General features: G+C 40.5%; 48 protein-coding genes (1 of these 48 running past the window's edge). 26 read left to right on the top strand and 22 right to left on the bottom strand.

Going from position 1 to position 57,671, the window contains the following annotated elements; translation table 11 throughout:
- The first annotated feature begins 135 nt into the window (after positions 1 to 135).
- Positions 136 to 663 carry a DUF3347 domain-containing protein gene (locus tag R2S08_RS11565; RefSeq protein ID WP_316835328.1) on the top strand — a complete coding sequence of 176 codons (528 nt, stop codon included), beginning with the start codon at positions 136 to 138 and terminating at the stop codon, positions 661 to 663.
- A gap of 115 nt (positions 664 to 778) precedes the next feature.
- Positions 779 to 2,068, top strand: coding sequence for a citrate synthase (locus R2S08_RS11570; protein ID WP_133778413.1), 1,290 nt, complete (start codon positions 779 to 781; stop codon positions 2,066 to 2,068).
- A 69-nt stretch (positions 2,069 to 2,137) separates the two neighbouring features.
- On the opposite strand, the gene R2S08_RS11575 is transcribed toward R2S08_RS11570, so the two are convergent.
- From R2S08_RS11575 to R2S08_RS11595, 5 genes are all read right to left on the bottom strand, one after another.
- Positions 2,138 to 3,265, bottom strand: coding sequence for a DUF3667 domain-containing protein (locus tag R2S08_RS11575; protein WP_316835329.1), 1,128 nt, complete (start codon positions 3,263 to 3,265; stop codon positions 2,138 to 2,140).
- Between the two features lie 29 nt (positions 3,266 to 3,294).
- Complete coding sequence (locus R2S08_RS11580; RefSeq protein WP_316835330.1) at positions 3,295 to 4,671, bottom strand: nucleoside permease; 1,377 nt, start codon at positions 4,669 to 4,671, stop codon at positions 3,295 to 3,297.
- Between the two features lie 115 nt (positions 4,672 to 4,786).
- Positions 4,787 to 5,398: a bifunctional nuclease family protein gene (locus R2S08_RS11585; protein WP_133778410.1), complete on the bottom strand. Its 612-nt coding sequence runs from the start codon at positions 5,396 to 5,398 to the stop codon at positions 4,787 to 4,789.
- A gap of 40 nt (positions 5,399 to 5,438) precedes the next feature.
- Positions 5,439 to 6,410: an electron transfer flavoprotein subunit alpha/FixB family protein gene (locus R2S08_RS11590; RefSeq protein ID WP_316835331.1), complete on the bottom strand. Its 972-nt coding sequence runs from the start codon at positions 6,408 to 6,410 to the stop codon at positions 5,439 to 5,441.
- A gap of 37 nt (positions 6,411 to 6,447) precedes the next feature.
- Positions 6,448 to 7,185 carry an electron transfer flavoprotein subunit beta/FixA family protein gene (locus tag R2S08_RS11595; RefSeq protein WP_316835332.1) on the bottom strand — a complete coding sequence of 246 codons (738 nt, stop codon included), beginning with the start codon at positions 7,183 to 7,185 and terminating at the stop codon, positions 6,448 to 6,450.
- A 139-nt stretch (positions 7,186 to 7,324) separates the two neighbouring features.
- Between R2S08_RS11595 and R2S08_RS11600 the strand changes: the two genes are divergently transcribed.
- Positions 7,325 to 7,660, top strand: a complete 336-nt coding sequence (locus R2S08_RS11600) for a tetratricopeptide repeat protein (RefSeq protein WP_133778407.1) — start codon at positions 7,325 to 7,327, stop codon at positions 7,658 to 7,660.
- An 11-nt stretch (positions 7,661 to 7,671) separates the two neighbouring features.
- On the top strand, positions 7,672 to 8,871 hold the full coding sequence (gene chrA, locus R2S08_RS11605) for a chromate efflux transporter (RefSeq protein WP_316835333.1): 1,200 nt from the start codon (positions 7,672 to 7,674) through the stop codon (positions 8,869 to 8,871).
- 1 nt (position 8,872) lies between these two features.
- Here the strand turns inward: chrA and dnaB are convergent, their stop codons facing one another.
- Positions 8,873 to 10,447, bottom strand: a complete 1,575-nt coding sequence (gene dnaB, locus R2S08_RS11610; protein ID WP_133778406.1) for a replicative DNA helicase — start codon at positions 10,445 to 10,447, stop codon at positions 8,873 to 8,875.
- 207 nt (positions 10,448 to 10,654) lie between these two features.
- Between dnaB and rlmB the strand changes: the two genes are divergently transcribed.
- Positions 10,655 to 11,425 (top strand): 23S rRNA (guanosine(2251)-2'-O)-methyltransferase RlmB, encoded by a 771-nt coding sequence (rlmB, locus tag R2S08_RS11615; RefSeq protein WP_316835334.1) that lies wholly within the window; start codon positions 10,655 to 10,657, stop codon positions 11,423 to 11,425.
- Positions 11,426 to 11,429: 4 nt separating this feature from the next.
- On the opposite strand, the gene R2S08_RS11620 is transcribed toward rlmB, so the two are convergent.
- The 3 genes from R2S08_RS11620 to R2S08_RS11630 form a co-directional block, all read right to left on the bottom strand.
- A complete protein-coding gene (locus R2S08_RS11620) occupies positions 11,430 to 12,701 on the bottom strand; it encodes an Hsp70 family protein (protein ID WP_316835335.1) in 1,272 nt (423 codons plus the stop codon).
- 94 nt (positions 12,702 to 12,795) lie between these two features.
- Entirely contained in the window at positions 12,796 to 13,887 is a 1,092-nt protein-coding gene (locus R2S08_RS11625; RefSeq protein WP_316835336.1) for a mannose-1-phosphate guanylyltransferase, read from the bottom strand.
- 18 nt (positions 13,888 to 13,905) lie between these two features.
- The gene (locus R2S08_RS11630; protein ID WP_133778402.1) at positions 13,906 to 14,871 is read right to left on the bottom strand and encodes an SIS domain-containing protein; all 966 of its coding nucleotides are present in this window, start codon (positions 14,869 to 14,871) and stop codon (positions 13,906 to 13,908) included.
- Between the two features lie 88 nt (positions 14,872 to 14,959).
- Here R2S08_RS11630 and recQ point away from each other — a divergent pair, with 88 nt between their 5' ends.
- The gene (recQ, locus tag R2S08_RS11635; protein WP_316835669.1) at positions 14,960 to 17,149 is read left to right on the top strand and encodes a DNA helicase RecQ; all 2,190 of its coding nucleotides are present in this window, start codon (positions 14,960 to 14,962) and stop codon (positions 17,147 to 17,149) included.
- A gap of 16 nt (positions 17,150 to 17,165) precedes the next feature.
- A complete protein-coding gene (gene kdsA, locus R2S08_RS11640; RefSeq protein ID WP_316835337.1) occupies positions 17,166 to 17,981 on the top strand; it encodes a 3-deoxy-8-phosphooctulonate synthase in 816 nt (271 codons plus the stop codon).
- Between the two features lie 14 nt (positions 17,982 to 17,995).
- On the opposite strand, the gene R2S08_RS11645 is transcribed toward kdsA, so the two are convergent.
- Together R2S08_RS11645 and R2S08_RS11650 are read right to left on the bottom strand one after the other, a co-directional pair.
- A complete protein-coding gene (locus tag R2S08_RS11645; RefSeq protein ID WP_316835338.1) occupies positions 17,996 to 19,906 on the bottom strand; it encodes an OmpA family protein in 1,911 nt (636 codons plus the stop codon).
- Positions 19,907 to 19,983: 77 nt separating this feature from the next.
- Positions 19,984 to 20,607 carry a 7-carboxy-7-deazaguanine synthase QueE gene (locus R2S08_RS11650; protein WP_108553801.1) on the bottom strand — a complete coding sequence of 208 codons (624 nt, stop codon included), beginning with the start codon at positions 20,605 to 20,607 and terminating at the stop codon, positions 19,984 to 19,986.
- 100 nt (positions 20,608 to 20,707) lie between these two features.
- On the opposite strand from R2S08_RS11650, the gene R2S08_RS11655 reads away from it, so the two are divergent.
- Positions 20,708 to 21,046 (top strand): Rieske (2Fe-2S) protein, encoded by a 339-nt coding sequence (locus tag R2S08_RS11655; RefSeq protein WP_316835339.1) that lies wholly within the window; start codon positions 20,708 to 20,710, stop codon positions 21,044 to 21,046.
- Positions 21,047 to 21,055: 9 nt separating this feature from the next.
- On the opposite strand, the gene R2S08_RS11660 is transcribed toward R2S08_RS11655, so the two are convergent.
- The 6 genes from R2S08_RS11660 to R2S08_RS11685 all read right to left on the bottom strand — a co-directional run bounded on the left by R2S08_RS11660 (position 21,056) and on the right by R2S08_RS11685 (position 27,588).
- Positions 21,056 to 21,937, bottom strand: a complete 882-nt coding sequence (locus tag R2S08_RS11660) for a bifunctional 5,10-methylenetetrahydrofolate dehydrogenase/5,10-methenyltetrahydrofolate cyclohydrolase (RefSeq protein ID WP_316835340.1) — start codon at positions 21,935 to 21,937, stop codon at positions 21,056 to 21,058.
- A 22-nt stretch (positions 21,938 to 21,959) separates the two neighbouring features.
- Complete coding sequence (gene lepA / locus R2S08_RS11665) at positions 21,960 to 23,747, bottom strand: translation elongation factor 4 (RefSeq protein WP_316835341.1); 1,788 nt, start codon at positions 23,745 to 23,747, stop codon at positions 21,960 to 21,962.
- A gap of 69 nt (positions 23,748 to 23,816) precedes the next feature.
- Complete coding sequence (locus R2S08_RS11670; protein ID WP_316835342.1) at positions 23,817 to 24,557, bottom strand: copper homeostasis protein CutC; 741 nt, start codon at positions 24,555 to 24,557, stop codon at positions 23,817 to 23,819.
- Positions 24,558 to 24,577: 20 nt separating this feature from the next.
- Complete coding sequence (locus R2S08_RS11675; protein ID WP_316835343.1) at positions 24,578 to 25,594, bottom strand: N(4)-(beta-N-acetylglucosaminyl)-L-asparaginase; 1,017 nt, start codon at positions 25,592 to 25,594, stop codon at positions 24,578 to 24,580.
- Between the two features lie 7 nt (positions 25,595 to 25,601).
- Positions 25,602 to 26,417 (bottom strand): nitrilase family protein, encoded by an 816-nt coding sequence (locus R2S08_RS11680; RefSeq protein ID WP_316835344.1) that lies wholly within the window; start codon positions 26,415 to 26,417, stop codon positions 25,602 to 25,604.
- 25 nt (positions 26,418 to 26,442) lie between these two features.
- Positions 26,443 to 27,588, bottom strand: a complete 1,146-nt coding sequence (locus tag R2S08_RS11685; protein WP_316835345.1) for a methionine aminotransferase — start codon at positions 27,586 to 27,588, stop codon at positions 26,443 to 26,445.
- A 102-nt stretch (positions 27,589 to 27,690) separates the two neighbouring features.
- On the opposite strand from R2S08_RS11685, the gene R2S08_RS11690 reads away from it, so the two are divergent.
- Together R2S08_RS11690 and R2S08_RS11695 are read left to right on the top strand one after the other, a co-directional pair.
- A complete protein-coding gene (locus tag R2S08_RS11690) occupies positions 27,691 to 28,461 on the top strand; it encodes a queuosine precursor transporter (protein ID WP_316835346.1) in 771 nt (256 codons plus the stop codon).
- A 44-nt stretch (positions 28,462 to 28,505) separates the two neighbouring features.
- A complete protein-coding gene (locus R2S08_RS11695) occupies positions 28,506 to 29,306 on the top strand; it encodes a DUF3050 domain-containing protein (RefSeq protein ID WP_316835347.1) in 801 nt (266 codons plus the stop codon).
- A 44-nt stretch (positions 29,307 to 29,350) separates the two neighbouring features.
- On the opposite strand, the gene R2S08_RS11700 is transcribed toward R2S08_RS11695, so the two are convergent.
- The 4 genes from R2S08_RS11700 to R2S08_RS11715 form a co-directional block, all read right to left on the bottom strand.
- Complete coding sequence (locus tag R2S08_RS11700; protein WP_133778391.1) at positions 29,351 to 30,196, bottom strand: S1 RNA-binding domain-containing protein; 846 nt, start codon at positions 30,194 to 30,196, stop codon at positions 29,351 to 29,353.
- A 65-nt stretch (positions 30,197 to 30,261) separates the two neighbouring features.
- Entirely contained in the window at positions 30,262 to 30,714 is a 453-nt protein-coding gene (locus R2S08_RS11705) for an RES family NAD+ phosphorylase (protein WP_316835348.1), read from the bottom strand.
- A gap of 1 nt (position 30,715) precedes the next feature.
- Positions 30,716 to 31,183 (bottom strand): antitoxin Xre/MbcA/ParS toxin-binding domain-containing protein, encoded by a 468-nt coding sequence (locus tag R2S08_RS11710; protein WP_316835349.1) that lies wholly within the window; start codon positions 31,181 to 31,183, stop codon positions 30,716 to 30,718.
- Between the two features lie 78 nt (positions 31,184 to 31,261).
- Positions 31,262 to 31,621: a YtxH domain-containing protein gene (locus tag R2S08_RS11715; protein ID WP_316835350.1), complete on the bottom strand. Its 360-nt coding sequence runs from the start codon at positions 31,619 to 31,621 to the stop codon at positions 31,262 to 31,264.
- An 86-nt stretch (positions 31,622 to 31,707) separates the two neighbouring features.
- Between R2S08_RS11715 and R2S08_RS11720 the strand changes: the two genes are divergently transcribed.
- From R2S08_RS11720 to R2S08_RS11780, 13 genes are all read left to right on the top strand, one after another.
- Positions 31,708 to 32,862, top strand: coding sequence for an MFS transporter (locus R2S08_RS11720; protein WP_316835351.1), 1,155 nt, complete (start codon positions 31,708 to 31,710; stop codon positions 32,860 to 32,862).
- A 157-nt stretch (positions 32,863 to 33,019) separates the two neighbouring features.
- On the top strand, positions 33,020 to 35,440 hold the full coding sequence (locus R2S08_RS11725) for an AsmA-like C-terminal region-containing protein (RefSeq protein ID WP_316835352.1): 2,421 nt from the start codon (positions 33,020 to 33,022) through the stop codon (positions 35,438 to 35,440).
- 92 nt (positions 35,441 to 35,532) lie between these two features.
- Positions 35,533 to 36,315 (top strand): heparin lyase I family protein, encoded by a 783-nt coding sequence (locus tag R2S08_RS11730; RefSeq protein WP_316835353.1) that lies wholly within the window; start codon positions 35,533 to 35,535, stop codon positions 36,313 to 36,315.
- Between the two features lie 136 nt (positions 36,316 to 36,451).
- Entirely contained in the window at positions 36,452 to 37,114 is a 663-nt protein-coding gene (locus R2S08_RS11735) for a FadR/GntR family transcriptional regulator (RefSeq protein WP_316835354.1), read from the top strand.
- A gap of 47 nt (positions 37,115 to 37,161) precedes the next feature.
- A complete protein-coding gene (locus R2S08_RS11740; protein ID WP_316835355.1) occupies positions 37,162 to 38,397 on the top strand; it encodes an MFS transporter in 1,236 nt (411 codons plus the stop codon).
- 257 nt (positions 38,398 to 38,654) lie between these two features.
- Positions 38,655 to 40,433, top strand: a complete 1,779-nt coding sequence (locus tag R2S08_RS11745) for a DUF885 domain-containing protein (protein WP_316835356.1) — start codon at positions 38,655 to 38,657, stop codon at positions 40,431 to 40,433.
- A gap of 153 nt (positions 40,434 to 40,586) precedes the next feature.
- Positions 40,587 to 40,943, top strand: a complete 357-nt coding sequence (locus tag R2S08_RS11750) for a PleD family two-component system response regulator (RefSeq protein ID WP_166643952.1) — start codon at positions 40,587 to 40,589, stop codon at positions 40,941 to 40,943.
- Between the two features lie 580 nt (positions 40,944 to 41,523).
- Entirely contained in the window at positions 41,524 to 42,831 is a 1,308-nt protein-coding gene (locus tag R2S08_RS11755) for a TlpA disulfide reductase family protein (protein ID WP_316835357.1), read from the top strand.
- Between the two features lie 24 nt (positions 42,832 to 42,855).
- Positions 42,856 to 44,145: a TlpA disulfide reductase family protein gene (locus R2S08_RS11760; protein ID WP_316835358.1), complete on the top strand. Its 1,290-nt coding sequence runs from the start codon at positions 42,856 to 42,858 to the stop codon at positions 44,143 to 44,145.
- 24 nt (positions 44,146 to 44,169) lie between these two features.
- Positions 44,170 to 44,769, top strand: a complete 600-nt coding sequence (locus R2S08_RS11765) for a YceI family protein (RefSeq protein ID WP_199080196.1) — start codon at positions 44,170 to 44,172, stop codon at positions 44,767 to 44,769.
- 53 nt (positions 44,770 to 44,822) lie between these two features.
- Positions 44,823 to 45,779: a cytochrome-c peroxidase gene (locus tag R2S08_RS11770; protein ID WP_316835359.1), complete on the top strand. Its 957-nt coding sequence runs from the start codon at positions 44,823 to 44,825 to the stop codon at positions 45,777 to 45,779.
- Positions 45,780 to 45,878: 99 nt separating this feature from the next.
- Complete coding sequence (locus R2S08_RS11775) at positions 45,879 to 48,650, top strand: TonB-dependent receptor (protein WP_316835360.1); 2,772 nt, start codon at positions 45,879 to 45,881, stop codon at positions 48,648 to 48,650.
- Positions 48,651 to 48,661: 11 nt separating this feature from the next.
- Complete coding sequence (locus R2S08_RS11780) at positions 48,662 to 49,534, top strand: DUF4397 domain-containing protein (RefSeq protein WP_316835361.1); 873 nt, start codon at positions 48,662 to 48,664, stop codon at positions 49,532 to 49,534.
- A gap of 8 nt (positions 49,535 to 49,542) precedes the next feature.
- Here R2S08_RS11780 and R2S08_RS11785 read toward each other — a convergent pair whose 3' ends face one another.
- Complete coding sequence (locus R2S08_RS11785; protein WP_133778375.1) at positions 49,543 to 50,124, bottom strand: methylated-DNA--[protein]-cysteine S-methyltransferase; 582 nt, start codon at positions 50,122 to 50,124, stop codon at positions 49,543 to 49,545.
- Positions 50,125 to 50,270: 146 nt separating this feature from the next.
- Here R2S08_RS11785 and R2S08_RS11790 point away from each other — a divergent pair, with 146 nt between their 5' ends.
- From R2S08_RS11790 to R2S08_RS11800, 3 genes are all read left to right on the top strand, one after another.
- Positions 50,271 to 51,023 (top strand): hypothetical protein, encoded by a 753-nt coding sequence (locus R2S08_RS11790; protein ID WP_316835362.1) that lies wholly within the window; start codon positions 50,271 to 50,273, stop codon positions 51,021 to 51,023.
- Between the two features lie 282 nt (positions 51,024 to 51,305).
- On the top strand, positions 51,306 to 53,684 hold the full coding sequence (locus R2S08_RS11795; protein WP_316835363.1) for an ABC transporter permease: 2,379 nt from the start codon (positions 51,306 to 51,308) through the stop codon (positions 53,682 to 53,684).
- A gap of 425 nt (positions 53,685 to 54,109) precedes the next feature.
- Positions 54,110 to 57,671, top strand: the 5' portion of a protein-coding gene (locus R2S08_RS11800) for a two-component regulator propeller domain-containing protein (RefSeq protein WP_316835364.1). It continues 455 nt past the right edge of the window; only the first 3,562 of its 4,017 coding nucleotides appear in the window; its start codon is at positions 54,110 to 54,112; its stop codon lies off the right edge, out of view.

Genomic DNA, 57,671 nt, shown 5'->3' on the forward strand with positions numbered 1-57,671 from the left:
CCTGCTTTTGGGAGATCTGGCCCGGTTTTCTATTTTGTAATAATTAGCTCATAAATGCCTTTAACCCTCTAAAAAATGATGTTCTTTTTTAAATATTCAAATTTAAAATGCTATTTTGAGCAAAAAACAAAACATATGAATAAATATATAGGAGCAGTACTTTTATTTGCTTTGTTTTCCTGCCAGAATACAGAGCATCATGCTGCAGCTGCAGCAGATAGTACTGGGGTGCCTGCAAAAAGTGGTAGTGCGGTCAGTTTAAAGGAACCCGCGGTCCAGGCAATATATACAGATTATATTGTGCTTAAAAATGCGTTGGTAGACACTAAATATGAAGAGGCTAAAGCTGCTGCAAAAGTGCTTTCTGCTAAATTAGCCGTGTTTCAGGGTTGTGAGAATACTGCATTAATTGCAGATAAAATTAAGGATGCCAAAAACATTGAAGAACAGAGAAAAGAGTTTACTTTTTTGAGCTCTGATGTCATTGCGATGTTTAAACATGCTGATTTGCTGTCGGGTACTATTTACGTACAGCATTGTCCAATGGCTAACCATGGTGATGGAGGAGATTGGTTGTCTTCAGACAAGAAGATCCAGAATCCTTATTACGGATCGGAGATGATGGATTGTGGAGCAGTTATTGAAGAAATAAAAGGAAAATAATTTAGTTTTCCTGATTAATGATCAGTCATTTAATAATTATTTAACAGCTTTGTTATAGTTGTTAAACCACGAATAGAGATAGATTAATTACTTTTGTTATTATAAATTATAAGATATGTCAGAGATTGCAGAAATTAAGATTGATGGTAAAGTGTACGAATTCCCTGTTATTACAGGAACCGAAGGTGAAAAGTCAATAGATATTTCAAAGTTAAGGGATCAAACAGGTTATATTACCCTTGATTTTGGGTACAAAAATACAGGCTCTACAAAAAGTGCGATTACTTTTTTGGATGGCGAAAAAGGTATTTTAAAATATAGAGGTTATGCTATCGAAGAACTTGCCGAAAAATCTACTTTCCTTGAAGTTGCTTATTTACTGATTTATGGTGATCTTCCAACTCAGGAGCAGCTTGCTGACTTTCAATCTCAGATCAGCCGTCATACGCTGATTCACGAAGATATGAAGAAGTTCCTGGATGGTTATCCTTCGAAATCGCATCCAATGGCTCAACTGGCTTCTTTGGTATGCTCACTGTCCACATTCTATCCTGAATCTCTTAATGCCAATTCTTCACCAGAAACCATGGATCTGACCATGATTAAACTTCTGGCTAAATTCCCTACTATCGTTTCTTTCATTTATAAAAAGTCATTAGGTCATCCGCTGATTTATCCTAAAAATAAATTCGACTATGTGACCAATTTCATTAACATGATCTTTGGTCAGCGTACTGAAGAGATCGAGATTGATCCGGTTGTAGTTAAAGCAATGAATACTTTATTAATTCTTCACGCGGATCATGAGCAAAACTGCTCTGCTTCTACAGTAAGAATGGTGGGTTCTTCAGATTGTAATCTATATGCATCTGTTTCTGCAGGTATTGCTGCTTTATGGGGGCCACTTCATGGAGGTGCCAACCAGGCTGTAATTGAAATGCTGGAGAAAATTAAAGAGGATGGAGGAGATACTGAAAAATGGATCAATAAAGCTAAAGATAAAAATGATCCTTTCCGTATGATGGGCTTTGGCCACCGTGTGTATAAGAACTTTGACCCAAGAGCAAAGATCATTAAAAAGGCATGTGATGAGATCCTGGAAAAATTGGGAATCAATGATCCTGTTCTGGAAATTGCCAAGAAACTAGAAGAAGCTGCACTGAGCGATCCGTATTTTGTAGAGCGTAAGTTATATCCTAACGTAGATTTTTATTCTGGAATTATTTACAGAGCTTTAGGTTTCCCTACAGATATGTTTACGGTATTGTTCGCTTTAGGACGCTTACCTGGATGGATTGCACAGTGGAAAGAAATGCATGAAAACAAAGAACCAATTGGTCGTCCGCGTCAAATCTATGTTGGTCATACCAACAGGGATTTTGTAAGCATTGAAAAAAGAGGCTAATCAACTATAGGCTATAAAAAAAACGTCCGGACTAATAGTCCGGACGTTTTTTTTATATGTATTTGAAGGTTAGCCGATAAAGTAATAGATGGATCGTTCTATGATCCATTCGGAAATCCCAAACGCAATAAAATAGAGGATGAACAACGTGATCATCTTTTTAATAATTACCTTTTTAGGGCGCTGATAAAATACGGTAAGTGCTTTGAATAAATACCAGGCTATGCCAATTACAACTACAAATTGTATCATGCTACTTAGCGCTCCAGAACCTATTAGCCTTCTTAAGGGAACGGTAAAAATCTGGACAATAAAAAATGCGGTAGTTCCATGAATCGTAAAAATCAGGTGGTCCAGGTAATAAATGTGATTTTTCCTGAAATTCCACATAATGAACAGTGCGAGCAAAGGCATCAGAAGGAAATACTGTTTAGGACGGTAATGCTCCAATTCTTCTTTAACAGACCAGTTGCCCGACGCAGATTTTTGATTGATGGCAATTTCCCGTTTTTTCAGTATGCGATCAAACCAGGAGTCGCGGTTATTTTCTGGTAATTTTTCCTGTCTGGACAGATAAGCCTCATAGGTACTGTCTTGTTTTATGATATGGTAACGCTGATATTTATCTAAAAGGTCTTCATACTCTTCTCTATCGGTCTTGGAAGTGTCTATCGTTGCCTTGAGTTGTTTGATCTGTTCTTCCTGTTGATGGAAACTGAGTGATTTAAATTCCTGGGCATTTACTTTTTTCTGAAAAAAATTTGCTGTTTTGCCTACAAATGAATCCTCGTCAAAACCCTCTTCCTTTAAATCTTTTGTAACGTCTGATGCGGCCGCTTTAACATTTTTTACCGTCTCATGTTGCTGCTGTTTTTCTTGATCGTGTTCCAGTTTTTTGGGTACTACAATAAAATAAACAATAGAAACAAAAATATACATGCTCACCGGATTGATATACCTGGCCCTTTTACCAGCAAGATAATCGAGCGTAACCTGGCCTGGCTCAACGAGCAGGGGTTTTAGGGTTTGAAAGAACTTATTATCGAAATGAAAATAGTGGGCAATACTATGGCTGATGAACTGCCAGAAGTTTTCCTTAATTTCCAAGTTAGCTTGTCCGCAACTGCTACAATAATGTTTTTCTACATGTTGCCCGCAATTGAGGCAATTGTGTTCTTTTCTGTACTTACCTGACATAGACTGTTAAAGATATGGTGTTTTCCGTTTTAATGATTAACATCCTGAATTAAGATCCGGTCGTGTTTATGCTTGAATAAAACAGCAAATAAAATGGTGATCACTAAGGCATAAATGGTGAAAGACAACCAGATGGAATGCCAGTCTTTCATGTGTACCGCTTTGTTAAAAGTTCCATTTTCCAGAATGCTGACGCCTTGCTCTTTAATGAATTTTCCCAATTGCAAATTATTGACATCCGTATCAAGAAATGCAGATGTTGAGTTGATGTCTGTAAAGGATTTTGTGAAATATTTATCAATCATCCATCCTGAAATCAAGCTTCCAAATACCGCACCCACACCATTGGTCATCATCATAAATAAACCCTGCGCGGAAGAACGTGTCTTTGCTGTTGTAGAGGTTTCCACAAAAAGAGATCCGGAGATATTGAAAAAATCAAAAGCCATACCGTATACAATACAGGAGAGTATGATCATCCAAAGGTTACCTGTAGGGTTTCCATACGCGAATAATCCAAACCGGAATACCCAGGCCAGCATGGCAATGATCATTACTTTTTTAATTCCAAAGCGATTGAGGAAGAAAGGAATAGCCAGGATAAAAAGGGTTTCGGAGATTTGTGAAATCGACATAATGATGGTCGAATACCTCATCACCAGTGAATCTGCATACTTTGGAAAATGTTTAAATTCATCTATATATACATCTCCGTAAGCATTGGTGAGCTGGAGGGCGGCACCTAAAAACATGGAAAAGATAAAGAATAAAGCCATCTTATAATTGGTGAACAATTTGAAGGCTTCCAATCCAAAAGTTTGTGCAAAGGAATTTTTCTCCGAGATCAGCTTCTGAGGCTTACACGCAGGAAGGGTTAAAGCATATACGGCCAGACCTATTGCAGCTATTCCTGCAATATAAAACTGGTAAGCGGTTGCTTTATTTCCAGTCAGGTTAGTGGTCCACATGGCAATGATAAAGCCTACAGTACCCCATACACGAATGGGGGGAAAGTCTTTGACAACATTCAGGTTTCCAGACTTTAAAGTAGAGTAAGATATAGAATTACTTAAAGAGATGGTTGGCATGTAGCAGCACATTGCGACCAGCATAACCCAAAAGAAGGTGTCCGGGCTCTGTACCTGGGGAAGATAAAATAGTACTCCGGCGTATAGAATGTGAAGAATACTGTACAAAACTTCTGCATTTACCCATTTATCGGCAATAATTCCGGTTAATGTTGGCATTACCAGGGATGCAAAACCCATCGTTGCGAAAATAGCTCCGAATTGTGTGCCGTCCCACTGTTTTGTCCCGAACCAATAGTTTGCAATTGTAAGTAACCACGCACCCCACACGAAGAATTGCAGAAAACTCATCACAGTTAAGCGAAACTTAACATTCATAATAATAGTTTAGTTTGATGTATTGTTAGTAATGGTTGAATATAAAACTATTTTGAAACAAAATCTAAATTGTCCTTAAATACTTATACCAACCTTTTGTATTTTTTTCGAGAAGTCAGGCAGAATTTCTTTTGTTGAGTTCGTCACGGATCTTAGCTGCTTTTTCGTAAGCTTCTTCTGCAATAGCTTCCTGAAGTTTTTGTGTCAGCTCTTCAACTGTCAGGGATTTGTAATTTGTTCCGGGAATAGAGGTACTGATGTCTTCTGAACCTTTTTCTTTAGTCATATCCATGTTTTCAAGAAAAAGAAGGTCATTACCTTCAATGACAATACCTGCTGATGAAATGATGAATTCATAAGTATAAATAGCCGCATTGAAACGTACGGCAAGGGCAATAGCATCAGAAGTTCTGGCATCAATTTCCTGTACGTTTTCTCCGTCTGTGCAAATGAGTTTGGCAAAGAATACGCCGTCTACCAGGTTATAGATCAGAATTTCTGTAATTTGAATTCCATAAGTCTGGGCAAAAGATTTGAAGAGATCATGAGTAAGCGGTCTGCTTGGTGTCATTTTCTCTATTTCAATGGCAATAGCCTGTGCTTCAAAAGCACCAATAATAATAGGAAGACGTCTTCTTCCATTTACTTCTCCCAAAACCAATGCATAAGCACCGGACTGGGTCTGGCTATACGATAGGCCAACGATATCTAGTTTTACTTTTTTCATATTAAAGAATATAGGGCAGGCCGGAGCCTGCCTTATATTTTTATCCTTTATGTGCTTTTAAAGCTTCAATTAATTTAGGTACCACTTCAAAGGCATCACCAACGATTCCGTAATCTGCAACTTTAAAGAAGGGAGCCTCTGGATCTTTGTTGATCACAACGATTACTTTGGAGGAGCTTACACCAGCCAAATGCTGGATAGCACCAGAAATACCAATCGCAATATATAAGTTAGGGCTGATCGCAATTCCTGTTTGCCCAACGTGTTCGGAGTGTGGTCTCCAGCCTGCATCAGATACGGGCTTGGAGCAAGCGGTAGCGGCACCCAGCAGGTTGGCAAGTTCTTCAATCATTCCCCAGTTTTCAGGACCTTTCAGGCCTCTTCCTGCAGATACCACGAGTTCTGCATCTGGCAGAGAAATTTTATCAGTAGCCCGAACAATTTCTTTTACAATGGCTGCGAGGTCTGTAGATTTAACTTCTGGTGTGAAGTTTTCAATTGTAGCATCAACAGGTGATTCCTTAGTTCCAAATGCGTTAGGGTTCAGGGCAATCACTTTATTTGCAGAAGTTAATTCTGTAACTGCAAAAGCTTTTCCTGAGAAGGCGTTTTTCTTTACTGTAAATTTACCATCTGCTGTTTGAGGCAGTTCTACTGCACCATCTACCAATCCTGCTTTAAGCTTTACAGCTACCCTTGGTGCGAGACCTTTTCCGGAGAAGGAGTTGGACAAGACAACGATATCTGCATTTTCTTTAGCTGCAGCTTCTACGATTACAGAAGCGTAGGCCTGGTTTACGAAGTTCTTCAACTGATCAGAAGATACGTTTAAGACTTTGGATGCGCCGTATTTTCCTAATTCTTTCAGTTCATTTTCACCAACATTACCGATAGATATTGCGGTTAAATGAGTTCCTTGTCCATCTGCAATAGCTTTTGCATAAGAAACGGCTTCGAAACCCGATTTCTTAAATTTGCCATCGGCTTGTTCTACATATACTAAAACTGACATAAATATCTTTTAATTAAATTTTTGTAAAAAAGGATCCTTAGATCACCTTTGCTTCCGTGTGTAATAAGTCAATTAATTTTGCGGCCTCTTCTGCAGGAACTTGTTTAACGGCTCCTCTTGGGGCAGGGGTCTCAAATTTAACCACCTTTGCGACTTCTGCAATTTCAACTGCTTCTACGACTTGAAGGGATTTGGTTCTTGCAGACATGATCCCTCTCATATTAGGGATTCTGGGTTCTGCGACACCTTCTGCACAGCTTGCAATAAATTTGCCTGTAACTGAAACTACTTCTTTACCGCCTTCAATTTCACGCTCCAGTGTCGCAGTGGTTCCATCGTAATCCAGTTTTTTAATGATAGATATTGAAGGGATATCCAAAAATTCACCAACCATAGCAGCTACCTGCGCACCGTTGTAGTCGATAGACTCACGTCCACAGAGGATCATATCGAAATCTCCGGTTTTAGCATATTCAGCGATCTGATAGGCTGTAAAATAAGCATCACGTGGTAGAGCATTAATCCTAACCGCATCGTCGGCACCAATGGCCAGTGCTTTTCTGATGGTTGGATCTGTACTGCTGTCTCCTACATTAATTGCGGTAACTGTACCTTTTCCACCTTCGCAAAGTTCAATCGCTCTTGATAACGCAATTTCATCATAAGGATTTACAATAAATTGAACTCCCGATGTATTGAATTGTGTATTATCGTTAGTAAAAGTTATTTTTGTCGTTGTGTCGGGCACGTTACTGATACAAACTAATATTTTCATACAAATTTAATTTTTTAACTTTAATGAGTCAACCTCAGGCTTTTCAGTTTTATCTAATTTTACGATTAAATAGCTTTGCCTGGTGGTATCTTATAAAATTGTCTTTTTGCAAATCTAATTAAAAAAGCAGGGATTTAAAATGCAAAGTACCCGTTTAATCAAGTTATTGGAATTTTTTGAAAGTGATCCTAATGATCCCTTCGTTATTTATGCCCTGGCCACTGAGTATAACAACTTAAATGACACAGAAAAAGCATTTCATTATTATCATATACTAGTCAATAAGCATGCCGATTATGTAGGTACTTATTATCATCTGGGCAAACTCTATGAAAAAGAGCAGCAAGCAGATAAAGCGATTGAGACTTATCAGCAGGGTATGATTGCGGCGAGGAATAAAAGAGATAATCATGCTTATTCAGAACTACAGGGCGCCCTGAATTCTGCTATGGGAATGGACTATGAAGATGATTAAATTGTAATACATTGGCAAAGCGGCAGCTGTTATTCATCAGGAATGTGATTCTATTTACATTCACGGCCTTCGGAGGGGCCCAGGCGCATATTTCTCTTTTGCTAAAGTATTTTGTAAAGAGCCACAGGTTTATCTCTGAAGAGGATTTACTGGAACTCAATGCCCTTGCGCAGGTGCTTCCGGGCCCGGCATCTACGCAAACACTGGTGGGGATTGCTTATAAGGTAGGGGGCCTTAGGTTATCTATAACTACCTTTTTAATCTGGATATTTCCTTCTGCTGCTGTAATGACCTTTGCGGCCATTAGTTTTGGCAAGCTGGATCAAAAAGAAAGGTTTATAGAAATTCTAAAATATATCCAACCTATTGCGCTTGGAATTGTAGCCTTTGGGGCTTATAATTTATCGAGAAAGGTACTGGTTTCTCAGTTGTCTATCATGCTGGCCATTTCTTCTGTGGTAGCCACTCTGGTTCTAAGAAATGCCTATGTATTTCCTTTGGCTATTCTGATTGGTGGAATGGTTTCATCTGCTATTGGTACACCAAAAGAAGAAACGGAGCTCCGTGTGAAATTGTTTTCTAATATCAATCCAAAGAAATTGAGTTATTTTATTGGGGTTTTGCTCTTTATGGCAATTCTCGGAGCCATTATCAATACGACTTCACCATTTAGTTTGCCGATAAGACTTTTTGAGAACTTTTACAGGAACGGGATTTTCATATTCGGGGGCGGCCAGGTACTTGTTCCTTTAATGTTCACTGAGTTTGTACAAATGAAACATTATTTGCACGCTTCGGGGTTTTTGTCTGGATTTGCGATACAGCAAGCGCTCCCTGGGCCAACCTTCTCCTTTACCAGTTATGTGGGCGCTTTAAGTATGAAGAATTTTGGTTATGGTATCTGGGGACAGATTACAGGCGGGATTATAGCAGTGCTGGGGATTAATCTTCCGGGTTTGATCCTGGTGTTATTCATCGTTCCCTTTTGGGATGATCTTAAAAAGATCACCCGTATTAAGCATTCTTTAACTGGTATAAACGCGGTGAGCGTAGGCTTTATTATTGCTGCATTTATATTGCTCTTAAAGCCCATAGGAATCGATTTTCTTTCTATTGGCATTATGGCAGTTACCTTCCTGGTTTTGAATTTTACGAGGATTAGTCCGCCAATAATTGTAATTGCTGGAATACTGCTTGGCTATTTTATTTAAGCTAGAACGGTGCGTCGTCATCGTTCATATCATCCATTCTGGATGGCTTGATGATGACGTTTCCTGCAGGTCTGTCGAAATCTGCTGATGGTGCCATACCTGCTCCCGGGCTGTCCATAGAGAAGGAATTTTGTGGCATGAAATTGTCTTCCAAATCAGCAAATTTAACGTACTTACCAATAAATCTTAACGGAACAATACCGGTTTCACCATTACGGTGTTTTGCAATAATTACCTCGCCAACACCTGCTTGCGAACGCCCTTGTTCATCTTCAGTGATGCCATAATATTCCGGTCTGTATAAGAATAATACCATATCCGCATCCTGTTCAATAGATCCTGACTCCCTCAAATCGGAGAGCATTGGTCGTTTTCCGTTTGCTCCGGGTCTGCTTTCTACGGCACGGCTCAACTGAGAGAGGGCAAGTACCGGAACATTGAGCTCCTTGGCTACAGATTTCAAGGCTCTTGAGATACTACCAATCTCTTGCTCCCTGTTTCCACCACCACTCTGGCCTTCACCTTTTCCATGCATTAACTGCAAATAATCGATGATGATCAGCTGCAGGTCGTATTGTGCTTTTAACCTCCGGCATTTTGCGCGGAATTCAAATATGTTCAGGGCTGGGGTATCGTCTATAAGCAGGGGTGCTTCTGTTAAAGTACCGATTTTGCTGTGTAGTTGTTGCCATTCCCATTCTGCCAGATTTCCTTTCCTGATCTTTTCCTGCTCAATCTCTGTTTCTCCGGAAATTAAACGATTCACCAACTGAACCGAGGACATCTCCAGCGAGAATACGACTACGGCACGTTTAAAATCTACGGCTGCGTTTCGTGCACAGGTCAAAACAAAAGCGGTTTTACCCATCGCAGGGCGTGCCGCAATGATCACAAGATCTGATGGTTGCCATCCACCGGTAATCCGGTCAAGGTCGGTAAATCCGGATGGGACACCAGTTAAACCATCACTTTTATTTCTGAGTTCCTCTAGAGTGGCCAGAGACTGTTTAACGATCTCGTCCATTTTCTGGGTATCTCTTCTCAGGTTGTTTTGGGCAATGTCAAATAAGTTTTTTTCCGCATGATCCAGAAGATCGAAAATGTCTGTGGTATCTTCGTAAGCATTCTGGATAATTTCTGAGGAGATGCGAATCAGCTCTCTCTGAATATACTTTTGAGAGATGATACGGGCGTGGTATTCTATGTTGGCTGAGGAGGCAACCCTATTGGTCAGGTTCGTGATGTAATAGGCGCCACCAACCATTTCCAGCTGGCCCAGATTTCTCAATTCGGATGTTACGGTTAAAATATCTACCGGTTTTGACTTCTGAAAAAGAATTGCAATGGCCTCAAAGATCTTTTTATGCGCTTCCGCATAAAAAACTTCTGGTTTTAAGATATCGATAACTGTAGACAAGGCATCTTTTTCCAGCATTAGAGCCCCCAGAACAGCCTCTTCAAGATCTAAAGCCTGAGGCGGGATCTTGCCCAGGGTATTCATGGAATTGCTTAATCTGTTTTTTCTGGCTGTGAAGTTTGATTTGTCCTGTCCTTGATTTCCGTTATCGTTACTCATAGGTACAAAAATAGACAAAAATTCAGCTCATTTTTCCATTTCTTTATACACATTTAAACAAAGCAAATTCAAGGATTCTATATCTCCTCCCTAAATTTGAAATAGTTTCCAACAGAAATGTGTGGATAAGAGGGGGTTAGCTCCTTAATTAATTAGCTTGCTCTTAATCTCATTATTTCAGTTATTTTTGCAGCTTAATAAAAGGGTATGGAAAATTTTAGGAGGTCTGGGAGACCTAAAGAAAATAATGAGTTTGTATTTGGTATACGTGCTGTAATAGAGGCTATTAAAGCTGGAAAGGATATCGAGAGTATTTATATTCAGCGTGGCCTGGCCGGAGATTTGATGCTTGAGCTTAAATCATTATTGAAAGGTATAGAAGTTCCAGTACACAATGTGCCTGTAGAGAAATTGCACCGGATGACACAGAAGAATCATCAGGGTGTTATCGCTGTAATTTCTTCCATTACTTTTCAAAAGATAGAAGACATTATACCAGCCATTTATGAAAAAGGAGAGACACCATTGGTGCTGATCCTGGATGGAATTACTGATGTTAGAAATATGGGTGCAATCGCCAGAACAGCTGCTTGTGCAGGTGTACATGCCTTGGTGGTACCTACTAAAAACTCTGCCCAGATTAATGCTGATGCGATAAAGACCTCTGCTGGTGCCTTATTCAGTATACCAGTGTGCAGGCATCCTAATTTGCATAAAACAGCGTTGTTTTTGCAGGAATGTGGTTTGCAGATTGTGGCTTGTACGGAGAAAACCAACGACCTGATTTATGTACCGGACTATACACTTCCAACGGCCATTGTAATGGGCGCTGAAGATGAAGGAATTTCAAATGATATTATGCGGATGGCCAATCATCTGGCTAAGATTCCGATGATCGGAGAGATCAGTTCCCTGAACGTCTCCGTATCGGCTGGTGTTATTCTTTATGAAGCAATCAGGCAACGCGGAGTTTCTTAATAACTTATTTGTTATTAAGAAGATATCCGCTGTATGCTAAACCTTTTGCTACACTAATAAAACTGTCTTCTGACCGGACTGGTATGTTCTTGAATTTATCGCTGAAAAGCTCTTTTACAGCGATAAGAAGTGATGTGCCTCCGGTGATGAACAGACTGTCAATATCCTTGAGATCGATGTTGTTGTTGAGGAGAAATTGATCCAAATAAGTGCTGATTTTGTCCAGGTCTTTTCGTATGACTTGATTGTACTGCTCAATCGAAATATTTTCGAGGATCTCAATTTCCATATTAGAATAGCTGAATGTGGAATCTGCTTTTTCTGAGAGTTCTACTTTTGTTTTTTCAATGGACTGAAAAACGGAATAACCCAGATTGTTTTCTGTCAAGGTAAGCAGGTTTTTGAATTTTGCGTCTCGTTTAGAATAATGGTAATAGTTCTGGAGATCATTTTTGACTTTAAGTCCGTTAAAGAAGTTCATTTGTTCCCAGGAGCAAATATGTGTAAAGAGTGAAACCGGAACTTTCAGCATTTTACCTGGAGCGGCTTCATACATGGTTTCTTTGCCGAAATAAGGTGTTCCTTTTTCCCACATAAAAGCAGAATCAAAACTATCTCCTCCAATATAGATACCGCCGGTAGCAAGGATGTCTTCTTTTCTGTCTTTATGATCGGTTTTGGAAGGATCCAGTACCATATAGGTAAAATCTGTTGTACCTCCGCCTAAATCTGCTACCAGTACTTTTTCTTTATGTTCCAGTGTCCTTTCATAGGCAAAGGCGGCACCGATGGGTTCAAATTGAAAAGCAAAGTTGGTAAAGCCAGCCTGTTCTGCCGCCTTATGTAATCGTTTTTGAGCGAGATTATCTTTTTCCGAGCTGTCATCATCAAAGAATACAGGTCTGCCAATAATGGCTTTGGAACATTCCTGGCCAATAACTTGATCTGCCTTTGTTTTGAGTTCTTTCAGGATCAATGTAACAAGATCTGATGCATTGTACCTTTTGTTAAAAATGCGGGTTTCGATAAAGCTGCTCCTAGGTAAAATCCTTTTGACAGATTTCATAAAACGTCCCTTCATCCCGTCTTTCAGGTATGAAGAAATTGCTTCTTCACCAACACAATAGTGTAACGGTTCGGATAAGGTTTGTTCGCTTTGGAAATAGAGGAGGGAAGGAACGGTGATGGTGTGGATGATTTCGTTTTTTTCTTCGTCAAAGATGCAAAGAGAGGAGTTCGTTGTTCCAAAATCGATTCCGTACAGATAATTATTCATAAACAGGGTATAGCTAAAAAAAATACCTCCAGGTCGTATGATAACCTGAAGGCAAATCAAAAATAATTTTGAACGTTTTTAAAACGATCGGTGCTTAAATAAATTTTGCGCCGTGTTTGGATTTAATGTCGGCAACAATTTGTTTTACGCTTTGTTCTTCACTTCTTGGACAAACCAACAAGATATTGTTGGACTCAACTACAATGTAGTCGTGTAGACCTTGTAAGATCACAAGCTTATCTTTAGGTACATTCACCATGCAATTGGATGAATCAAACATCATGACCTTCTCGGTAGGAATTACCGCATTTCCAACGTAATCTTTTTCTGCCATATCATAAATAGAAGCCCATGTGCCCAAATCAGACCAGCCAAAATCAGCAGGTAATACGTAGACGTTATTGGCTTTTTCCATGATGCCAAAGTCAATAGAGATATTGGTACACTGCTGATAGGCATCACTGATAAAGGCCGATTCCTTTAAAGTATTGTATAAGGGCAGGCCCGACTGGAAAATTTCATGCATTTCGGGAAGATGTTTGTGAAAGGCATTGTTAATGGCTTTTGCAGACCATATGAATATACCTGCATTCCATAAAAAGTCACCGCTCTGAATAAATGATTTAGCCAGTTCCAGGTTGGGCTTTTCTGTGAATAGCTTTACTTTATGGATTCTTGGATCTGAAGTCAAAGTGTTGTCTACATACTGGATATAACCGTAGCCAGTATCCGGGCGGCTGGGTTTAATGCCCAGGGTGATCAGACAATCATTTTGAGCTGCTGCTTCCAGCGACTCTTCGATGGCAGATACAAAACTATCCAGATCGGCAATGGTGTGATCTGAAGGAGCGACCACAATTACCGCATCGGGATTGAGTTCGGATATTTTCATGGAACCATAAGCAATACATGGTGCTGTATTGCGCATAATGGGCTCAGCAAGAATTTGGTTGTCCTGTATATTGGGTAACTGAGTTTTGATGATATCTGTATAGATCTCATTGGTGACGATAAAAATATTTTCTGGGGGACAAATCTTTAAAAAACGATCGTATGTACTCTGTATGAGGGTTTTTCCAATTCCAAAAAAATCAATGAACTGTTTTGGGTATTCTGTTCTGCTTACTGGCCAAAAACGGCTTCCGACACCGCCGGCCATAATTAAGGCGTAATTATTTTTGTTCATGCTGTTTATAAGATGGTTTTATATAATCCCTTCCTGAAGAAGGTCGTGTAAATGAATAATGCCGAAATACTTACTTCCATTGGTAACCAGCAATTGGGTAACATTATTTTGCTTAATCACTTCCAGGGCATCGACTGCCAGAGCATCTTTGTCAATTTTTTTAGGATTGGTATTCATAATGTCTTTCGCCATAATGTTTGCTAAATTAGAATGTTTTTCCAACATTCTTCTAATATCTCCATCAGTAATTATTCCGAGAATCGTATCGTTCTCAATAACAACAACAACGCCTAAACGGTTTTGACTTATTTCTATAATGACATCTTTGATTGGTGAATCTGGCGAGATAGAAGGCTTTTCATTTCTTGAAGCAAGATCAGTGGCTTTAAGATATAATTTCTTGCCCAGTGAGCCTCCTGGGTGATATCGTGCAAAATCATCACTATTGAATTCTCTTGCATGCAGCAGGCAAACGGCCAGGGCATCGCCCATTGCCAATTGGGCTGTAGTACTAGTGGTAGGTGCCAGGTTATTTGGGCAGGCTTCTTTCTCTACGGTGGTATCGAGAATCAGATCAGCATGGTCTGCCAGGGCTGATTGAAGTTGTCCAACCATGCCAATTAAAACATTGCCCGATTGTTTGAGTAAAGGGCAAAGTACTTTAATTTCGGGGGTATTGCCGCTTTTGGAAATGCAGATAATGATATCGTTCTTTTGGATCATCCCAAGATCGCCGTGTACAGCATCAGCCGCATGCATAAAAACGGAGGGCGTTCCGGTAGAGTTGAAGGTGGCTACAATTTTCTGTGCAATGATGGCACTTTTACCAATTCCGGTAACCACCACCCGGCCTTCGCTTTCTATAATTAAGCTGACGGCCTTAACGAAATCGTCATTAATATTCTTGATTAAACCTGAAATGGCCTGCGCCTCCAGTTGTAAAGTGCTGACTCCTGCCTCAATTATTGATTTTTTACTTTTCAAACAGAATTATTTAGTATCTTAATGCTTTAATTAAGGCAAAATTATGTTATTTTGAATGAAAAATAGCACGGAATCTTTTATAGAGAAAATGGATGTGAAAAAGTCGTTGTTTGACAACTTACAAAACTTTTTTGGTTTTGATAATTTTAAGGGTGATCAGGAGTCAATTATCACCAATGTTCTTGAAAAGAAGAACACTTTTGTAATTATGCCTACAGGTGGGGGGAAATCTATATGTTATCAATTGCCTGCACTGATGAGCGAGGGTACCGCTATTGTGATCTCTCCGCTTATTGCGCTGATGAAGAATCAGGTCGATCAGCTGAGGGCTTTTGGTGGAAATGATAGTATAGCACATTTTCTGAATTCCTCTTTAAATAAAACGGACATCGCTCAGGTAAAGAGTGATCTGCTCAGCGGACAGACCAAACTGCTGTATGTTGCACCGGAATCTCTTTCCAAGCAGGATAATATTGATTTCTTAAGGTTGATCAAAATTTCTTTTGTGGCTGTGGATGAAGCACACTGTATTTCAGAGTGGGGCCATGATTTCAGGCCGGAGTACAGGAAAATAAGACAGGTTATCAGTGGGCTTGGAGATCAAATCCCTATTATAGCATTAACCGCTACGGCAACGCCAAAGGTTCAGCAGGACATTATTAAAAACCTGCAGATGACTGAAGCAACCTTGTTTAAGTCATCTTTTAACAGACCAAACTTGTTCTATGAGATCCGCCCAAAACGTGATGTGGTTAAGGAGATGATCCGGTATATTAAACAGAACACGGGTAAATCTGGGATTATTTATTGCCTGAGCAGGAAAAAGGTTGAAGAAATAGCGGAAGCTTTAAATCTGAATGGGATTAAGGCCTTGCCTTATCACGCAGGCCTTGAGCCTAAAGTAAGGGCAGATACGCAGGATAAATTCCTGATGGAGGATGTTGAGGTTATTGTGGCCACTATTGCTTTTGGTATGGGGATAGATAAACCAGATGTGCGTTTTGTGATCCACCATGATATTCCAAAGAGTATGGAAGGGTATTACCAGGAAACTGGTAGGGCAGGACGCGATGGTGGTGAGGGTGTTTGTATTGCATTTTACGCACAGAAGGATGTAGATAAACTGGCCAAGTTCATGAAGGATAAACCTGTTTCTGAGCGGGAGATAGGCACACAGATCTTAAAAGAGGTGATTGATTATGCTGAGTCTGGTGTTTGCCGCAGAAAGCAGATTCTGCACTACTTTGGGGAGAATTTTAATGAAACCGGCTGTAATTGCATGTGTGATAACTGTAAGAAGCCGAAAAAGGTATTTGATGCGGAGGAGCCACTGAAAACCTCATTGAAACTGATTAAAAATATCGGGGAGAAATTTGATGATACGCATATTCTAAACATCCTGATGGGGCTGGAAACAGCGCAGACGATTGCTTATGAACATGCGAAATTACCTGAATATGGACATGGTAAGATTGATGGAGAAAACCTTTGGAAATCTTTGATCAGACAAGCGGTGCTTAATAATTTTCTTTCTAAGGATATCGATAATTATGGATTGCTGCGTTTAACGAATTCCGGGCAGGATTTCATAGAGAATCCTTATAGTTTGAAATTTATATTAAATGATCCTATTGACGCAGCGGGAGAGGATGATGACGATGAAGTAAAACAGGGTTCCGGGGCTTTGGATACACAGTTGCTTCAACTATTGAAAGAACTGCGTAAAAAGATAGCCAAACAGAAAAATGTTCCTCCATTTGTGGTATTCCAGGATCCTTCACTGGAAGAAATGTGTACGCACTATCCAATTTCTATGGAAGAGCTGAAGCAGATTTCAGGTGTAGGAAACGGTAAAGCCCTTAAATTTGGAGGTCCTTTTATTGAGCTGATTAAAAAATACGTTGAGGATAATGATATTGAGCGTCCGGTAGACCTGATCATTAAAACTCAGGCCAATAAATCCCAGCTTAAGGTTTCGATTATTCAAAATGTAGACCGTCAGATTGGTCTGGAAGATATCGCTCGTTCTAAAGGCATTACCTATTTTGAGATCCTGAAAGAGATTGAGGCAATTGTCAATTCCGGAACGAAGCTCAACCTCAATTATTTTGTGGATGAGATGATGGATGAAGACCGTCAGGATGAGGTGTTTGATTATTTCCGGAGTGCCGAGAATGATTCTATTGATGAGGCATTAAAAGACCTTGGTGAAACAGATTATACCCGTGAAGAGATTCAGCTGATGCGTATTAAGTTCATGTCTGAACTTGGTAATTAATATAGAAAAATATAGAATGATTAATTTTAATTTAGATAAACTACAACATACTGGTTCTGATAACTTCTTTTTAATGGCGGGCCCTTGTGCTATTGAGGGTGAGGAAATCGCTATGCGTATTGCAGAGAAGATCGTGAAGATCACCAATAAACTGGAAATTCCTTATATTTTCAAAGGTTCTTATCGAAAGGCAAACCGCTCTAAAGGTGGTTCGTTTACTGGAATAGGAGATGAGAAAGCCTTAAAGATTCTGGAGAAAGTAGGAAAAGAATTTGGACTGCCTACAGTTACTGATATTCATGAGAGTGCTGAGGCTGCTATGGCTGCAGCTTATGTAGATGTTTTACAGATCCCGGCTTTTTTGTGCCGTCAAACTGATCTGCTGATTGCTGCTGCGCATACCGGAAAGGTTGTGAATGTTAAAAAGGGACAATTCCTTTCAGCAGGTTCTATGAAATTCGCTGTGGAAAAAATTGTTGAATCAGGAAATAACAAAGTTATTCTAACGGATCGTGGGAACACATTTGGTTACCAGGACCTGATTGTGGACTACCGTGGTTTGCCGGAGATGCAAAGTTTTGGAGTTCCGGTAGTGATGGACTGTACGCACTCTCTGCAACAACCTAATCAAAGCAGCGGGGTAACAGGAGGTAAACCCGAACTGATTGGTACGATTGCAAAGGCCGCTATTGCTGTTGGTGCCGATGGATTATTTATTGAAACACATCCCGACCCAGCTAATGCGAAATCGGATGGCGCTAATATGCTTCACCTGGATCTTCTGGAAGATTTACTGGAAAAACTTATTAAAATAAGAAAAGCGGTTATTTAACCGCTTTTCTTATTTTAATTGGTTTGCATCACTACAAAAGAGGTTCTTCTATTTTGTTTTCTTCCTGCTTCAGTTTCATTAGTAGCCAGAGGCTTGTCTTCTCCATACCCTTTATACAACAGCCTTTCTTTAGTGATTTGGTGCATGATCAGAAAGTCATAAACTGATTTTGCTCTGAGTTCTGATAATTTCATGTTCTGGACTTTATTTCCGATGTTGTCTGTATGTCCCTGGATTTCAATTTTTAGGCCTTTGTTGTGCTGCAAGAGAACTGTCAACAGGTTTAGCTCTGTAATTGAGGACGGTAAAAGTTCATATTTATTGGTGTCAAAAAAGATATTTCTTAAAACAATGTTTACACCTGGCTTGATTCTTTCCAGAAGTATATTCAGCTCATAAGGTTTTAGTGAGGTGCTATTGTTCAGCTCGAAATTGTCGGAATAAAATAAATAACCTTCTGCTTCTGCATTTAGTAAATACGAATGTCCTGCGGGCATAACGGCTAAAAACGCGCCGGTTGCTTCATTGGTAAAGTCATTGAATTGATTTTGTTTGTTTTGCAGGTTAACAACTTTGATACTGGCGGATAATGGCTTCCCAGTCTCTTTATCTTTTACGCTTCCTTTCACATAGGTGATTTCTTTTGGCCTGATGGCTGGAGGTAAATCAAATTGGTAGATGTCCATATCTCCATATCCATCTTTTAGAACAGCAGAGAAATAAGCTTTTAAGCCATCAGGAGAAACGGTTAAGCCGGTTTCCTCATTAAAGGTATTGATAGGGGTACCTAAATTCACAGGAATAGCCCAATGGCCATTGTCTGTCAGGGTACTCATGAAGATGTCTTTATTGCCAAACCCTGGCCAGCCGTCTGAAGAGAAATAAAAGGTTTTTCCGTCGGGATGAATAAATGGAGTCTGTTCATCATAGGGTGTATTGATCTCTGGTCCTAAGTTTACAGGCTTTTGCCAGCTGCCATCTTCGTTTAGCGTACTTTTCCAAATATCATAGCCCCCGTAGCCCCCGGGGCGGTTGCTTACAAAATACAGCGTGTTTCCGTCGGGGCTAATAGAAGGCTGTGCATCCCAATATTCGGAGTTGATTGGTGCACCTAAGTTGAAAGGCGTACCCCAGTCATTGCCTTCTTTATGGCTTACATAAATATCGCATCTTCCAAGACCGTCAGGCCGGTTACAGCCGGTGAAAAATAAATACATTCCATCGGGGCTAATGGATTGCGCTCCTTCGTTATAATTTGGTGTATTGATTTTGTTGCTGAGCGGAACAGCTTCTGACCAAACTGATCCTGTTTTTGTTGAAAGATAGAAATCTTCATTGCCTTCTATATTTCTGCTGAAGATCAGGTTTTGACCGTCTGCAGTGATGGAGGGAAAATAATCTCTGTACTTGGAATTTACGCCTGGTCCTAGGTTTACAGGTTCGTATTTCACCGGGTTTTTTAAAGCTATGACTGAAAAATCACAATCTTTGATATATTTGTTTGCTTTATTTAAAATGTCTTTATCCTTACCTGTATACTTGCTGACGAATGTAGTTAGACTGGATTTGGCATCTTCGTAATTGCCTGTAAGCAGGAGGGATTCACCCATTCCATAATATACTCTGTAATCAGAAATGTTTCCAAGCTCGATTGCTTTTTGATAATATGGAAGCGAGGAATTGTACTGTCTGGTTTTTCTGTGCAGATCTGCCAGTTGAAGATAAGCCAGCTGGAATTGTTGATCCTCTTTTACTGCTGTTTTTAATAAGTCAATAGCTTGGGGATAATTGATCTGCGTGATCATTTCCTGGGCCCGGTTAAAATTATCTTGGGCTTTCCTGTTGGTACTTTGCGCACTTATACGAAAAACACTGCATAGAAGCAGTAGGAACACCAGAATTTGAGCCGAATTTCTATGTATCATAGCAGAGCTGAGTAAAATACAACTAACTGACTATAAACATAAGAAATTGAAGTGTCAATTTATAAAGATTCCCTGGATTAAGGAATATTCAGGTACTTATGTGTTTGAAGAGAAATTTCCCATTTAGGATTGGCCATTACATAATCAATAATTAATGGAGTGACTTCTTTGGCTTTTGACCATTCAGGCTGTAAATAGAGTTTACAGTTTTCAGAAACAGTTTCTGCATATTTTTCTGCCCATTCAAAGTCACTTTTGTTAAATACAATCACTTTAAGTTCATTGGCAAACGGTGTGATGTCGGGGCGGGGCGCCTTGAATTTCTTCGGCGACAAACAGATCCAGTCCCAGTGACCAGAAAGCGGATAAGCACCTGAAGTCTCAATGAAGGTTAGAATTTTCTTCTCCTGTAATTTAGCTGTCAGGTAATCCAGGTTATAGATCAGGGGTTCGCCACCGGTAATTACAACTGCTTTTCCCGGAAAGGTTTCTGCTTTGGCAACAATATCATCTGCTGAAGTTAAAGGGTGTAGTTCTGCATCCCAGCTTTCTTTTACGTCACACCAGTGGCAACCTACATCGCAACCTCCAAGGCGAATAAAATATGCAGCCTTACCTGTATTAAATCCCTCTCCCTGTATTGTGTAAAATTCTTCCATTAAAGGAAGTAAAGTGCCGTCGCTTGGTATTTGATGTGCCATATAAAGTGTGCAAAGGTAAAAAATCTTTAGCGGAAATTAGATTATATGTATCTTGAACTGTTTTATATGACCTGTATGTGAAATTTGAGCCGATAAAAAGATGTTGAAATGGTATAAGATAGAAATTGAGATTCCGGAAAATGACTTTGTAGAACAAATCCAGGTAAACGGAAAGAAGCTTTGTCTGATTAGGGATAAGGGCAAATTGTATGTGGTCCAGAATACCTGTCCACATGCCGGTGGTATTTTAAGCGGGGGCTGGTGCAAGAATGGATACCTGGTTTGCCCGATACATCGCTGGGAATATAGTCTGGAAAATGGAAGGGGAGCAGAAGGACAAGGGGATTATATTCACATCTATCCCACGGAACAAAGAAAAGATGGTGTATATGTAGGTTTGAAGGAAGGCTGGCTGACCAGCCTGTTCAAAAAAGGATAGGCGAGGTGCCTATCCGTATATTTCTTTTTTAGCTGAAGCTAATGTGTTTTTGAGTAAACCGACGATGGTCATCAGTCCAACACCACCTGGTACAGGGGTAATCCAGGAAGATTTTGGAGCTACATTTTCAAAATCAACATCACCATATAGTTTAAAACCAGATTTTGTTTCTGTTGAAGTTTCCCGGTTGATTCCTACATCAATGATGATGGCGCCAGGTTTAACCATGTCGGCAGTTACAAAGTTCTTTTTGCCTATAGCTGCCACAATGATGTCTGCCTGTAAAGCCAGTTCTTTTAAATTCGTTGTTTTGCTGTGGGTAAGGGTTACAGTACAGTTCCCTGGATTTGCATTCCTGGCCATCAGGATACTCATTGGACTTCCTACAATATTGCTCCTGCCTACAACGACACAATGCTTGCCAGTAGTGTCAATCTGGTAGGCCTGAAGCATTAACAGAATACCATAAGGCGTAGCCGGAATAAAGCAGGGCAGGTTGCGCATCATGCGGCCTAAATTCACCGGGTGGAAACCATCAACGTCTTTGCGGTAGTCGATGGTTTCAGTTACTTTCTCCGGATCAATATGTTTTGGAAGGGGGAGTTGAACAATCAAACCGTCAACACCGGCATCCTGATTAATGTCTTCTATTTTCTGGAGCAGTTCTGCTTCTGTAACGGTTACATCGTATCTGATCAGAGAAGACTGGAAACCTACTTTTTCGCAGTTTTTCATTTTGCTGGCTACATAGGTTTCACTGCCACCATCATTACCCACCAATATGGCGACCAGGTGTGGCTTTCTACCGCTCTGTGCTAAAAAATCTGCCGCTTCGGCAGCTATTTCCTGTTTTATTTTTTCTGATGCGAATTTTCCGTCAAGTAACTGCATGTATAAAAATGTATTTTTTTGATTAATCTAATTTTAAAACGGCCATAAATGCGGTTTGAGGAATTTCTACGTTTCCTACCTGGCGCATGCGTTTTTTACCTTTTTTCTGTTTTTCAAGAAGTTTCCGTTTACGGGAAATATCACCACCATAACATTTGGCTGTAACATCTTTCCTCATTGCCCTTACGTTCTCACGCGCTATTACTTTAGCGCCGATAGAAGCCTGTATGGCAATTTCGAATTGTTGTCTTGGAATAAGTTCTCTTAATTTCTCGCAGATCTTTTTACCGAAGTCGTAAGAATTGGAACGGTGGATCAGTGAAGACAAGGCATCTACATGCTCGCCATTTAACAAGATATCCAAACGTACCAGATCAGATTGACGGTAACCTATCTGATGATAATCAAAGGAGGCATATCCTTTGGAGATGGTCTTTAGTTTATCGTAAAAGTCAAATACAATCTCGCCCATTGGCATCTCAAATACCAGCTCTACGCGGTCTGCAGTGAGATAGGATTGGTTGGTGATGACTCCCCGTTTTTGAATACAAAGTGACATGACCGGGCCTACAAATTCTGCCTTTGTAATGATGTTCGCTTTGATATAAGGCTCCTGAACATATTCCATTTTACTTGGATCAGGAAGATCTGAAGGGTTATTTACAATCACTTCTTCGCCTCTGGTGGTTTTGGCAATATAAGATACGTTGGGCACTGTAGTGATCACCGTCATATCAAACTCACGCTCCAAACGCTCCTGGATGATCTCCATGTGGAGCATTCCTAAGAAACCGCAACGGAAACCAAAACCTAAAGCTGCCGAACTTTCCGGCTCAAACACAATAGACGCATCATTTAGCTGCAGCTTGTGCATCGCCTCACGGAGCTCTTCAAATTCGTCTGTATCTACAGGATAAATACCCGCAAATACCATTGGTTTTACCTCTTCAAAACCCTGAATAGCATCTTTTGATGGCCTGGCTACGTTGGTAATGGTATCTCCAACTTTTACCTCACGGGCTTCTTTAATTCCTGATATAATATAACCTACATCACCTGTCTTGACCACCTCTTTAGGAAACATATTGAGCTTCAGTACACCAACTTCGTCTGCAAGATATTCCTTGCTGGTATTGATAAACTTTACTTTATCGCCCTTGCGGATTTCTCCATTTACTACTTTATAGTAAGCAATGATTCCCCTGAATGAGTTGAATACAGAGTCAAAGATTAAGGCCTGCAGGGGTGCTTCAGGTTCACCAACGGGTGCAGGGACACGGTCAATAATGGCTTGCAGGATATCCATAACACCCAGGCCTGTTTTACCAGATGCCGGGATGATTTCTTCCCGTTTACAGCCAATCAGATCAATGATCTGGTCTTTAACCTCTTCTGGCATAGCGCCAGGAAGGTCCATTTTATTCAGGATCGGAATGATCTCCAGATCATGCTCCAGTGCCAGGTACAAGTTAGATATGGTTTGTGCCTGGATACCCTGTGAAGCATCTACGATCAGTAACGCACCTTCGCAAGCTGCAATGGAACGGGAAACTTCGTAAGAAAAATCCACGTGTCCAGGTGTATCAATCAGGTTGAGGACATATTCCTGTCCGTCAACGGTATAATTCATTTGTATAGCGTGACTCTTAATGGTGATCCCACGTTCACGCTCTAAATCCATATTATCCAGAAGCTGCGCTTGTGATTCGCGCTGACTAATGGTCTTGGTATACTCTAATAAACGATCCGCTAAGGTACTCTTACCGTGATCTATATGTGCAATTATGCAGAAATTACGTATATGCTTCATCTTTGCGCAAATATAAGACTTTGATCTGTCATTTTACGCTTTGTGTGCAGATCTATGATAATGTCTGAATTACAGGGCTTTATTTGCTTCAAGAATCATATTTTTTACGGTCTCACTATTGGTTAGCAGGTAAGAATATTCGTCAGAACTGCTGCCCATAGTGGCTTGCTCGTTTTTAAAGTTCATTTTACTTGCTACGGCTGTTCTTGCTGAGGCATGAAATTCTGTAGCGCCAGTTTTTTGAATGATTTCTTCTATATTAGTTTCACTAATTCCTGCCCCTGGCATAATGCGTATTCTCCCAGCGGCTTTTTTGATGAGTTTAGCCAGTGTTTCTACTCCCTTTAAGGCGGAACTTTCTCCGCCGGAGGTCAGAATGCGTTCACATCCGGTCTCAATAACGTCCTCTAGCGCCTTTTCCAGGTCATTACTCATGTCGAAGGCTCTGTGGAAAGTTACTGGAAGGGGCTTGGCGAGGTCGACCAGAACTTTACAACGTTCTTTATCAATGCTTCCATCGGTATTTAAAATGCCGATCACTACACCATCGCAGTTTAAAGACTTGCAGACCTGAATGTCTTCTTTCATCAGTTCAAATTCAAGGTCATTGTATAGAAAATCACCGCCTCTTGGTCTGATAATGGGATAAACCTGCAGGGAGAGCATTTTTTTAGCCAGCAGAATTTGTGCATAACTTGGGGTAGTACCACCTTCGGGCAGATTATCGCAAAGTTCTACTCTGATAGCGCCGCCTTCCTGTGCTGCAAGCGCAGAACGTACAGAATTGGCACAAACTTCCATATTAATCATGTAGGTAATAATTTTTAGTCTTAATAATAGCTTTTTCCTGGAACAATGAGGTCTTGTTTCTCCGCATTGCATACCGCATAACTAAAGCCCTTCTGAATGGCATAAGCTCCGTATTCTCCTTTTTTATTGATTGCCAGAAAGCCAACTTGTACTTGTTTCGCATTTTCAGGCTTTTTCTTAATAATGCGCATCACAGCTTCTTTACAAGCTTCTTCGGGGCTGAGGCCCTGACGCATCAATTCGACAACCAGAAAGCTGCCTACATTCCGGATTACTTCTTCGCCTACACCGGTTGAAGTTGCACCACCTACTTCGTTATCTACATATAAGCCGGCGCCTATAATAGGACTATCGCCTACACGGCCATGCATTTTAAAAGCCATGCCGCTGGTTGTACAGCCGCCAGAGATATTTCCTTTGGCATCAATGGCTAGCATGCCAATGGTATCGTGGTTATATTTGCCGCCCGGGCGGTTAGTTCCGTTTTCTACATTCATTACCGGGCTATATTTGGCGGTTTTGAGCCATTCTTTCCAGGCCTTTTCGGCTTTAGGTGTTAACAGTTTTTCCTTTTTCATGCCCTGTTCAACGGCAAATTGGGTAGCGCCTTCACCAACCAACATGACGTGAGGAGTTCTCTCCATCACCATGCGGGCAACGGAGATGGGGTGGGCTATGTTTTCCATTGCAGCAACCGAGCCACAGTTACCAAATTCATCCATAATGCAGGAGTCAAGTGTAACGTGACCGTCTCTGTCGGGGGTACCGGTACGACCAACAGTTCCGTTGGTAATATCTAATTCTTCGGGCACACGTGCGCCCGCTTCAATGGCATCCAGCGCACGGCCACCTTTTGAAAGCGTTTTCCAGGCTTCTTTATTGGCATAAACACCGAAATCCCAGGTAGATATTACGATTGGAAATTGTTCTTTACCTGTTTTTTGACGGGGAAGTATTTCAGCAAAACTTTGTTTATCGAGTAATAGAAGGGAAGCAGACGCTGCTCCGGTTTTAATAAATTTTCTACGGTTGAACATATATTTTTTAAGTGGTTATTCCAGAAAGGGTAAAATCATCTGCATCCTGCAGGAAAGGGAAATTTCTTCTTATTTTGACGAGCTCTTCATGGCCAATGCTAAAAGTATACAGGTCTTCATCTTCAGGCTTGTAATAAACCGTATTGCCGAGCGGATCTATGCACATGGAATGACCACTGTGGTACACTTCTTTCCCATCATGCCCAACCCGGTTTACGCCAATCACGTAGCTTTGATTTTCTATAGCTCTGGCAGGAATAAGTGCTTTCCAATGCGCGGTCCTTTTGTCGGGCCAGCTGGCTACGATAAGAAGAATATCATATTCTGCATTTTTATTGCGGAGCCATACCGGAAATCGAAGGTCGTAGCAGGTAGACAGACGAATTTTCCAGCCCTTTAGTTCTACAATGACTTTCTTTTCTCCTGGGGTATAGTGTTTATTTTCTTCTCCCATACCAAAAAGATGGTGTTTGTCGTAATATTGATAGTTTCCTTCCGGAAGCATCCATATTAAACGGTTATAATAATGGTCGTTTTCCTTGATTATAATACTACCGGTTACAACGCAATCATATCTTTGTGCAGTATTTTTCATCCATTCCATGGTTCTTCCATCCATTTCTTCAGCCAATGCTTCTGCATTCATGCTGAAGCCTGTACTGAACATTTCGGGAAGAACGATGAGGTCTGTTTTTTCCTTAACCCCTGAGGATAGTCTTAAAGATAAGTTTTGAAGGTTCTTTTCTATGTTTTCCCAGAAAAGATAGGCCTGGAAAACAGTGATCTTTAAGTTGCTGATGTTCAGGTAATCTGGTTTTTCCATGTTCTAATTAAGTAAAGGAATTAAATTATAAGGTGATTAATCTTTCAACGGCTTTTTCGAGCGTTTCTTGCTTTTTTGCAAAACAAAATCTAAGTACATGGTGGTCTGTGTTGTGCAGATAAAAAGCAGAAACAGGGATACTTGCTACTCTAAAGTCCTTAATTAAGCGGATGGCAAGCTCAGTATCCTTTTCATCACTGATCCGGCTGTAAGTTACACATTGAAAATAAGAACCGGAACAAGGGAGAAGGTCAAACCTGGTATTTTGAAGCAAAGCGCGAAATTTATCGCGTTTTTCCTGGAAGAAGGAAGGAAGACTGTTGTAGACTTCTGCATCTTTAAGATATCGGGCAATAGCGGCCTGCATTGGCGTATTTACACTGAATACATTAAACTGATGGATTTTTCTGAATTCCTTCGTGAGCGATTCAGGTGCAACGCAATAGCCCGTTTTCCAGCCGGTAGCATGTAATAATTTACCAAAAGAAGCGATGATGAACGAACGTTCTCTTAACTCCGGATACAAAGCGATGCTAAGATGTTTGCGTCCGTCATAGATCAGGTGTTCATAAACTTCATCGCTTAAGATCAGGATATCGGTATTCCTGGTGAGTTTTATGAGTTCTTGTATGTCTGTTTCAGATAAAATACTGCCAGTGGGATTATGTGGACTGTTCAGAATGATCATTTTGGTATTCGCGCTAAAAAGCTTCTTAACCATGTTCCAGTCTATTTCATAGTTGGGCGGTGCCATCTGATAAGGCTTCACCAGGCCGCCCAGCATTTTTACAGTTGGGGCATAAGAATCATAGGCAGGCTCAAAAATAATGACTTCATCGCCAGGGTTAATACAGGCAGTCAAGGCAGTAAAGATGGCCTGAGTACCTCCAGCGGTAATGGTTACTTCTGTATCGGGGTGATAATTTGCATTATATAAGTCATTAACCTTTTGTGCAACCAGCTCTCTTAAAATGGGAAGTCCGGTCATAGGGGCATATTGATTCTGACCGCTTTTCATTGCTTCATTAACGAATTCAATTAATTTAGGGTCGCAATCGTAATCTGGGAAACCCTGGGACAGGTTAATGGCCTGGTGTTCTTCGGCCAATTTAGACATGACTGTAAAAATAGTAGTGCCTGTTCCGGGTAATTTTGAATGGATAGATATCATGTACAGCGAAAATAGAAATAATTTTAGGCATTGAACAATGTAAGAACGGTAAAATTTGAAAATCAATGTGTGGAGTTTTCAAAAAAAACAATAATTTCAACCATGACTTTTAAGACAAAAGAAAGTAAACTGTTATTGGTTTTGGGTTCTTTTTTTGTAGCCAATGCTATATTATCTGAATTTATAGGCGTAAAAATATTTTCGGTAGAGGGAACTTTAGGAATTAAACAATTCGATATCAATTTGCTTGGTGTACCGAAATTATCCTTCAATATGTCGGCAGGTGTATTAACCTGGCCTTTTATATTTATAATGACAGACATCATTAATGAGTATTTTGGAATCAAACAAGTCAGATATCTGTCAATTTTAACAGCTGTTCTTATAGGGTATGCATTTTTTATTGTCGGTGGCGCGATGCTTTTAGATCCTTCTGATTTCTGGGTGAACCAAATTATTAATGGGAGGAATGTGAATATGAATGATGCTTTTGCAGGCATATTCGGACAGGGGATGTGGATCATTGTTGGATCTATTGTGGCGTTTTTGGTAGGGCAAATGGCAGATGTGATGATCTTTCATAAAATTAAGCAAGTAACGGGAGAAAGGGCTTTATGGCTCCGATCTACAGGGTCGACGTTAATTTCACAGTTGATTGACAGTTTCGTGGTGATCTTTATTGCTTTCTATTTAAACCCTCAATATCATTGGAGCTGGCAGATGGTGGCGGCAATTGGACTTGTAAATTATACCTATAAATTTATTGTGGCTATTCTGATGACACCCATGCTTTATGTGGTTCATGGCATCATTGATGCTTACCTCGGTAAGGAGCTGGCGCATAAACTCATTAAAATTGCCGGTAGAAATTGAGCTTTCTATTTTTTACCTTTGCGCAGAATTGAAATATTTTAGAGATGAAGTCAGAGATTGTTAAGATCCAGCAAGCTATAACGCCCTTAAGAAAAGAAATCATTAACCATAAAGTGTATTCTGTCATTAATGATATAGAAGACCTTAGGGTGTTTATGGAATATCATGTTTATGCGGTATGGGATTTTATGTCCCTGCTTAAATCTTTGCAAATTGGTTTGACCTGTACCCGGGTTCCCTGGTTTCCGGTTGGTTCAGCCAATACCAGGTCTTTGATCAATGAGATTGTGGCAGGTGAGGAATCTGATATCGATGCAAACGGAGATAAAAAAAGCCATTTCGAGCTTTATCTTGAAGCAATGGTGCAGTGTGGTGCTGATGTAACTGAATTTGATCGTTTTGCAAATACACTTAAAGGCGGTTTATCGATGTCTGATGCCTATATTGTAGCAGAAACTCCCGAAGCAGCAAGGCATTTTGTAGATTACACGTTTAGCGTAATTGAGGGAAATAAAGCCCATGAGCAATCCAGTGCTTTTACATTTGGACGCGAAGATCTGATCCCTAATATGTTCTTCTCTATCATCAATGACTTGAACAAGAAGTTTCCTGAGCAGATTTCCATATTTAAATATTACCTGGAGCGGCACATTGAGGTAGACGGAGATCACCACAGTCACCTGGCTTTGGAAATGACTGCTGAACTTTGCGGGAATGATCAGGTACGCTGGCTGGAAGCAGAAAAGGCTGCTTTAGAATCTTTAAAGAGGAGAGTAGAGTTGTGGGATGGTGCTTATGAGCAAATCGTAAAGAATAAAACTATGACATTGGTATCGGGAAATTAAGATTTTCCCCCCGGTGAGACCGGGGGGAAACATAAAACAAAATCTTATTCCGCTTCTTCGTCTACTACTATTTTGATCTCATGGTCTGAAACGGTGATCAATCTGTCTTTGTAAAGACCTCCAATCACTTTTTTAAACGCATTTTTGCTCAGTTTAAAGCGATCGTAGATGTCATCGGGCGAACTCTTATCGCCTAAATGGATAATACCTCCACAGGCTTTCAGTTCTTCCAATATGATGTCTTTGTTGTCCAGGATATGCCCGTATCCCATGGGTTGCAGGCTAAGGTCTATTTTGCCATCAACTCTGATTTTTTTAACCCAGCCTTTTCTAACTTCTCCTGGGTTCAGTTCGTCAAACAACTCATTGGTATATAATAAACCAATGTATTTATTGTCTATAATTGCATTGAACCCGAGATCAGAGCGGTCTACAATCAATAAACTCACTTCATCACCTTCTTCCAGGTCAATGTCTTCTTCCTCAACAAAATTGGTGAGGCGGGAGGAGGCAACCATACGGTCATTATTGTCGTCAAGAAATACATACACTACGTGTTTGTCTCCCTTAAACATAGGTCTTTTTTGTTCTTTTTGAGGTACGTACACATCCTTGTCAATGCCAAGGTCCATAAATACGCCATCTTCTCCTTCATCTACCACCGTTAAATAAGCAAAATCTCCTACACAGGCGAGAGGTCTTTTTGTGGTGGCCAGTAGACGGCCGTCCTTGTGTACATACACAAAAACAGAAATGTTTTCGCCAGTTTCAGTATTTGGGGGAACCTGATTATAAGGCAGTAAAACCTCTTTATCTCCGTCGGTTAGAATTAATCCGTTTTCGGTTTTATTGATGATCCTTAAATCGTTGTATTGTCCAATTGATATCATTTTGTTTGTTGTTAAGCCATCTTCTTCAATGGCTGGGTATAATATAATAGTGCAAAGGTAATAAACTAAAGGCCCTTTATACGTTTATCAAAAACAAAAGATTTGGAATCGAGTAGTTTGATGAGTTTAAAATCGGTGTGCAGAGGATTCAGCAGATAGTTGTATTCTCCATCAATTATAGAAGAACAGACCTTCAGGACAGGAGAACGACCCTGTTTTATCCAGTCTTCACCCATAGCTTGGGTTAAAGGCATATGTTCAAAATCAGTCCAGTTAGATGGCAAAGAACTATACTTAACGTCCAGAATAAGAAGGTCATCTGGAACTTCGATGGTCATCACCCTGAAATTCGAATTTAATCCGAGCTGGTTTCTGTGCACAACATTTTCTAAACAGGCAAGGGAGATAGAGCCGGATGTATAAATCATGTCTGTTTCGTTTGGATTCCACCTTGCAGCTCGTCCTGAGGCGATAAGGGCAGTGGCATATTTAGCCAATGTAATGCGGTAAACACGCATATCAGGCTAAATCACCAAACTCAATTCTGATCAGTTCTTCTTCAATCAGGCTTATTCCGGTAATGGTATCCATCAGGTCAAAAGGGACCTGGTTGCCAAGACCGTAAGAAGGCATATTGAGCCACTGATGAAAAGCCTGTCCGGAACCAAAAACCTCCATACCCTTATCAAATAAGGCAAAAGACTTTAATAACTTTTCACTTAAAGCCGCATCCAGCCTTAAATCATTGGTGGCGTAATTCTGAATGGTTTTAACCGTAGTTTTAAAAGTTTCCTGGAATTCTTCTTTTGAAAAACCAGATATAGAAATAAAATCCAGTGCTGCTTTTGCTGACAAGCCTTTTTTTGAATTGGTGAGCAAACTGATTTGGTTCAGATAATAGGGCTGATAAGTCCCCATAACCTCAAGAACACTATTTATAGTATTTTCAGAGTCGTTTTTATAAGATTTCGCTGTTTTCTTTGCCATGGATGCTCCATTTCCTTTAACTGAAATAAAGATACGGAAAAATTTCCAGTTTTATTGGAAATTTTTCCGTTATAGAGGCTAGCTATCCTGTACAGCTTCATTCAGGTCATCAGAGGCCTTTTTAACATCCGATTTAGCTTTATCTGCTACATATTCTGCTTTCTTCTTTACTTTGCTAACGATTTCGTCTTTTGCATCTGAAGCTTCATCGAGTTCATGGCTAAATTTTCCTTTTATACTATGTAACTTGTCTTTTACGGTTTCGGCTAAATCACCAGCTTTATCAGAAATCTTTCCTCTGGTATTTTCGCCGCTTTCAGGGGCGAATAATATTCCTACCACTGCTCCAACAGCAAGCCCGGCCAGTAGAGCCACAATTGGCATTGATGAATCTGTTTTACATGAGGCGCAGTCTGATAATAGTTTCTTGAATTTCATAGTTCATTGTTTTGGTATAAAACACACTAAGGCTGATAGTGTTTTAAGAAAATTAAAAATTACCTTTGCGCAATCCATTCCCATTGATGATTACAAAAAATAAACACCGGATCTTTTTAAGTCTTTTTTTCTTTATTTCAGGTTTTACCTTTGCTACCTGGGCTTCCAGGATTCCCACCATTAAAAGTGCCTTTAACTTTAACGAAGCAGAACTTGGTTCGGCTTTGCTTGCCTTGCCCATAGGTTCTTTGATCGGGCTGCCTATTTCGGGATGGCTGGTTTCCCGGTTCAACAGCAGGGTCCCATTGGCATTTGGATATGGTTTAAATACTATAGCATTAGCCTTAATTGGTTTTGCACCTAATACGCTAAGTTTGATTGCGGCCATGGTGATGTTTGCTTTTACGACGAGAATCTTCAATATCTCGGTAAATACACAGGCGATTGCACTTCAAAAACAATTTGACCAAAAAATAATTGGATCCTTTCATGGATTCTGGAGTACTGGTGGTATTGCGGGAATAGCATTTTCTACTTTTTTATTGGCGTTGAATGTAAGTTTACAACTTCATTTTATGATTGTGGGTGCGATGGCTTTAGCCGTAACCTGTTACTCTTATCGCTTTTTATTACAAAACGACAGAGCGAAGAGTGGAAATAAACTGGTCATCAGTAAGCCCGATCCTTATATATTATATCTGGGATTAGTGGTTTTCTTTGCTGCTATTTGTGAAGGTGGTATGTTTGACTGGAGCGGCATCTATTTTCAAGAGGTGATTAAAGTGAAGATATTTACTTATGGTTACCTGATCTTTATGACTTTTATGGCCATGTCGAGATTTGCATCAGATCTGATCATTGTACGCATCGGTATGCCTGCAACTTATATTATGAGTGCTGTATGTATTGTATGTGGTATTTCAACGGCCATTATTTTCCCCCATTTCTGGACAGCAATGGCTGGCTTTTCGTTAGTAGGATTTGGTACCGCAGCTGTTGTTCCAATGTCTTACGCGCTTGCAGGTGCCTCCAGAAAATATTCTCCAGGGATGGCGATCTCTATCATCACGACCTATACTATTACAGGAATGTTACTGGGGCCACCAATGATTGGATATCTTGCTCATGCCTTTAATTTAAGAGTATCCTTTATTATTTTCGGCCTTTGTGGTTTAATGCTTGCTCCAATTTCTCAGCTGTTTTTTAAATACAAGAATTCACTGGAGAAATCAGATTCATAGGTTTAAATTATTATCTTCAGTTTAATTTATCTTTAAAAAGATGTGTTTTTGTTTATAATTCATAATATGAATTATAAACAAAAATGAAGCAATAGTGCATTTTGGTCGCAGAATTGCTAGCTGGAAGCTATATTACTTAACGTTTGATCCGTACCCTATGCCACGCTGGACAAAAATCTTATTCAAAACATTAGGCGTGATTATCGCTTTAATTGTCGTGATCTTCACTGCCCTTGGATTTTATGTGAATTCTCATAAGAAAGAACTACTGTCGTCTATCACTAAAAAATTGAATGAAAATTTAAATGGAACCTTGACGGTGGGTGACATGGACCCCACTTTTTTTAGCGGTTTTCCAGGAATTTCTCTTACACTGAAAAATGTGGTGATGAAGGATCTGCAATGGAATAATCATAGGCATACGCTGCTGGATGCAAAAAGATTCAATGTAGCGGTCAATGTGATGGCCTTATTAAAAGGCACCATAGAAATTAAAAAGGTCAGTATCAATGATGCTGCTGTTTATCTTTATACAGACAGTACAGGTTACAGCAATACATCAATATTTAAAAAGAAGAAAAAAGAAGAACCTAAAAAAGACAATAATGAGTCTTCGGCAGAGATTAGAAAATTTGCACTTAATAAAGTAAGTTTCGTCCTTGACAATCAAAAAGGGAACAAATTGTTTCAGTTTGATGTTGATGATCTGGATGGAAATATGGAATATCCTGATTCTGGTTGGAATGCCAGTCTTAAGTTGAAGACTTTGGTAAAAAGCCTTGCATTTAATACCCAAAAGGGGTCATTTATTAAAGACCGTCTTTTGGAAGGACCTTTTGCTGTCCACTACGATAAGAAACATGAGCAGATCGTAGTTGCACCCAACAGGTTAAAGATTGGAGAAGAGGATTTTATCATTGGTGCTAAATTTGATGTAGGAGAGGGCCCTGCCAATTTTACCATCAACATCGAAGCTCCGGCCATTCTATGGAAGAATGCATCGGCACTGCTTACACCCAATATCAGCAAAAAACTAAACATGTTTAACCTGGAAGCTCCAATACATGTAACTTGTGATCTTATTGGTGATATGGGAGCTGGAGGAGATCCAAATATCCGTGTAAAGGCACGTGTTAGAAAGAATATACTGACCATCCCTGGTGGAGAAATCCAGAACTGTAATTTTGATGGCGTCTATACCAATAATCATGTTCGTGACCGGGGGTTTAACGATGCAAATTCTTCGGTTATCCTATACCGTTTTGCAGGAGATTATGCTGGCATGCCTTTCAGTATCGATACGGCGGCAATTGTTAATTTTGAAAGGCCCGTAGCAAAAGGCGTCTTTAAATCCAACTTTGATATTACAAAGATGAACAATGTGATAGCGGACAACTTACTGAAATTCAAAAAGGGCACTGCTCATGTAACTTTAGCTTTTAAAGCAGATGTAGTTAATTTTCAGCTCACTAAGCCCTATGTTCAGGGGCTTGTGGATATTAAAAATGCGGATGTAGATTATGTGCCAAGAAAAATCAACTTTAAGAACACGGCCATTTCTCTGAATTTCACAGAAAAAGATCTCTTTATCCGCAATATCCGCCTGCAGAGTGGTAAGAGTATCGTAAATATGGAAGGCTCAATACAAAACTTTCTGAACCTGTATTATAATGACCCAGAAAAGATCGTTCTAAACTGGCAGATCCGAAGCCCGCAATTGTATATAGGAGAGTTTTTGGGCTTTCTGAGTACAAGAAAACCCGTGTCAGTAAAAAGAAGTAAATCCTCTAAAACCAGTTTTTCAGATAATTTAAATGCGCTGTTTGATCAAAGCAAAGTGAATATGAATGTAGTTATAGATAAATTATATTATCTAAAATTTATGGCTACAGGCGCTAAAGCAGATCTGGCCCTTTCTGAATCTGGAATGACGATAAAAAATGCAATTGTAAAGCATGCTGGAGGATCATTAGCCGTTAATGGTACGCTCTATCAGAAGAATGGCCATAATCGCTTTGCTGTGAATGCGGTGGTGAGTAACGTAGATATTAAAAACTTCTTCTATTCTTTCAATAACTTTGGATTAACTTCTCTGACCTCCAAAAACCTGAGGGGGTATCTGTTTTCTAAAGCTAAAATTACAGGAGCCATTACCGACCAGGGAGGTATTCAGAAAAATTCAATTGATGGGAATATTGTTTTTGATCTGAAAAAGGGAGCGCTGCTTAATTTTGAGCCAATCACCAGTGTAGGCAAGTTTGCTTTTCCATTGAGAGACCTGAACAATATCACTTTCAGTAATCTAAACGGGAACTTCGATCTGAACGGAGAGAAAATAAAGATCAATCCGATGATGATCAGTTCGAGTGTTCTTAATATGAACGTGGCTGGGGTATATTCTCTGGGTAGCGGAACTAATATTGCGCTTGATGTGCCATTGAGAAATCCTAAAAAAGATACGGAGCTTGCTGCTTCAGATCGTAAGGAGAAAAGAATGCGGGGAATTGTACTTCATATTCTGGCGACAGATGGAGAAAATGGAAAGATCAAGTTCAAATGGAATAAAAATCATGAGTAGCCAATATTGCTGAATCATAAGCCAATATATCAGCACATTAGGGCCCGGGAGTTACTTAACTTAAGTTCTCAATTAACCCTAAAATTACTCTTATGAGAAAAGTTAAATTAGCATCTTTAGCGCTTTGTGCAGTGATCACTGCAATTTGTGGTTGTAAAAAAAATCAGGATTCAACGGCGAGCTCTCCGGAGCTTTTGAGTTCTGGCAGCACATTAAACACCATCCAGCCATTTTCTGTTCTGTTTAACGGAGATGCATCCAATGGGTCTGCCAATGTTTGGAAGGACATTAATATTGAGGGCACCGGAACTGTTACTACAGTAAATGACGAAACCAACACACTGACATGGAAATTTCTGAAACCCGCGAACAGCCACCGTACGGAAGGCCATGGGGCAAAGAACTATCAGGCATCAGAGGGAGATTTGATTTATATCGGCTGGACAAGTAAGATCTACATGCCGCAAAATCTCAAAACAGAAGCCATTTTTCAATGGAAATCTTACCCTACAGACGGGGCTTTGCAGAACCATCCCATCATGCTCAGAACCAAAAACGGTGCTTTGGAACTACAGCATTTTGACGACAATCACGTAGCCACTGTTCCTTGGTCTACAACGCTTTCAACCAATACCTGGCTAACTTTTGTTATTGGTATGAAAGTATCCCGCAATCCTGCGGTGGGTTATATTGAATTTTGGTACAATGGCGTCAAACAGACCCTTTCCAATAATGCTCAGCGTTTGTACTGCCGTACCCTGGATGTGAATATTTGCGATCCTAAATGGGGAGTGTATGGGGGAGATACTGATCAGGTTTCTCATTTCGTAAAAAAAATAAGAATTGCAGATACTTACCAAGAGGCTGCCCAATAAGAAATTACATGAACAATGTGGGGTTTTCAAACAATCCCACATTGTTCAAAATGTATAAATCGTGTGTTTTAAAAATATTGATGTTATTTTTTGATTATTTGAACTAAACTTCTATTTTTGTCATTCATCTGATGATATGACGACAATAATTACCAAAAGATCACTGGCCGACGAAGTAGCCGCAAGATTACAGGAACAGGTTTCTCTTGGGCATTATAAAGTTAATGATAAGCTTCCTATTGAGCCCGAGCTGATGAAGCGCTTTGGTGTCGGTAGATCGACCATCAGAGAAGCGATAAAAATTCTTGTCAATTCAGGGTTATTGCGTGTACAGCAGGGACTCGGTACCTTCGTCGAACCCTTTACCGGTAGCCGGGAACCAATGGATCAGCGGTTAAAACGGGCCGACATACACGATTTGAATGAAGTAAGACAACTGCTCGAAATGAAAATTGCAGAAAAGGCGGCAGTAAGCCGAACAGAGGCTGACATTTTAGTGATGAAACAACATCTGGCAGAAAGAAAACAATATGCTAAAGATGGTTTATTAAAGGAATGTATAGAGGCGGATATTGATTTTCATACAGCGCTGGCAGAAGCCTCTAAAAACGAAGTCCTGGCAGACTTGTATAAATCTGCTTCTGTACATGTAAAAAGATGGTTTTTTGAGATTTACAAAGACACGGAAATATTCACTCTTAGTCAGCCTTCCCACGAGCAACTTTTAAAATACATTATTGCAGGTGATAGTAAAAAAGCCTGGAATACTTCCGCAAAAATAATAGGCCAAATTTTATAATATTTTTTTATTCTTAATCATCAGATGATCTGATTTATTTTTTAGTTATGAAACCTCTTACCCAGCAAGCCGCAATGGTTGACACGAAAGACCTGGTTCAAAAGACAGTATTCTCGGTTCTTTTTACCATTAGTTTTACTCATCTGCTGAATGACATGATGCAATCGGTCATACCAGCCATTTACCCCCTGATCAAACAAAACTTCAAATTATCCTTTACCCAAATCGGGATGATTACCCTTACTTTTCAACTTACTGCTTCTTTACTGCAGCCCTTTGTTGGATTTTATACAGATAAAAAACCTCGTCCGTATTCTCTTGCTATTGCCATGGCTTTTACCTTAGCGGGTCTGGTGCTCTTATCAGCTTCAGGCAGTTTCCTAAGTTTACTGATTGCGGTCAGCATGATTGGAATTGGTTCTTCTATCTTTCATCCTGAATCTTCCAGGGTAGCCCACCTGGCCTCAGGAGGGAAGAAGGGATTGGCTCAGTCTATTTTTCAACTGGGGGGAAATGCCGGAAGTGCAATTGGTCCGTTGCTTGCTGCATGGATTGTGATACCATATGGCCAGCCTTATGTAATCTGGTTTGCCCTGGCAGCCATTCTGGGAATGATGATTTTAACCCGAATTGGTAAATGGTATAAGGAACACCTCTATCTGAAGAAAAAAGCAGCTGTGAACACTGCTGAACCTGCAGGGCCGGCATTGTCTAAAAGAAGAATATTGGTTTCATTGTCTATTCTGCTGGTGCTGATCTTTTCAAAGTATTTCTATATGGCCAGTATGACCAGCTATTTTACGTTCTATCTGATTGATAAATTTCATGTATCCGTACAACAATCTCAAATGTACCTCTTCGTATTTTTAGCTGCTGTGGCGGCAGGAACAATGATTGGTGGTCCTCTTGGAGATCGTTTTGGTAGAAAATACATCATCTGGATCTCTATTTTGGGAGCCGCACCTTTTACCTTGATGCTACCTTTTGCAAGTTTATTCTGGACAGGTATACTCGCAGTGATCATAGGTGTCATCATCTCTTCTGCATTTTCTGCTATATTGGTTTATGCAACAGATCTGGTACCTGGTAAAGTAGGCATGATTGCAGGTTTATTCTTTGGCTTTGCCTTTGGAATGGGGGGTGTAGGCTCTGCATTTTTAGGCTGGATGGCCGATAAGACGAGTATCGAATATATATTTAAGATCTGTGCATTTCTACCTTTGATTGGTATCATTACTGGTTTCCTGCCAAATATTGAGCATCATGTAAAATCAAAGAGTTAGTCTAGAGACAAGGTTATACCTCGCTCGGTGTTAGTTGTTCGATGATCCGGTCTTTTAGCGCCGATTGTTCGGTAAAAGTACCTGTTTACCTAAGTTACGGCGCAGGAGCGGCGGAGAAGCGGCGAACCTATATGAAGCCAGGTAGCAAATTGTCCTTTGTCTAGTTATATGTTTTTTAAATGTTTACCTGCGTGTTTATTAGGATATTTTTTTTAGATCAATCTATTCCTTAGATTTAGTTTCTAAATCAATCCGAAATGAAGAAAATCATGTATGTCTTGTTGTGTGCAGGCGCATTTGCGGCCTGCAAGCAACAGAACAAAAACGGTAATGGAGAGGAGAATAAGAACTTTTCCAAACTTTGCGACCAATATTATGAAGAGGGTTTGAAGTTATTTCCTCTTAATGCAACTTATGCAGGCGATGATAGATACAATGATCTGCTGCCTAATGATGGCTCCGTTCAGTTTATCAATGAAACCAAGAACTATTATACCAAATATCTCGACAGCCTGAAAGGGTATGACCGCGAAAAATTGAGTGAAAATGACAGGCTTTCCTATGATGTTTTAAAAGACCAGTTGCAGGTGAGCTTGGATGGCTTGAAGTATCACTTTGAATATCTGCCATTTAACCAGATGTTTGCACTGCCACTCACATTTGGGCAGCTAGGATCCGGTACCGGTGCCCAGCCATTTAAAACGGTTAAGGATTATGACAACTGGCTGAAACGGATCTCTGCATTTACTGTATGGGCAGATACGGCCATTGGTAACTTTAAAAAAGGAATACAGACCGGAATAGTTCTGCCAAAAGCATTGGTGGTAAAGATGTATCCCCAAATGTACAGTATGGTGGTCAGCGATCCAAAGCAAAGCCTTTTCTATGGCCCTGTTGCTAACTTTCCAAAAGATTTTTCAGATGCAGACAAAAAACGACTCACCGATTCTTATAGCAAAGCCATTTTAAATGAAATTGTTCCTTCTTATAAAAAGATGGGTGATTTTCTAAAGAATGAATATCTGCCAAAAGCCAGGACAACTTCCGGTCTATCTGCTTTGCCTGGTGGTAAGGCTATGTATACCTACCTGGTTAGACAACAAACCACTACGACTAAATCGCCGGAAGAAATTTACCAGACTGGTTTGAAAGAGGTGGCAAGGATTAAAAATGAAATGGACAGCATCAGAAATAAAGTTGGTTTTAAAGGAGATCTGCATGCCTTTTTTGAATACATGCGGAACGATCCTAGATTTATGCCCTATAAAACACCTAAACAGGTTTTGGATGCTTTTGATGATATCCACAAACGAATGGAGCCAAATTTAAAAAAGATGTTTAACCATGTTCCAAAAACTCCATTTGAGATCAGGCAAACAGAGGCCTTTAGAGCAGCTTCTGCAAGTGCGGAATATAATCAGGGCTCTGCTGATGGAAAAAGACCTGGTATTTTTTATGTACCAATTCTGGATGCGACCAAGTTTAATATTACCTCCGGAATGGAATCTTTATTTCTTCACGAGGCCATTCCAGGGCATCATTATCAAATTTCACTGACCCAGGAGAACACCAGCTTGCCCAAATTCCGCAGATTCGGAATGCATAATGCTTATGTAGAAGGATGGGCCTTGTATTGTGAGTCTTTGGGTAAAGAACTTGGGTTGTATACTGATCCATATCAGCATATGGGCGCCTTGGGTGATGAAATGCACCGGGCCATTCGTTTAGTAGTTGACGTGGCCATTCACACTAAAAATATGACCAGGGAGCAGGCTATTAAGTACATGATGGATAATGAGGCTATTAACGAACAGGGAGCAACAGCAGAAATTGAGCGGTATATGGGCATACCGGCTCAGGCCTTAGGCTATAAGATAGGAGCAATGAAAATCCGGGAGCTGCGCAACAGGTACGAAAAAGAACTTGGTGCAAAGTTTAACCTGGCAGAATTTCATAATCAAGTGCTTAAAGACGGCTCGTTGCCACTGAGTGTATTTGAAAATAAAATGGATACCTGGGCCAAGACACAACAATAAGCTTTCTTTATAAACAGATATTGCGGTCATCCCGGTTTTCCGGAGATGACCGTTTTAATTTAAAAATATGCAGTTAACTTTTTCTTAACCAGGAGGAACATCAGAGTTAAAATGATAAGCCTATACTTGGGCTGTAAACTCACAATGCAACTCATGCAAAAAAAAGTTCATGTTGTAGAAGACGACGAAGACATCAGGTTTATTATTGAATTTACATTACAGGATGCAGGCTATGACGTTAGTGTTTCTGCTTCTGCTTATGACTTTAAAAAACATATGGTACACCACCATCCGGATCTTATTTTGATGGACATTCGGTTGCCCGATGGGGATGGACTACAACTCTGTAAAAATCTAAAACAAGAAAGGGGCACACAGGAAGTTCCCGTTATCCTGATGTCTGCTCATTTTCCACAGCATGAAATGATTGATCAGTACTTCGCCAATGACTTTTTAAGTAAGCCATTTGAGTTGAAAACCTTATTAAAGAGGATAGGAGATCATATTTAAGGGATTTTTGTTTTTAGTTAAATATCTTTATATGAGGTAGTTGGTAGTAAATCACAGTCTTGCCTGAAAATAATATCTACTATTTTAGTAGAATTAATTGTTTTTTCAAATTTCATTTCTATCTTTGACATTAATTATTGAAAATAACGCAGTCATACCTGATATGAAAACAACAATTAGAATCTATTTTTCCATGCATGACCACCCTAACAGGTGCGTGGAAAACTGTTGTTGTTGCAGGTGTTGCATGTGTTAAAAACACATTTTTTTTAAGGGTCAAAATTTAAATTTTACGGAATAAAAAACAGCTGTACGAACCAACAGCTATTGATTTGGGATGTCCTGATGTCCCCCGGCATTTAGTAACCGGAATATTATGGTGGTCATTTATTCAGGCTTGCTGTAATAAAGGGGGATATCGGGACTGAACAAATACCATCTCTAATTAATCACCACCATTAATTAGTTGATTTATAATGAAGAAGTAACCTTGTGTTACTTCTGGAAAATCCCCAGCAAGGGCAAAATTGTTCAAACTGGAGCTATCAAATAGTGTATAAATTAACATGTAATAATTAAGATGATGAAAATTAAAACCTATCCAACCGCAACTAAACTATTCGCAGCCGTATTACTACTGGGTGGTCATACCTTTGCTGCCGGACTTAAACCTTTTCCTAAAGAAGGCATCTGGCGTGGCGAATTCAATGTCAGTGAATCGAAGGTTCCTTTTAACTTCGAATTTAAGGGCAAAGATCCCAAGCACGCCGTGTTAACACTCTTGAACGGTAGCAGGAGAGATGATTTTCATGTAGAACGAAGAGGAGCAGATTCGATCTACGTGAAAATGAATACCTATGATGCTGCGCTGGTTGCAAAAATTGAAGATAACGGCACGCTGACCGGAGAATATCGTAGTCTGGTTCCTGGATTTCGTGGCAACTCCCTTCCTTTTGTTGCAGAACCCGGAAAAAGCTACCGTTTTGTAGAACCAGGAAAAGATGTTAAACCTGCTCACGACATCTCCGGTAAATGGGAGATTAAAACCTACACTAAAGAAGCTGTACCTGCCTCCATTGCCTTATTAAAACAAACTGGCAATAAACTTACCGGTGTAATTATGACCGTAGTAGGTGATACCCGGGAATTGGAAGGAACTGTGCAAGGTAATGAATTTCAATTGTCAGGCTTTACCGGCCCTAGCCCTTTCATTATTAAAGGAACCATTAATGACGATAACAGCATTAGTGGTGAGCAGGGTTTCGGAATCTATAAGAACCTGAAGTTTGACGGCATCAAGAATGACAAAGTCGAACTTCCTGATCCGTACAAACTCACTTTTCTCAAAGAAGGCTATAAAAAACTGGACTTCACATTTCCAGACCTTAACGGTAAGCGGGTTTCGCTGAGCGACGATAAGTATAAAGGTAAAGTAGTGATCATAGAGACTATTGGTACCTGGTGCCCAAATTGCACAGATCAAACTGTATTCCTCTCACCCTGGTTTAAAGAAAATCAAAAAAGGGGTGTAGAGGCGATTGCGATAGGCTTTGAGCAAAAAGATGATCTGGATTATGCTAAATATACACTGGGTAAACTTAGAGATAAATATGATATCCAGTATGACATTCTGTTTGGAGGTATAGCCGATAAAAAAGTAGTGGCTGAAAAACTGCCCGCACTCAATAAATTTATTGCATTTCCAACCACAATTATTATTGATCGTAAAGGAGAAGTCAGAGAAATCTATACCGGCTATACAGGAACTGTAACCGGAAAGTATTTTGAAGAGTATAAAGCAAAATTCAATAAAGTACTCGACGAACTGATTGCAGAACCTGTTCCTGCAGTAAGCGCTTCCGCTTCATCTGCTGCCACAGGAAAATAAATAAACCTACTCAAACCAAAATATATGAAAACAAGAATTATTGGGCTATTGTCCCTTGGTCTGGTCACACTGACCACATCTGCGACTTATGCGGATGACCACGCACCTTTTATTAAACAAGGCATCTGGCGTGGTGTCTTCAGGATCAGTGAAAACGAAGTACCTTTCAACTTTGAGTTGAAAGGTAAAGATCCGGAGCACGCTGTTTTTACATTGATCAATGGGACTCGTCGCGACGATTTCCATGTAGAGCGACTAGGCAAAGACTCTCTGTTTATTAAAATGAATACCTACGACGCTGCACTGGTTGCCAAAATAGAATCTGATGGAAAAATCAGCGGCGAATATCGCAGTTTGGTTCCGGGCCTTCGCGGCAATTCCCTGCCTTTTACGGCAGAAGAAGGTAAATCCTACCGTTTCGTTGAACCGGGAAAGGATATTGCACCAGCGGCAGATCTTACAGGCAAATGGGAATTTAAAGGTTTTTCCAAAGAGGCGGTACCAAATAAAGTAGCGATTTTAAAGCAAGTGGGCAATAAAATTACCGGGGTGATCATGCAAGTTACCGGTGATAGCCGGGAACTGGAAGGTACTGTACAGGGTAATGAATTTGTATTATCCGGTTTTACTGGTCCAAGTCCTAAAATCTACAAAGGACACATCAATGAAGATGGTACGATTTCAGGAGAGATTAGCCAGGGGATTTACGATAACCTGAAATTTACCGGAGTTAAAGATGCTAAGGCCGAACTTCCAGATCCTTATCAGCTTACACACTTAAAAGAAGGTGTTAAAAAATTAGACTTTACTTTTCCTGACCTTAACGGAAAGCCAGTATCCCTTACGGATCAGAAATATAAAGGTAAAGTGGTAATCGTTGAACTGGTAGGTACCTGGTGCCCGAACTGCACAGACCAGACCGTCTTTCTTGCCCCATGGTTCGATAAAAATAAGGACCGTGGTGTAGAAGCCATTGCCATTGGTTTTGAGCAAAAGGATGATCTTGAGTATGGAAAATATGTTTTGGGTAAACTCCGTGATAAATACAAGATCAAATATGATATTCTTTTTGGAGGTCTCGCCGACAAAAGACTGGTTGCAGATAAACTTCCTGCTTTGAATAAATTCATTGCTTATCCAACCACAATTATCATAGACCGCAAGGGAGAAGTTAGGGAAATTTATACGGGCTTTACAGGTAAGGTAACCGGAAAATATTATGATGAGTATGCTGCAAAGTTTAACAAAGTTTTAAATGAACTCATTGCTGAACCTGTACCAGACGCTGATTACTTCAACGCACAATCTAAATAAATATAAAATACAGACCACAATTTTATGAAATCAACGAACCTTAAAAACCTCGCAGTTCTACTGCTTGCAGGTAGCATTTATGCCTTTGCACCCTTCAAAACAGTTTCTTATAAAGTAGACAGCCAAAGCAGTAAACTCAATTGGCAAGCGAAGAAAGCGACCGGTGAGCACAGCGGCACCATAGCCGTTAGCTCAGGAACACTGAATGTAGAAAATAATGTTTTAAAAGGAGGCAGTTTCGAACTCGACACCAAATCCATTACTGTAACTGATGTAACCGATGCGGAAACCAATGGTAAGCTCCTTGGTCATTTGAAAAGTGATGATTTCTTTGGGGTAGAGAAATACCCTAAAGCCAATTTTGTTATTACTTCTGCCAAACCATTGACAGGAGGGCAATATGACATCAAAGGGAAGCTGACCATCAAAGGTGTAACCAATGAAGTTTCATTCCCTGCCACAGTTAAGGTAGACAACGCTAAACTGACGGCCAATGCAAAGATCACTGTAGACCGGAGTAAGTATGGAATCAAGTTCAGGTCAAAAAGTTTCTTCGAAAACCTGGGTGATAAACTGATCTATGATGATTTCGATCTGAATGTCGCACTGGTGGCCAATAAGTAACTGAATTGTATAAAGAAGCTGCCCAATGGGCAGCTTCCTTGTTAAAATCCGATATGAAAGGAAATAAAATAAAAATCTTTACTGTTTTAAGTTTGCTGGTCTTCACCATGACAGTTGGTTTTCAGGCAGACGATCCTGCCGAAATCAACAGTAGGGAAAGATTAGGAGAGAAATTGTTTTTTGATCCTATACTTTCCAAAGATCAGAGCATTAGCTGTGCGTCCTGCCATAAGCCAGAATTTGCCTTTGCAGATAGCTCTGCTGTAAGCCTGGGTGTCGGAGGTACAAAGGGAGCCAGGAATACGCCGACAGTAACCAACCTATCAGGACGTTCCCACCTGTTTTGGGATGGCAGATCAGCCTCACTGGAAGAACAGGCCTTGCAGCCGATCATTAACCCGGTTGAAATGAACCTTTCTGCTCAAGAAGCTCTGGAAAGGCTCAACAGCAGCAAACTCTATGTAGAATTATTTAAAAAGGTATTTAATTCCCTTCCGACCGAAAAAAACATGTTACAGGCAATTGCCGCCTATGAACGTACCCTGGAAACCTCTAACAGCCCATATGACAGATACATTAACGGCGACGACCATGCCATTTCTCCTGCAGCCATCCGCGGACGGATGTTGTTTATCGGAAAAGCCAACTGCAACACTTGCCATTCCGGAGAAGATTTTACAGCCGACCGTTTTAAAAGTATTGGCTTATTTAATGGCAAAGAGCTCAATGATGCCGGAAGGTATGAGGTCACTAAAAATACAGAACATATAGGCGAGTTTAAAATACCCGGCCTCAGAAATGTAGGCGTAACCGCACCATATATGCATAATGGTATGTTTAAGACCCTGAAAGAGGTGATCAATTATTACAATGCACCAGATGACGTGGTTAAAAATGGTAAAAACAGAGACCTTGCCTTAAGCAAGCCCCTTGACCTTACTAAAGACGAAATCAACGACCTCGAGGCTTTTTTACTTTCTCTGACAGATGATCGGTTTGTGAAAAAATAGCCTCTAGAATACTCCAGCAATTGGCTTCATTTATACACCACAATTTACCTGGAAACAGGTGAACAGGAGCCTTTATGTCCAAACCTAAACCAATAATTAATGAAAAAATATATACTCCTTTACCTGCTATTTATATTCTTTATCTCCATAAAGACCTATGCCCAACCCAGGGCAATTACCGGAACTGTAAGTTCCTCTGCCGATCAACTGCCATTGCCCGGAGTTTCCATCCGGGTAAAAGGATTGAGTGGTGGGGTAGTCAGCAATACGGATGGTAGTTTTAAAATCACCGTAAAAAATGGGAAATACCTTTTGTTTTCTTATCTGGGTTATGAAACCAAAGAAATTGAAATTGGGGGAAACAGCCAGATCAATGTAAGCCTTGTGGCCTCAAAAGACAATACCCTCAATGAACTGGAAATTGTAGGTTCAAGAAACGTAAACCGGACAAAACTTAATTCAGCCACCCCTATAGATGTAATCGATTTAAAAAGCCTGCAGGAAACCTCTCCCCAGGTCAGCGTTACCCAGTTGCTGCAATATGTTTCCCCATCTTTTAATTCTTCCGTATCCGGAGGAGGAGATGCTGCTTCTGCCACCTCTACGGCACAACTTAAAGGGCTGGGCGTAGACCAGTTGCTGGTCCTGGTTAATGGAAAAAGACGCCATAAGAGTTCCAACATCAGCTGGGGTGGATTAGGCAATGGCGCAACCGGCTACGACCTGAACTCTATACCTACCGGATCCATAGACCGTATTGAAATTCTGAGAGACGGTGCAGCGGCTCAATATGGCTCAGATGCCATTGCCGGGGTGATCAATATCGTACTTAAAAAAAGCACAGATGAACTGTCGCTCACTTCAACCGCTAGTACCAGACGAAGGGGAGATGGTTTAACCACCAGAACCAGTAGTAATTATGGTGTTAAAATTGGAGACAAGGGTGGATTCCTCAATGTAACTGGTGAATTTGCGACCCAGGCGGTTTCCTTGCCTGTAGGCAATAGTGATGCGGGCCTTTATATTGGTCCTGCTTATGGTGGCGGAGCAAATACCAGAGGATTTGATCAGATTTACACCCGGGAAATTGACGATGCCATTATTGCAGGCAGAGGGATAGACCGACACTATTTTGACCAGCGAGGAAGCACCAATAAAGCAATAGATGGTTTGCTTTTCTTTAACGCTTCCATACCTGTAAAGGAAAATGTAGAAATCTATTCATTTGGGGGAATCAGCCACCGAAACTCTCAATTTACTGCGGTATACAGGTTACCAGGCTGGACAGAGCGGAATAACACTTTTCTTTACCCGGATGGTTTCTTACCAGCTATGGACAATATTATTACGGATAAGTCTATTGCAATTGGTTTAAAAGCCAAAGTCCAAAACTGGACGGTAGACTTTTCCAATGTATACGGCAAAAATGGTTTTGGAAATGTGATCAGCAATTCCATGAATGCCAGTTTAGGACAAAAATCACCACGTAAATTTGATGCCGGAAGCTACAATGCCAGTCAGAATACCTCCAGTATAGACTTTTCCAGGTATTTTGACAAAATACTAAAAGGCTTAAATGTGGCCTTTGGAGGTCAGTACAGGGTAGAAACCTATCAGATCATTGCCGGAGAAGAAGCATCCTACTCTAAAGCCGACCTGAGAACCATTTACCGTGTAGATACCACAACCTCAGGTATTCCGTATTATGCTTCCGTTGGAAGTACTCCATTAAACGGCTTGTCGCCTGGTTCCCAGATCCATGCCGGCTTCAGGCCTTCTAACGAAGTGAATGTTAACCGGTCTATCTCTGCTGGTTATCTTGATGTGGAATTGAATGTAACCTCCAAATGGCTGGTATCCGGTGCGGTCCGTGTGGAACACTCCCAGGATTTTGGAAGTGTATTCACCTATAAAGGGGCCACCAGGTATAGCTTTGCTGATTGGCTGGGTATCAGAGGGTCTATTAATACGGGTTTCCGGGCACCAGACCTTGCCCAATACTACTATACAGAAACTTCCACAACTTTTCAAAATGGGGTTGCTATTGACCAGGTTACAGCAAACAATGTCAATCCAGCCACTAAAGCCCTTGGAATTCCAACTTTGGCTCCAGAGAAATCGAAGGGTTATTCTGCCGGTCTTACTTCCAGACCTATATCAAATGTAGAGTTCACCATCGACGCTTATCAGGTAGACATCAATGACAGGGTAGGGAATACCGGCCGTTTTTCTGCAACTGATCCAAACCTTCCCGCCGATGTCAGAAGCCTTTTTATTCAGACCGGAACTGTTCAGGCCAAATTCTTCTATAATTCTTTTAGTACCAGAACGCGGGGTATAGAATTTACAGGAAGCTACCGCTTTTTATTTGATAACGGAGCGAGTGCTGTCTTTCTTGCCGGAGGCAATTTCCTTAAAACGACACTCACCAAAGTGAATACGCCAAAAGGATTAGAGGCTTACAGGTATATCATTTTCGATGAATCTGAAGAAGCACGGGTAACGAGCAATATTCCTTCTCAGAAAATCACTTTACAAGGAACTTATACTTATAAAAAACTCAACCTGCTGCTGCGTACGGTATACTTTGGATCTGTAACCACCGTATCACAGCTTAATGCCAATTTCCCTAAGCCGGATTATTACTATCAGAAATTCAGCCCAATCTGGGTAACGGATATTTCTGCAGGGTATAAAATTACACCAGCCATTCAGGCCACCATAGGTGCCAATAATCTGTTCAATGTACTGGGCGATTACAGTATCCCGGCATCAGGCAGTAATGTTACGCGCTTGCCAGCCCCCGGCGCAACCCAATCCGGAAGTAATGCTGGCATACAGCCATTTGTAAGAGTATCCGCGAAATTTTAATCCAGGAAAACATGAAACTATATACTTTGAAAATTACACAACTTTCTCTACTTGCCATCGCTTTCCTTGGCTGCAAGAAAACAGATTATCTGGACAGTGATAATGCCGACCGGCCACCATTAAGTGCCAAAGTAAAACTGGTCAATGCCTTAAACACTAGTACAGCCATTAATTTTCTGGATTTCACCAGGCAGATTAATGGTACTTCTATTGCCCGCAATACGGCAAGTGCGGGCTATCTTGATACCCAATTTGGTAAAGTACAGTACAATACAACAGAAGGTAGCAATACCACCTACAAATCTTCCTACGTATTTGGTGGCAGTGCCAGTTTTGTACAAGAAACAGATAAAGTCTCTTTTTCAGGCCCTAACGGACCAATAGCTACCTATTTCCACACTCTTTTTGCCGTTCCAAAATTAAAGCCAAGTAAACTCAATCCCGGAAACCGGGACAGTCTGATCCTTGTATACGACGACCTCTCGGCACCAGCTGCCGGAAAAGCGAAAATTCGGTTTGCTAACTTTTCTCCCGATGCTTCCAACGTGGATCTGGCCTATGCCGGAGGTGTGGCCGTGTTTAATAAAGTCGCCTATGGCAATTTTGGAGATCAGGTCGTTATCACTTATGATGCAAGTGGCAAGGCACCTGCAACTATTTCCGGATTAAGCTGGAAAACACTTGGCCCTTTTAAAGAAGTGAACGCCGGGAGTAGCCTGAACCTGGAAGTGAGAGATCATGCCAGTCAGTCTATACTTGCTTTAAATGGGAGTGGTCTCAGCGGAATTACCCTGGAACAGGGAAAAATCTATACAATATTTATCAGTGGGTTAAAAGGTGTTGCTTCGCCAGCACTGAGTGCAACACTGATTAAACATAACTAGCAGATCAATTAAAATAAGCTACCAGCAGGTACTTCTGAATGGCTCCTTTCAAATTTTAGGAGCCATTTTTTTTTATCTATCCCGCCTGCGTATCCTGTCATTGATCCATTACTTCCAATAACCCTATGGCAGGGGATAATAATGGCAAGACGGTTGCGGCCGTTTGTGGAAGCAATTGCACGGATGGCTTTTGGGTTATTCATCTGATCTGCCTGTTCTTTATAGGTACAAGTAGTTCCGTAAGGTATTTGCTGCAATGATTCCCACACCGCACGCGAAAAGTCATTGCCTGGTGTATGTAAAGGAACGGAGAAAGTCTTGCGTTTTCCTTCAAAATACTCCGCCAGTTCTGTTTCCAGCTGATCTAAATGTCCGTTTCTTCCAGGTTTCATAATTGCGTTAAGCAATTTTTTCAAATCGGTAAATTCCTTTTCGAGTCTGATCCTATCATTAAACTCCAGAAAGCATATGCCTTCAGTTGTGGCACCTGCAATCATAGGTCCTAATGGGGTGGAAATATCTATAGTGCTGATGATTGATATTTCCTTGGTGTTTTCCGTTAATTCCGAATCGGGTTGCTGCGCTTTCATAAAATATTTTAATGTAAAAATACAGCATTAGCCGACAAATAAAAACCCGTTTCTTGCTGATCTGAGGGTCAATGTATTTTCTTGTTTACACAAGAACTTTAGGTTCGAAATTTTGTAGTATTGAATACACACAAATACAAACCGATATGAAAAAATTACTCATCATCGCTCTGGCGAGCTGCGCCCTGAGCGCCCGTTCGCAAGTGGACGAATCCAGAAACTTTATTTACCTCAATTCCGATTCTGTAATTTACGCCAACAAGATCAGGTTACGGCCGGATTTCCTCAATTCCTGGCAGTTGAGGGCAGACTCCCGGCGGTTTAATACGGATGGGGTTAAGTTCTACAACAATGAAGATGGTTTTTTTGCCAATACCCGGAAACTGAATTATGGCAGTTATGGTTCTTTTTCCGAGCGTATTGCTCAGGGGAGGATCAATCTTTATCAGCAGATCAATTATGATCCCCTGATCTATGACCGTTATTCCAGGTTCAGGCGCGGACGGGCAACAGCTGCAGATGTCAGCCTGTATTACAATAAAGGCTACCAGGATTTGAAAAATGTAAACTATAGGAATCTGAAAGATGATATGGCCGATAATGCAGAAAGCATAGCTCTTTTGAATGTTTACAGAAAAAAGACCAATACAGGTACGCTTCTGTATGCTGCGGCGGGGGCATCGATTCTTGCCGGGCTGATTACTTTTGCGACGAGAGGACATGATATTACATCAGAGCCGGGCTTTGGTGGACATAATTTCCCCACGTATAAAGGGCCCAATTTAACCTCCAGTTTTTTACTGCTGGGGGTGGGTTTGGGTTTTGCTGCTGGCGGATTTTATGTTAACAGGTCTGGTTCGAGGTATTTGGAAAGGGCTGTGAGTAGCTATAATCAATAGTTTATTTGGGGGGAAATATGTTTTCTGAGCTCTCTGAACCTTCCGCGAAGAGTTTCAGGTTCTGAGGTTCGCTCATGAAAACATATTTTCTTGGGTGCAGACCGGCATGGTGCAGAATGGTATGGGGTGTTGGATGTTAATCCCTTCAAGCTTATTTGTTCGGTGGTGAACATGAATTGTCCGATAATGAACAATAAGTTTGGGGAATAGGCTTTGTTTGACGGTAAACGACTATTTTTGTAAATGGCATATAATTGGCCATTCCTATGAAAATTGATTCTTATGTTTTTCATCAACTTAAAAATTGCGGTACGTAACCTTGTAAAGAATAAAGGGTTTTCATTAATTAATATTGGCGGACTGGCCATTGGGATGGCTTGTTGCTTACTCTTGTTACTTTATGTGAGTTATGAGTGGGGTTATGACAGACACTTTAAAGATATTGACCGGATTTATATTAGCCGGCTAAATATTGATATTAATGGAAAACTGGCTACAACTGTTGCAACACCCAATAAACTTGCTGCTGAAGCCCTGCAAACCTTGCCTGGAGTAGAGCAGACGAGTCGGATGGCAATGGGTAAGGATGATGCCAGGTTATTCAGCTACCAGCAACAAAACTATAAGCTGGATGCGAAAAGTGTAGACCCATCTTTTCTTCAGATCTTTGGACATAAGTTTGTCTACGGAAATGCAGCTACTGCTTTAAGTACGCCTAACTCAGTTCTGATTACGGAATCTACAGCCCGGAAGTTATTTGGAAATAGTAACCCTATTGGCCAGACTTTAAAATATGACAATAGAAAATTGTTAAAGGTGAGTGCAGTTGTTGAAGATCTTCCTAAAAATCAGAGTATACAATATGATGCATTGCTGAGCTGGGCATTTTTTGATCAGGAGCATCCGGATGATAAAGAAAATGGCTGGGGTTCTATCACTTGTTTTACCTTTTTTAAGCTTAAAGACAAAAATCAGTTTTCATCTGCAGATGCCTCTGTGAGGAAGATGATTAAGAGTCACGATGCGAAAACACAACTTGAAGCTTTTCTGTTCCCTTACAGTAAATATCATCTATATAATGAGTTTGTGAACGGTAAGCCTGCTGGTGGACGAATTGACCAGGTTAAGCTTTTTCTGTTCCTTGCTTTTTGCGTACTTCTTATTGCGACGATCAACTATATGAATCTTTCTACTGCCCGTTCTGAGAAAAGAGCGCGTGAGGTTGGGGTTCGGAAAGCTCTGGGTTCTACCCGTAGAAGCCTGATGAGTCAATTTATGATAGAATCAATGTTGTTCTCTGTAATCGCCATGTTTATTGCCTTTGGGCTTTTAGAGCTATGCTTGCCTTATTTTAATAATTTGCTGGAAATCTCTATGCAAATAGATTATAGTTCGTACCTATTCTGGATTACTTTGTCTTTTTTGGTGTTGTTGACTGGTTTTTTAGCAGGAAGTTATCCAGCCTTCTATTTATCGTCATTTATTCCTGTAAAGGTTCTAAAAGGATCTACAGGAACTGGGGGATCTTCATTGCCGGTACGTAAAACATTAGTTGTACTACAATTTAGCTTATCTATCTGCATGATTGTTTGTGCAATTATTGTTTATACACAAATTCAGTTTATGAGGAACCAGCCTTTGGGTTTTTCCCAGGATAATCTGGTTCAAATGGATTTAGAGGGAGCACTTAAAGATGCCAAGAAGCTGGAGCTTTTTAAAGCAGAATTGGTTAAATCAGGGGCGGTGGTTTCCTCTTCTGAATTTGCACAATCATTTACCGAAGATGGCCCTATCACAGGGGGCTTAAGCTGGCCAGGAAAGGCTGCGAATGACCGATCGGTCATTGACTTCAGGAGTGTAGGATTTAATTTTAGCAAAACAATAGGAGCCCAAATCGTTAAAGGAAGAGACTTCTCACCGAAATTTGTTGCCGATACGGCTACATCCGTTCTTGTTAATGAAGCACTGGCAGAGGTGATGGGTATTAAAGATCCTGTTGGAATGGTCCTCCGCTGGAGTGACAATCCGCCGTTAACTGTTGTAGGGGTTATTAAAAATTATTCCAATGAGCGGCTCGGTGTTAAGACACTTCCAACTTTTTTCTTCTATAATGTTGGTATGAGTAAGGTCTTATTAATGAGACTGAATCCTCAACAAAATGCAGGTACTTCTGTGGGTTTAATCAAACAGATCAGTCAAAAGTTTAATTCCGCATATCCGGTGCAGTTGACTTTTATTGATCAGGATATGTCTGACAAACTTAAGCTTGAACAGCGTTTGAGTATATTGTCCAATTTCTTTGGCGGATTTGCAATTTTTATTTCTTGCCTGGGTTTGCTTGGCCTGGCTCTGTATATGGCAGAACAAAGGAAAAAGGAAATTAGCATCAGGAAAGTACTAGGGGCCGATTTGAAAAGTATTTTGTTCTTACTGAATAAAGATTTTATCAAATTGGTATTGTTATCCAATTTGATTGCATTTCCTGTTGCTTATATCTGTATAAACAGTTGGTTGAAGAGTTACGATTACAAGGTAGCGATTGGCCCGGGCCCTTTTATTGTTGCGGGTCTGATTTCTTTGCTCATTGCGTTAGTGACGGTGAGCTTGCAGAGTTTTAAGGTAGCGAAGGCAAATGCTGTGAATGCACTGAAATATGAGTAGATAACCGATCGTTTTCTAATTTACAGCAAGCAGGTGTTGATGTAAAAACGTTAATGGCACAATTGAGTTTTGAAAATTGGATTTATGGTCTCTCTGAGCCTTACAGGCTCTGAGGTTCGATCATTAAATCCAATTTTCCTGGGTGCAGACCGGATAGGTTGGAAATAAATGAACTACTTGTTTGGTATTAAAATTCATTCTTTTTTGTGCGGGACTTCTAATTATAGTGGTTTTTTATTAAACGTATTTTTTACATTTAAAAAAAATGACTACTTTTTGCCTATCTAATTAACAGAATGTCTGAACTGCCAACTTCTATATATACTAATGAACTTTTCTATCCATAATGAGCAGTTGCTGGTGCTTCTGGAAATAGATCAATATATGGTCAGTATGGAATGTACAAGTTATTAAGACACATGAGGATGAAGTTGTTGTTTTTTCTGTTGGTTTTTTGTTATTCCATATCGTTGTTCGGGCAAGCGAGAAAAGAGAGGTATTTATCCTTGCAGGAAGGATTGTCGAGTCAGCAGGTACTTGATGTTGTACACGATAGAAATGGTTTTGTTTGGATTGCGACTGAAATGGGACTGAACCGGTTCTCGAGCAATTCATTTAAGACGTATTACAAATCTGAAAAAGCGGATGGGCTTTCGGTTAATAGCAATGAAATTAATACACTTTTTTACGATAATGATCAGCTATATATTGGCACACGTGCGAATGGCTTGAATGTACTTGATATGAAGACCAACAGGTTTTCCTATTATCTTCATGATCCTGAAGACAGAGAATCTATTGCAACAAATGACATCACAGATATCATCAAAGGGAAAAGCGGAAAATTATGGCTGGCTACCTATCATCAGGGTGTACAACGCTTTGACCCGATAAAAAAGAAATTTGAGCGTTTTAATAAGAAAAGCATCTCTGCTCTGCCTGAAAACAGCATCTGGACGCTAACCGAAGACAAACAAGGACTTCTTTATATAGGTCACGTTAATAAGGGGCTATCGATATTCAATGCCAGTGATCTAAGTGTTGAGTTGCTTAATACAGAAAACACTCAGGGCCTATTACCCGACAATGAAGTGAAGGCGCTGTTTTGCGATCGGAAAAACAATATCTGGATTGGGACGCGAAAAGGACTGGCGATCTATAATCCGTTTACAAAGAGACTCCAGTCCATTAGCCTTGCCCGTCAGGCTAAAAAAGGAGCTGAACCCTTTGTCTACTCTATAAAGGAAATCAAGGGGGCCATATGGATAGGTGCTGAGTCTTCGCAGCTGTTTATTCTCCAGCCTTTGTATAGCACAGATGGTGGTCTTCAACAGATCCAGACGGTAAGTCCATTTTTCCTGAATATGGGCAATAGTTCTTCGGTACAAAATATAGATCTGGACGATTTCGGCAATGTATGGTTAGGTCTCTATAGTGGAGGAATAGCTTTTTTTGGACATTTAGAACCTTTTTTCTCTGTTTTTCCAACATCTGAAATCACATCTGGACTAGGGAAGCTGGCAACAGTGACAGGAATTATGAACGACAGAGGAAACAGCATGTGGCTTGCTACTGCAGGAGATGGAATTTTGCAGATACAATCTACAGGAGAGCTTGTCAAGAAAACAACCCATAACAGTGGACTTGCCGATGATTTCCTGCTTTCTGGCTTTGAAGACAGTCAGAATAATAAATGGTTCGGCTTACAGAAAGGGGGCGTATCCTTTTTTAATGTGAAAACGAAAACATGGCTTAAGATAAATGCAGGTGAAAAAATGTCGGCTGTAAGGGCTATAATTGAAGATACTCAGCAAAATATATGGTTTGCAGCGGAGGAAGGTTTGTTTATTCGCAATCCTAAGCTTGAGACATTTCATAAATTAGTTATTAATACACCTATGCTTGGAGACTATGCTCCTCGCACCCTTGTTGAGGATGGTCGTGGATATATGTGGGTTGGTACATACGGTCAGGGCCTCTACATCTATAACGCTGACCGGAAATTGGTTCGAAAGATTTCTAAAGGGCAAGGAATCAATAGTAATACGATCAACTACCTGTTCCGTGACAAGAGAAATAATATATGGATAGCGACCAACGAAGGTTTAGCGTTCCAAAGTGCAAACAAGGAGATAGGGCAGGTTGAATCTATTGTTATCCCAAGATCGGATGCCTGGCTCACTGTAAATGCAATATCTGAAGATGGTAATGGAAATATCTGGTGTTCTACAAGAATGGGCTTGTTACGCTATTTGCCTGAAGAAAAGCGGTTCCTGAGCTATGACCAGACCTTTGGTTTGCCCTTGGGTGGCTTTACCAACAACAGTGTTGCTTTAGACACAAAGGGTCGTTTATACTTTGGAATGCCGGCAGGCGTGTGTTATTTTGATCCCGCATTGATCCCGCTGAAACTTCCTAAGTCGCCCATCAGGATAAGTCGTTTTACGGTATTTAATACGGGAGAGAGCCATGCACAATCTGAAAAATACTCCAATCTCGCTGAAGAGATCAGTCTGAAACATAATGAGAATAGTTTCCGGGTTGAGCTTGCGGTTATGGATTATGCCATGAATGACATGGTAGAATTTAGTTATCAGCTGCATGGGTTAGACAACAACTGGATTTTCCTTGGGAATGAAAAGAACCTGGATTTCCGAAATATTCCATATGGAGATTACGAACTTAGGATACGTACCCGCCAAAAGAACGAAAACTGGTCTGCGGATTATAAACACCTTTTTATCAATATATCGCCACCATGGTATCTAAGCACCTATGCCTTGCTATTTTACATCATAGTGATCACTGTCATCGTATTTATCGTGTTTTCTATTTATGTAAAAAAGTTAAATGCAGAAGCCAAACTTCGTGTAAACAGGCTTCAGCTTGAGCAGGAAGGAAAACTGCATATGGAACGAATGAATTTCTATACCAATATTACTCATGAGCTCCGGACACCACTGATGCTCATTCTTGGACCCTTAGACAACTTGATGCATGACCCTGAATTGGCTTCAGGACATAAAGATTGGGCTTACATGATCCAGAAGAGTGCAAACAGGCTCTTTTCATTGGTCAATCAGTTGCTGGAGTTCCGAAAAGTAGAGTCCCAATACAAACCATTAGTACTGGGGGAAGGGTTTTTGGCTGAATTGGTACAGGAAACGGTTCTTAAATATGCGGAGGCGAATAACAAGAAAGACCTCAGTATTAATTGCATTCTTGCAGAAGAGGATATCAAAACCATTTTCGACGCAGAGATTGTTCAATTGATATTGGATAATTTGTTGTCTAATGCCTGTAAATATACCTCGTCGGGTAGTGTTGAAGTTTGTTTGACCTATGAACAGGAGGGGCTAAGCACTTGCGCCTTGATTTGCGTGAAGGACACGGGGTGTGGTATTGCAGCCGAACATCTGGAGAAGATATTTGACAAGTTTTATCAGGTGCCCCGCTCTGCTGTCCAGGGCATTGGTGTTGGCCTTGCTTTGGTTAAAGAGCTGGCTGCCATACATCAAGGAAAGATTTCCGTAAAAAGTGAGCCGGGAACAGGGAGCGAATTTTGTGTTCGTTTATTGACAAATGCAGTAATATCTGCCGTTAATGTACGCGACGACCAGCGGGCCTTACTACTGCTGGTGGAAGATGACAGAGACCTTCGGACATACTTAACAAAATTGCTGTGTTCAAAATATGAGGTCATACAGGCTGGAAACGGAGATGAAGGTTTGAAGCTTGCAAAGAACCGCGTTCCCGACATTATCCTTAGTGACGTTATGATGCCTGATATGGATGGTTTCCGGATGCTGGAAGCATTAAAACAGGAACGGGAAACAAGTCATATTCCAATCATATTTTTAACCGCCAGAGATAGCGAGCCCGACAAGGAGCGGGGGTATGAATTAGGCGTTGATTCTTATTTAACCAAACCGGTTAGTCCACAGTTGCTTTACCGCCGGATCGAGAATCTGCTGCACAAAAGGAGAG

The organism is Pedobacter nutrimenti (assembly GCF_032678445.1).
GTDB lineage: Bacteria > Bacteroidota > Bacteroidia > Sphingobacteriales > Sphingobacteriaceae > Pedobacter > Pedobacter nutrimenti_A.

Coding starts and splice junctions, on each gene's coding strand:
- R2S08_RS11750 (WP_166643952.1), top strand. CDS start 40,587: ATGCAAAAAAAAGTTCATGTTGTAGAAGACGACGAAGACATCAGGTTT.
- R2S08_RS11625 (WP_316835336.1), bottom strand. CDS start 13,887: ATGAACAAAAATAATTACGCCTTAATTATGGCCGGCGGTGTCGGAAGC.
- R2S08_RS11620 (WP_316835335.1), bottom strand. CDS start 12,701: ATGAATAATTATCTGTACGGAATCGATTTTGGAACAACGAACTCCTCT.
- R2S08_RS11590 (WP_316835331.1), bottom strand. CDS start 6,410: ATGTCAGTTTTAGTATATGTAGAACAAGCCGATGGCAAATTTAAGAAA.
- R2S08_RS11650 (WP_108553801.1), bottom strand. CDS start 20,607: ATGGCACATCAAATACCAAGCGACGGCACTTTACTTCCTTTAATGGAA.
- R2S08_RS11760 (WP_316835358.1), top strand. CDS start 42,856: ATGAAAACAAGAATTATTGGGCTATTGTCCCTTGGTCTGGTCACACTG.
- R2S08_RS11795 (WP_316835363.1), top strand. CDS start 51,306: ATGTTTTTCATCAACTTAAAAATTGCGGTACGTAACCTTGTAAAGAAT.
- R2S08_RS11705 (WP_316835348.1), bottom strand. CDS start 30,714: ATGCGTGTTTACCGCATTACATTGGCTAAATATGCCACTGCCCTTATC.
- R2S08_RS11580 (WP_316835330.1), bottom strand. CDS start 4,671: ATGAATGTTAAGTTTCGCTTAACTGTGATGAGTTTTCTGCAATTCTTC.
- R2S08_RS11685 (WP_316835345.1), bottom strand. CDS start 27,588: ATGATATCTATCCATTCAAAATTACCCGGAACAGGCACTACTATTTTT.
- R2S08_RS11755 (WP_316835357.1), top strand. CDS start 41,524: ATGATGAAAATTAAAACCTATCCAACCGCAACTAAACTATTCGCAGCC.
- dnaB (WP_133778406.1), bottom strand. CDS start 10,447: ATGAGTAACGATAACGGAAATCAAGGACAGGACAAATCAAACTTCACA.
- R2S08_RS11785 (WP_133778375.1), bottom strand. CDS start 50,124: ATGAAAGCGCAGCAACCCGATTCGGAATTAACGGAAAACACCAAGGAA.
- R2S08_RS11740 (WP_316835355.1), top strand. CDS start 37,162: ATGAAACCTCTTACCCAGCAAGCCGCAATGGTTGACACGAAAGACCTG.
- R2S08_RS11770 (WP_316835359.1), top strand. CDS start 44,823: ATGAAAGGAAATAAAATAAAAATCTTTACTGTTTTAAGTTTGCTGGTC.
- R2S08_RS11690 (WP_316835346.1), top strand. CDS start 27,691: ATGACTTTTAAGACAAAAGAAAGTAAACTGTTATTGGTTTTGGGTTCT.
- lepA (WP_316835341.1), bottom strand. CDS start 23,747: ATGAAGCATATACGTAATTTCTGCATAATTGCACATATAGATCACGGT.
- R2S08_RS11565 (WP_316835328.1), top strand. CDS start 136: ATGAATAAATATATAGGAGCAGTACTTTTATTTGCTTTGTTTTCCTGC.
- R2S08_RS11600 (WP_133778407.1), top strand. CDS start 7,325: ATGCAAAGTACCCGTTTAATCAAGTTATTGGAATTTTTTGAAAGTGAT.
- R2S08_RS11645 (WP_316835338.1), bottom strand. CDS start 19,906: ATGATACATAGAAATTCGGCTCAAATTCTGGTGTTCCTACTGCTTCTA.
- recQ (WP_316835669.1), top strand. CDS start 14,960: ATGGATGTGAAAAAGTCGTTGTTTGACAACTTACAAAACTTTTTTGGT.
- R2S08_RS11660 (WP_316835340.1), bottom strand. CDS start 21,937: ATGCAGTTACTTGACGGAAAATTCGCATCAGAAAAAATAAAACAGGAA.
- R2S08_RS11655 (WP_316835339.1), top strand. CDS start 20,708: ATGTTGAAATGGTATAAGATAGAAATTGAGATTCCGGAAAATGACTTT.
- R2S08_RS11570 (WP_133778413.1), top strand. CDS start 779: ATGTCAGAGATTGCAGAAATTAAGATTGATGGTAAAGTGTACGAATTC.
- R2S08_RS11695 (WP_316835347.1), top strand. CDS start 28,506: ATGAAGTCAGAGATTGTTAAGATCCAGCAAGCTATAACGCCCTTAAGA.
- R2S08_RS11765 (WP_199080196.1), top strand. CDS start 44,170: ATGAAATCAACGAACCTTAAAAACCTCGCAGTTCTACTGCTTGCAGGT.
- rlmB (WP_316835334.1), top strand. CDS start 10,655: ATGGAAAATTTTAGGAGGTCTGGGAGACCTAAAGAAAATAATGAGTTT.
- R2S08_RS11675 (WP_316835343.1), bottom strand. CDS start 25,594: ATGTTCAACCGTAGAAAATTTATTAAAACCGGAGCAGCGTCTGCTTCC.
- R2S08_RS11790 (WP_316835362.1), top strand. CDS start 50,271: ATGAAAAAATTACTCATCATCGCTCTGGCGAGCTGCGCCCTGAGCGCC.
- R2S08_RS11575 (WP_316835329.1), bottom strand. CDS start 3,265: ATGTCAGGTAAGTACAGAAAAGAACACAATTGCCTCAATTGCGGGCAA.
- R2S08_RS11775 (WP_316835360.1), top strand. CDS start 45,879: ATGAAAAAATATATACTCCTTTACCTGCTATTTATATTCTTTATCTCC.
- R2S08_RS11745 (WP_316835356.1), top strand. CDS start 38,655: ATGAAGAAAATCATGTATGTCTTGTTGTGTGCAGGCGCATTTGCGGCC.
- R2S08_RS11780 (WP_316835361.1), top strand. CDS start 48,662: ATGAAACTATATACTTTGAAAATTACACAACTTTCTCTACTTGCCATC.
- R2S08_RS11710 (WP_316835349.1), bottom strand. CDS start 31,183: ATGGCAAAGAAAACAGCGAAATCTTATAAAAACGACTCTGAAAATACT.
- R2S08_RS11700 (WP_133778391.1), bottom strand. CDS start 30,196: ATGATATCAATTGGACAATACAACGATTTAAGGATCATCAATAAAACC.
- kdsA (WP_316835337.1), top strand. CDS start 17,166: ATGATTAATTTTAATTTAGATAAACTACAACATACTGGTTCTGATAAC.
- R2S08_RS11725 (WP_316835352.1), top strand. CDS start 33,020: ATGCCACGCTGGACAAAAATCTTATTCAAAACATTAGGCGTGATTATC.
- R2S08_RS11595 (WP_316835332.1), bottom strand. CDS start 7,185: ATGAAAATATTAGTTTGTATCAGTAACGTGCCCGACACAACGACAAAA.
- R2S08_RS11670 (WP_316835342.1), bottom strand. CDS start 24,557: ATGATTAATATGGAAGTTTGTGCCAATTCTGTACGTTCTGCGCTTGCA.
- R2S08_RS11730 (WP_316835353.1), top strand. CDS start 35,533: ATGAGAAAAGTTAAATTAGCATCTTTAGCGCTTTGTGCAGTGATCACT.
- R2S08_RS11680 (WP_316835344.1), bottom strand. CDS start 26,417: ATGGAAAAACCAGATTACCTGAACATCAGCAACTTAAAGATCACTGTT.
- R2S08_RS11735 (WP_316835354.1), top strand. CDS start 36,452: ATGACGACAATAATTACCAAAAGATCACTGGCCGACGAAGTAGCCGCA.
- R2S08_RS11715 (WP_316835350.1), bottom strand. CDS start 31,621: ATGAAATTCAAGAAACTATTATCAGACTGCGCCTCATGTAAAACAGAT.
- R2S08_RS11585 (WP_133778410.1), bottom strand. CDS start 5,398: ATGAAAAAAGTAAAACTAGATATCGTTGGCCTATCGTATAGCCAGACC.
- R2S08_RS11720 (WP_316835351.1), top strand. CDS start 31,708: ATGATTACAAAAAATAAACACCGGATCTTTTTAAGTCTTTTTTTCTTT.